The sequence below is a fragment of the Streptomyces sp. OR43 genome, assembly GCF_008042275.1.
GTDB lineage: Bacteria > Actinomycetota > Actinomycetes > Streptomycetales > Streptomycetaceae > Streptomyces.
Map to the genome: position 1 here is coordinate 4,434,666 of NZ_RDBK01000043.1, position 57,671 is coordinate 4,492,336.

The window sequence follows — 57,671 nt, forward strand, 5'->3', positions numbered from 1 at the left end:
GTCCGCCATCCCGGCCTCGCCCAGGGCCCGGTAGCGGCCGGCCCACCGCTGGGCGGTGGTCGGGGAGACCTGGAATCGTTCCGCGGCCCGGCGAAGCGGCCAGCCGTCCTCGACCACACAGCGGGCCAGCCGCAGCCGTCCGGTCTCGGTCAGGGGTGCATTACGGTGGGGCACGAGGGCCTTTCTGGTCGGTGTAGACGTCGCAATCCACACCGAACCCGGAAGGCCCTCACCCGTTCAAGATCCCTCAGTCGAGACCTGCATCACCCGTCCACAACCTCCCGGGACAGAACACCTAGGCATCGGCGTGCTTGCTGGCGGCTGGCCCGTGACGACAACCGTCTCCTTCCCGGCGTCGAGGCGATCGTCGTTGGGGCGGTGCACCGGTGTTACCGCGGCACCGGCCCGGAGGGCGGGCTCCGGGCAGGTTCAGGGCGACGCGAGCGTCGTCGCCAGCCGGAGGGCGCCGAGGAGTTCGGCGCGGGTGCCGAGGTCGGCGGGGAGGATGTCGAGGCCGGCAGCGATGGCGGGCTGGGCGTTCCGGCTCACCGCCGCCGAGATGCCTTGGACGAGCGCACCGGTCGAGGCCCCGAGTTCCCCGCCCACGATGAGTGCCTGCGGGTTGAGGAGGTTGCAGAAGGCGGCGAGGACTCCGCCGAGCGTCCGGCCCGCATCGTCCAGGATGCGGTCCGTGACGGGGTCGTTCACCTGGAGCGGGAAGCGCAGGCCCGTCTCCACTCCGGGGTGTGTGTGGGCGATCTGCGCCGCGATGGCGGACACGGACACCACCGTCTCCAGACAGCCGCGGTTGCCGCACCGGCACATCTCGGTGTGACCCGGCAGGGGGGTGTGGCCGATCTCGCCGGCGAAGCCCTGCGATCCCCGGTACGGTCTCCCCTCGACGACGAGCCCTGCCCCGATGCCGTGCGACACCTTGACGTAGAGGAAGTCCGCGTAGCGACGCCCCGCGCCGAGGTGCAGTTCGCCGTAGGCTCCGAGGAGGGCGTCGTTCTCGGCGTGCACGGGAACGCCGAGGCGCCTCGCGAGCTCCTTCCGGGGGTCGAGTCCCACCCAGCTCGACAGAATCGTCGGGGAGCGTACGAGCTCCGAGTCGGTGTCGAGCGGACCGGGGACGCCCGCGACGACCGCGGCGAGGTCGCCGATCCCGACTGCCACACGTAGTCCGTCGAGCAGCCCCGCGGCACAGTCGATCGCCTCGGTGGCTCGCAGATCGACATCGAGGTCGACCCGTTCCTCGGCGATGGAGCTGCCCCAGGAATCGCCGAGCGCGACGTGGACATGGTTGTGGCCGAAGTCGATCGCCGCCACGGGAGCGTCCCTGGGGACGACACGCAGAATCGCCGCGGGCCGTCCGCTCCCGGTCCCGGGACCTCCTCCCTCGGCCGGTGTCTCGGTGACGCGTTCTTCGGCGAGCAGACGGGACACGGCGTGGTTGACGGTGCTCCGGGACAGTCCGCTGAGTTCCACGATCCGAGCACGTGTCGCGCGGTCGGCGGAGCGGATGTGCCGGAAGACTTCCTCGCGTGTCCGATCCCGGGGCGAGCAGCCCGCTGGCTTCTGGGACATGGACAGATCCTAAAGGGTTGACGCCCGGCCGCGGCGATGTCCGTTCGCCGCCGGCCCGCTGAGGGCCCGGCCGTCCCCGGCCTGAACGGAGCAGTCCGAGGACGGTCGGACGGGTGACGGCGTCACCCGGCGGGCTCAGTGGCCCGAGTGCGGCTTCTCGTCGCGGTGGTCGTGACCGGAGCCGTGGTGGCCGCCGGACGCCTTCGACACCTTGCCCAGCGTCGCGGTGACCGCGGGCTCCAGGTTCTTGAACTGCGAGGTGTACGGGCCGACCTTGATGCCCTTGACCCCGTTCAGGCCTGCGAGTTCCTCGAACGACGAGCTCTGCGACGCGGTGGTGAGGACGCGGATCGCACTGCGCTGGAGGTCGCCCAGCCGGAGCGGGTAGCCCTGGGCCGGGTAGTCGCCCTTCAGCGCGACCGTGTAGGCGACCACCGGGCTGTTGACGTCGCCGGCCGTGGCGTGCTGGACGCCGGTGATGCTGATGGCGGCCTTCTGGGCGGCGCTCAGTGCCGTGCTGTCGGGAGCCAGCAGGGCGGCCACCGCGCGGTACGCGTCGTCGACCGAGGTGAACTTGGCGTTCGGCGTGAACACCTGGTTGTTGATCGCGTCCGTGACGGTCTCACCGGAACGCGGCACCCGGGACAGGTCCGTGTTCCGGTCGACGGTCGTGTTCACGACCGTGCCACCGGTGGCCGAGGGGGTGAGACCGCCGAACTGCCAGTTGTAGCTGACCCGTCCGTTGGAGCGGGTCGTCCTGTTGTAGACGGGCAGGCCCGAGACGTCGATGGCCGGCGCCACCTGCTTGATGGCGTTGATGATCTCGGCCGGGTTGCCGCCCGGCTCGATGAGGTCGTTGCCGGCGTACATCGAGGTGAGTGCGCCGTGGCTGCCTCCCCAGTCCGACATGACCGTGCCCTTGTAGCCCCATTCGCCGCGCAGCACGTCGGTGAGCAGGTCGTAGTTGCTGGCGGCCCAGGTACCGTTGATCTTGTTGTAGGAGCTCATCACCGACATCGGCTGCGCGGCCTTGACCGCGATCTCGAAGCCCTTGAGCTCGATCTCACGCAGCGCCCGCTCGCCGACGACCGAGTTGCTGGTGTTCCGGCTGGTCTCCTGCGCGTTGGCGGCGAAGTGCTTGATCGTCACACCGACGCCGGGGATGCTCTGGACACCCTCGGTGGTGGCCGCGGCGGTCAGCCCCGCGATCAGGGGGTCCTCGGAGTAGTACTCGAAGTTGCGGCCGTTGAGGGGGTCGCGGTGGATGTTCATCCCCGGGGCGAGCCAGAGCTGGACGCCGTACTCCGCCATCTCCTCGCCGACGGCTTCGCCGACCTGCGAGACCAGGCCGCGGTCCCAGCTCTGGGCGAGCAGGGTACCGATGGGCCAGGCGGTGCCCCACTGATACGTGGGCTCGGCCGCGTCGATCTTCTGCGTGAGGCGCAGTCCGGCAGGCCCGTCCGCCAGCGCCATGCCGGGGATGCCGAGCTTCTCGTAGTTCGGCGTGGTGTAGCCGGCGGCGCCCTTGGCGGTCAGCGTGCTGCCCGCGGCGCTGGAGCCTTCGACGATGTCGGCGAGCTGGGAGACGTTCAGGCCCGCGACGAACTGCTCGATGGACGCCTTGCCCTTGGCGACGTCGTACAGGGTGGTCGAGGTGCTGGTCGGCACGTTCTTGACCTTCTCGCCCGTCTTCGGGCGGTAGGCAGCGCCGGTGCCCTCCCAGTCCTTCTGCTTCGGGTCGAGGTAGACCGTGGTCGAAGAGATCGTGTCGCCGTCGAGCGCGTGGTACGGGGAGGACGAGTCGACCGCGGTGTCCTGCTGATACGGCGAGGCACGCTGTTCCGTGCGGAACCAACGGGGGTCGAGGCGGATCCGGTGGGCCCGCGCGGTCTCGGCCTGCTCGCCCCGGTAGGTGTAGAAGTCCTTCGCGGAGCTGGTCAGCTCCGTGTCGGGAGCCTGATCGTCGAGTTCGGTGTGGTCCTGCTCGGTGACGACGGTCTTCGAGAGGTTCAGCCGGGCCGCGACGTGGGTGTTCCGGGACGAGTTGCCGACCCGCACGACGTAGTCCCCCGCGTCCATCACGTAGGCCGCGCGGGACTCGTCGTAGGCGGCGAGCGAAGTCGTGTCGAAGCTGATAGTCACCGTCTGGGACTGGCCCGGGGCCAGACTGTCCGTCTTCGCGTAGCCGGTGAGCTGCTGGTACGCCTTGTCGAGCCCGTTCTGCGGGGCCGACACGTAGACCTGGACGACCTCCTTGCCGCTGTAGCCGCCGCCGGTGTTGGTCACCTTCGCCGTCACCTTCACGGTCCGGGCGTCGGCCTTGACCTGCTGCGCCTCGATGTCGAAGGAGGTGTACGACTGGCCGTAGCCGAAGGGGTAGTTGACCACTCCCGCCGGGTCGGCGGGGTCGATCTTCCTGTAGAACGAGTCGAAGTAGCGGTATCCCACGTAGATGCCCTCGGAGTACTGCTCCCGCAAGGAGTCGCCGTCGTTGCCTGCGAAGGTCGAGGAGGCCGGGTAGTGCGAGTAGGCGGATGCCCAGGTGTCGGTCAGCTTGCCCGAGGGGGTGACGGTGCCGTTCAGCACCTCGACGAGGGCGCTGCCGCTCTCCTGGCCGGCCTGGCTCATCAGCAGCAACGCGTCGAGTGCCCGGCCGCCCGGGGCTCCCTTGACCTCGTCGTTGATCTGCGGGAAGAACGACGTGTCCACGACGCCGCCCGTGTTCAGGACGACGACGACACGCTTGTACGTCTGGCCGAGCAGCTTCAGATTGGCGCGCTCCGTCGAGGTGAGCTCATAGTCGCCGGGACCGGAGGAGCGGTCGGCGCCTTCACCGGAGTTTCTCGCCACGACGAAGACGGCGGTGTCGGTGGGGGCCGCGGGCGCGACGCTGCCGGCCGTCAGCGGCTGCTCGACGGAGGCGTAGTCGACGCTCGGGCCGAACATGCTGCCGCTGGTGCTCGGATACTTGGTGTCGTAGGCCTGCGTCATCGCGGACCAGTAGGCATCGCTGGTCGTGACCTTGTATCCGGCGTCCGTGAGCCCCTGCCGGGCCGAGATCGTGTAGCGGTTGTTGACGTTGCCCGAACCCGTGCCGCCCTTGACGGTCTTGTACGCGCCGACGCCGAAGAGAGCGACGTTCCCCTTGCGGGAGATCGGCAGCGCGTGATCGTGGTTCTCGAGAAGGACCATGCCCTGGGTGGCCGCTTCGCGTGAGAGGGCCGCGTTCTTCAGCTCCAGCGCGGCCGGATTGGGGTCGGAGGTCGCCGCGGTCGCCGCGGGGACTCCGGTGAAGACGACTGTCGCAACGACCGCGGTGGCTGACGCGAGCGCGATGCCCCGGCCTCGGCGTGCGCCTCTGGGCGATCTTGTGAAGTTCATGTCATTGGTCCTCTCGCAACCGCACTGTCCAGCTCGGAAGTTCACGCCGAGCGGGCAGACCTCCGGCCCGGAAGTTCACTGAAGGGGTGTCCGCTCGGTGCGAATGAAGCTGACCCTAAGAGCGCGGTTTTCTGTGGTCAATGGTTAAAACATCCGGGATCTGGCGAGGTTTTAAGCCGATGATTGGCTAATTGATTGATCGGCCGTTTCCCGCACCCTGCCGGTGTGCAGACGCGTTCCGAGCTGCTACAAGTGCAGTTCAGAAGGTTCTTCGAGAGATGCGACGATCAGACCCGACCTCGGGCGGCCCTGACCTCAAGGGGTCGCCGACACATCAGAAAGCACCCATGAGTCCTGGCCTCGTTCACAGGTTGGTGTCGTCCAAGCTCGGCACAGCTGCCTCGCCTTGCCGCCGCGAGACGGGCCGGGGCAGCCGGCGCCGGCCACCAGCACCGTCCTGCCGGGGCCCACGCAACATGACAGGCCTCGTCCCCCTGCCCGCGCCCGGCCGCTGCCGGGCGGGCATCGAACGGCTCTTACCGCACGGCCCCCGCGTCGCCGGGACGCGGCGAGGCGTTCAGCCCGAGGAGGCGATCAACGTAGTTCTGGGCTGCGAGCACCGCGGCACCGGCCGGAACAGCGGCTTCCGCGAGCTGGCCGGCACGGATGTCGAGACCTTGAAACGTCATGGGGGAGGTACGTCGTTCGATCGTGTCACGCAGCCCCTCGACGACGGGCGCAGCGGCAGCCCCGAGGCCGCTGTCGACCACCAGCAGGTCGGGGTTGAGCATGGTGACGAATCCCGTGAGCGGCCGGCCCATGCTGCGGCCGAGATCGGTCAGCCAGCGGCACACGATGACGTCCCCCCGTGCGGCCAGCCCGATCAGCTCATCCAGCGAGACGTCCCGGCCCAGGGCGGTCGCGATGTCGTCGCCCAGGCTCGGCCCGTTGCATCGCACTGTCGCGTAGCAGCCTCGGTTGCCGCACACACACAGGTCGCCGTCCTCACGAACGCTGATGTGGGCCAGCTCCCCGGCAACGCCCCCCGCGCCGCGATACAGCCGTCCGTGGATGACGATGCCCGCGCCGAATCCGGGAACCACGCCGAGATAGACCGCCGTGTGGGCGCCCTTGGCGACCCCATGGCCCGATTCGCCGAGTGCGGCCAGATTGATGTCGTTCTCGATCGCGACGGGTACGCCCAGCGCTTCGGTCAGGGCGGCCGACGGATCGGTGATCAGCCAGCCCGGGCGTCGGGCGTGCACCCGCGCAAAGGGCGCTTCGCCTGCCGAGTACATGGGGACCTGCGGGGCTCCGGCGCCTCGACGGAACGGCATGGCAACCGAGACCACCATCGCGCTGATCTCGGCCGTGCCGGAGGAAACCGAGTCCGCCGCTGCCGCGAGGGCGGCGGCCACGGCCTCGAACGGCTGGGCCTGGTCGAGTTCGATGTCGGCGCGGTTCCGTACGCGGCCGTCGAAGCCGATGAGGGTCACCGACTGGCGCCTGCGGCCGAGTTCGACAGCGGCGACGGTCCTCGTGGCGAGCTCGATATGTACGGTCGGGGAGGGCCGGCCCACCCGGCGGGTGCCGGCCTGCCCGTCGGATTCGGTGAGCAGCCCGCGGGCGATGAGCGAGGAGACCGTGGCCGTGACGGTGGTGCGCGGCAGTCCCGTGAGCTCGGCCAGCTCGCGCCGGTTTGCGCCGCCGTGGTCACGCACCGCGGCAACGATGTGCCGTTCGCGGGGTTGCAGCACGTCAGGCGTGGGACTGGTCTCCATCGTACGAAGCCTAGCGGGCACCGCCGGACGCCTGTGGCCTGGTGCCGAACGGGCGGGGCCCTTCCAACAGACCAGGCGCGGCGTCCAGGCGGGCAATCGGACGGCATGAAGACTCCGGCATCGTCGGCACGTCGCTCACCCACCGCCGTCGGGGCAGCACTGGCCCCGCTCCCTGGTCCAGCCTGATCCACGCCAGAGACCCCAGGACGGGTACTCCGGTGCAAGGCATGCGCGATGCCCACGCTTCCCGTGCCTGATGTGCGTGAGCCGCGCCCGCCGTGCTCACACCGCGCGTGGGGGCAGTGGCCGGAGAGCAGGTCCGTGGACCACCTCGCCATCAACGGCGAACCGGGAACCGTGGCAGGGGCACTCCCACGTGGTCTCCGCCTCGTTGAACGCGACCAGGCAGCCCAGGTGCGTGCAGCGCGCCGACACGGCGTGGACCTTTCCGTCCTCGTCGCGGTAGACGGCACAGCGCCGTCCGTCGACGCGGACCACCGCGCCGGTACCGGGAGCGACATCGTCGACGGAGTCGACATGGGTGCTTCTCAGCCTGTCACCGATGAAGTGCCGGGCCACCTCGGCCTGCTGCTTCAGCAGCTCCGTCCCCTCACGGACGGTGGACCACAACCTGCGCGGATCGTAGAGACCCGCCCATTCGGGCTCAGCGCCCGTCAGAGCCGAGGACAGCAGCTGTCCGGCCATGGCGCCCCCGCTCATGCCCCAGCCCCCGAACCCGGTCGCCACATACACATGGCGCGCACCCGGGTGCAAGGGCCCGACCAGGGGAACGCCGTCGCTCACGTCATTGTCCTGGGCCGCCCACCGGTAGGCCGTGTCGCCGACCGCGAAGTGTTCGTGCATCCAGCCGTCCAACCGCAGAAACCGCTCCCGGGCGTCGCCCGTCCCCGGCGTGAAGTCCTCACCCGTGACGATCAGCAGCCGCCGCTCCCTGTCGAGCGGCGCGGAACGGACCGATCGTTTACCCATGTCCGAGGTGATGTACATGTGCTCGGGCGCCTCGGCCGCCGGCAGCGGAGCGGCGACGACGAGTTCGCGACGCGGCGACATGCGCGCGAAGAGAAGCGCCCGGTCGAAGACCGGGTAATGCGTGGCGACGACGATGTCCGCAGCCGTCACCGTCACTCCGTTCTCCGTACGCACCCGGCAGGGGGAGCCCTCGCTGAGCCCGGTCACCCGGGTCCGCTCATGGATGGAGCCACCGCGTGCGACGATCGCGCCCGCGAGGCCGAGCATGTACTTGCGGGGATGGAACTGTGCCTGGCCGGCGACCTGTACGGCAGCGGCAACGGAGAACGGCAGGTCGGTCTCCGTCACGAAGCGCGCGTCCAGACCTGCTACCGACGAAGCCTCGGCCTCGGCCTCAAACTGGGCACGCCGGTGCGGATCGGTGGTGTAGGTCAGCGCCGAGCAGCGTTCGAAGTCGCAGTCGACGCCCAGTTCGTCCGCCACCGCACCGACACGCTCCACCGCCTCCTGCTGTGAACGGGCGTACTGTCGCGCGCCCTCCCGCCCGCGCGTGCGACGCAGCCGCTCGTACACGAGGCCGTGGGCCGCTGTGAGCTTGGCCGTCGTGTATCCGCTCACCCCGGCGGCGATGCGGTCGGCCTCGAGTACGGTCACGTTCCTCCCGGCCGCGGTCAGCTCCCAGGCGGCACTCAGACCGGCCATGCCGCCGCCGATCACGACGACGTCCGCCGTGGCGTCGGAATCCAGGGCGGGTCGCGGAGCGACGGGCGCCGTGGCCATCCAGTAGGACTCGGCCACGCCCGGCAGTTCAGATCGGAAGGTCATGGAGCACGTGTTCCCCCCGGCGCGGGAAGGTCACTGGGGGAGCCCACTTCTTCGCCCGAGCGGCCCTGCGATGACTGGGGCGGTGCGCGGCACGTCGTCCCGCCCCTCGACGCCGGTGGTACCCACTTTCCATCTCATCAGCCCACAAAGAGATTTAGGGCCACCTTTCAGCTGCGATGAAGTCGCGGGCGGGCAGGGGGCCGGCCGCGACGGCGTCGGCTCCGGGGCGAGGGTCCTCGTCGGCCCCCTCCGACCCGATGAACGCGGCGGACTCGACGGGCCCGGGCTCCGGTGCGGGTCCGGACGGGACTTCATCGTCTTCCCCGGCCTCACCCAGGGACCCGCGGCCCGAACCGTATCCCGTGGTCATGCTGCAGACGAAGAACTCGGTGAACCTCGAGAACCCGGATGCGAAGGACAAGTGCCGCACGGGGGGACATCCGCTTCGGCTGCCGGTCGGCCGGTTGCGAACCGGAGAGCGACACGAGCGTGTTCCTCCAGCTGCACGGCAAGCCGGGCGGCGCTCTCGATGAGTCGCGGCACAAGGAGGGCGAGAGCGACGTCTACGCCTGGACGCGGTACGACGGCACCCGGACCCCGCTGCCAGGCGGCCCGTACCAGGCGAATGCAGGCACGGACATCGTCGTCCGGGTCGCCGGCACCACACGCTCCTTCCTCGACATGGCCACGGGCGAGGAACTGGTCACGTACGACCGCGGCGGGGTCTACGGAGCGGTCCAGTGCCAAGGGACCACACCCGTCGCCTCGAAGCGCGCGGAGGCTGCTCGACAAGGACGACCAGGGCCGGGGCGTGGACCGGACGGTGACCGGCCTGCCGGCAGCCTCGGTGTGGAAGGGCGAGACGAATTCCGACCCGGGCACGTTGCTGCTCCACGGCTTCAAGGTCACGAACGGGACGTGGGAACAGCGGTTGGCCGTCGTAGACCTCGCCTCGGCCTCGGTGACGGCGACGTACGTCATTCTGAACAAGGATGTCGCCGGTGGCGGTGCGACGTCCTCTGCCGGTGGGCAGGCCGTCCCAGTGGGTCTCTTCGACAACGCGGACCCCGCGGCCGATCGCCCGAGGATGGGTCGCCAGCAACGTCTCGCCGCTGCTGGCCGCGACGGTGGAATGCAGCATGATCTGCCCTTTTCATTCGTACGGAGCTGGGGACGTTCGTGTGTACGCCGACAGCAGTACGAACGCTGGTACATGGCGGAGTGCTGCCGGTGCGGCCTCCGCAGGCACAAGGCTGGCACCTGGCCGGATGGATACGTCTGCCGAACCTGTTCGGACCGCGCCGTCCGGACACGGGGCACCTGCCCGGGATGCGGCCAGGACCGTGCCCTCCCCGGACTCCGCCCCGGTGACCGAGCGCCGATCTGCACCACCTGCGCCTGCTTCTCGCAGACCTTCGACTGCTCGCGCTGCGGCTTCGAGGGCAAGCTCCTGGGCGGACGGCTGTGTGAACGCTGCACCCTCACCGACCGCCTCACCGCGCTCCTGGATGACGGAGACAGCCGCATCAGGCCCACGCTGGTCCCGCTGTTCGACCTGCTGGTGGCGATGGACAAGCCCAGAAGCGGCCTGGCCTGGCTGGAGATGCGCCGCGACCAGCCGGGCAGCGCATCGCAGCTACTGCGGCGGCTCGGTCTCGGCGATATCCCGCTGACCCACGACGCCTTCCACGAGCTCCAGCCCTGGCGGGCCGCCGCTCACCTGGAAGAACTTTTGATGACCTGCGGAGCCCTGCCCGCGGTCGACAAGTACCTCTGCTCCTTCCAACGCTGGCTTCCCGGCCACCTGACCGGCATCGCCGACCCCAAGCACGCCAAGACGATCCGGCTCTTCTCGACCTGGCACGTTCTCCCTCGGCTGCGGACCCGCGCCGAGAGGAGCCACATCACACCCAGCATCCGCCGATTCGCTGCCGAACAGGTCAAGTACGCGACCGCGTTCCTGCAATGGCTCGGCGAGCGGAACAGCACCCTCGCGGCATGCGGCCAGATCGACATCGACGCATGGTTCGCCGAGAACACCGAACACGCCCGCACCTGCCTGAGAGCCTTCCTCAACGGGGCCATGCAGAGCCGACGCTGCCGACGCTCCCTGGCCATGCCATCCCCACGATGAAGGTCTCCCGCCGGGCCGCACTGAGCGAAGACGAGCGCCTCGATGCCCTTGGCCGGCTGCTGACCGATACCGAGATACCGATGCGCCTCCGTGTCGCCGGAGTCATCGTGCTCCTCTACGCCCAGCCCGTGAGCCGCATCGTCCGGCTCAGCATCGACGACGTCATCCGCGACGGCGAAACCGTGCTGCTGCGGCTCGGTGAGCCGGCCTCGCCCGTTCCTGATCCGGTCGCCGCCCTGCTGCTGGAGCACATCGCGAACCGCGACAACATGAACACTGCCACCAACTCCGCGTCCCGCCGGCTCTTCCCGGGGCGCCGGGCGGGGCAGCCGGCCGGCCCCGACCACCTGTCCGCGCTCTTGAACGAAGTCGGGGTCCCGACTGCGGCCGCCCGCGGCGCCGCCATCCGGCAGCAACTCCTTGAACTTCCCGCACCCGTCGTCGCGGACGCTCTCGGCTACCACGACAAGACCACAAGCCGCCTCCGCAACGAGACCGGCGGGACATGGAGCCGATACACCCCAGGAGATCACGCAAAGTCACCAACAGGCCGGGTTCCACAGGGAACCAGCGAAGTTGGGAGCCCTCCAGTTCCGAGAGCCTGAGAGCGCGTGAGTGCCCCACTTCGGGGCCCTGGGACGGCTACCCCTGGCGGAAGAATTCCTGCAGGTCGGCAGCGACAGCCGTCAGCTCTTCGCCGACCTCAATCATGGTCGTCACAGTGCACTCCCAGCCGTTGGAGAAGACGTCGGCTCGCAGAGTCCAGCTCAGACACACGTGACCGCCTGAACCGAACGTCGCTGCCACGACCAGCTCGTTGTTGACCCAAGACCGCTCGCCCTCCCAACCGCGGAAGTCGCGCGCAAGGCCGTCGAGAAACTCGGTCAGGTATCCCGCACCGTCCCAGGCAGACACCGTCACGGCCTCGACCCGTGCGCGCAGGCCGTCATCGACGGCCTCCACGGCGAATACGACCTCGAACTCATCGGTCCGCGACCAGTCGAACAACCGGATAGAGGGCGCTTGTGACCCCGCTCCCCGAACGACGAGCTCGACCTGCCCAGGAACCACCTCGATCAGACTCACCCACTGAGGATAAGGACGCCAACACGACGGCGTCATCGCGGTTACGACGCGGTGCTACTTCCCGTCAACGTTGAGGGCTCCACCCCCAGATCCCCGCCAGGATCATCACGGTCAGTAGTGACTCCGGAGCCAGATTGATCAACTGGCGACAGTTGAATACGCGAGCCCACCAGTATCAACCCCCTTTCCTGCCTCCTTCGGCGGAGGTCGGCGGGGCGGACGCGGTGCAGGTGGATGACGGCGTCGTAGGAGCGGGCGAGGGCGGTCTCCGCCGGTGCGGTCGACCAGTAGAGGCCGTAGGAGCGGGTGTTGCGGGCCTGCGACAGCCACTGCTTGGCGGCGGCGGGGGCGGTGCGCAGATCGAGGCTGAAGCCGTGCGGGTGGACGCGGTCCAGGGTGTGCTCGTTGTATCCCTCGGGGGCCGGGGGCCGGGGGCACGGGCTAGGACGCGGGCTGCTGCGCGGTGCGGTCGGGCAGCGCGTTGATGCCGCCTTTGTTGAACGTCAGCCCGATGCTCACATAGTCCTTGCCGAGGTCCCGGCGGAGAACAGGTCCAGATCCAGGCGGCTGTTCATGTCCAGCTCGAACCGGCCGTACAGATTCACATGGGTCCAGAACAGCGGGGACAGCGCCCGGCGGTCCGCGGCGGTGAGCCGTGCCGCCCACTTCGGATCGGCCAGGACCCCCTGGACCAGCAGCGTGTTGACGTGCACCAAAGCGGACTGGAGCAGGTGCAGCGCCAGCATGGACACCTCCTGGGACTCCTTGTCCGCGCCCGCCAGGTCACCCGTCCTTGCCGTAGAACAGGTCCTTGTTCGAGGAGTTCCAGTTCTCCACCACCTGCAACCCCTCGTGGATCTCCTGGCGCATCTCGACGTCGGCAAGATAGTCGCAGACGAACGAGGTCCGCACCGCCCGGCCCAGCTCCTCGACCGCCCGGTACGTCGGATGCTTGGGCCCGCCCCGGGGTGAAGCGCCGCAGGACCTGCTCTGCATCGGCCGTCCCCAGGCGCAGGGCGGTGGCGTACTTCACGATCTGGTCGTACTGCTGGGCGATCAGGTCCCAGTCGATCGTCTTGGTGGACAGCACCGGAGCCAGGTTCGGCCACCTCTCGCCCTGACCGGCCGCAGCGGGAGGATCCTCCAAGCGTTCGGTCACCGAGACCACCCCAGCAGCACCCGAGGTACATCCCTTCGCCCGGTAGCTACGCGTCTGCCGAGCCGGAGGCAGCGAACGTTCGTTGCGTTCAACGGGCGTGATCACGTGAAAGGGACCCGGCTGGGCAACGCTGCCGGCTGCACGTCAGCCCGACGGTACTGCCGCATCCCCCCAAGCCCCTTCTCTGGCTGAGGAGGCGGCTGCGTGGTCAGAAGACCTGCCGCACGGTGCGTAGCCGATGTTCGTCTTCGTGCATGTCTTGTCGGTGCTGGGCATCAACTGTCAAATGTTCTCAACTGGCCGTCAGGTTGGAACACCGGCTTCGACGTGCAGTGAGGGTCGGGAGTATAGATGGGTGCTGTCCCGGGTCTGGGGTCTGACTTATGACTCGTCTGACCGAGTGTCCTGTTGTCGCATTGTCGGCCGTTGACCGGGGATGGTGCGTTGTCGGTGCCGGGCCGACGGGGTGTGTCCCGATAGGGGCCTGCCGAACGATATGGCGTCCTCACGTTCCTGACCGTCCGACGTGGCCCGGTACCGGCAACGCGACGCGTCATTCGATCGGAGGGGTGGCGGGCATGCTCAGTTCAACTGTGTCCGGCGCGGCACCTGCTCCGAAGTCCCTCCGCCGTCGGCCTGCGCGGGAGGTGGCTTGGGAGTAGACCGCATCGGGGACGCACGGCTGAACAGCGAGGCGTCCCTCGCCCGCTGCGCGTGGCCAGTCCGTCGAGCGTTCTTCGGGAGCCGGTGGACCCGTCGCCTCAACCGCCGGCGGCCGCCGTCAAGCAAAATGCTGCACTCCACCGCATTATGCACATGCGCAAGCGGGTCGCCCCACGCGCTGAGGGTCACCTGAGCGTCGGATCAAGGAGGGCAGGACCGACGCAGAAACGTCCTCTGCCTGAGACGCTAGGCTGCCCGGGAGGTCTTTCACCTGGTCGGACAGCTGGAACCAGACCCCCGATCATAGGGGCTGTCGTGACAGATGAGAGGGTCGGGCGGGTGAGCGAGACACCCCCGAACACCCTGCAATACCGCTTTGACGGGCCGGAAGACGCACCAGTCCTGGTGATCGGCCCCTCCCTCGGTACCACATGGCACATGTGGGACCGGCAGATACCCGAGCTCACCCAGCACTGGAGAGTCTTCCGCTACGACCTCCCGGGCCACGGCGGCGCCCCCGCGCACCCCGCCACCGCCGTCGGGGAGCTCGCGGACCGGCTGATGGCGACGCTCGACGGACTAGGGGTGCAGCGTTTCGGCTACGCGGGCTGCTCCATCGGCGGCGCGATCGGGGCCGACCTCGCGCTGCGCCACCCGCAGAGGGTCGCCTCGCTGGCTCTGGTGGCCTCCTCGGCCCGGTTCGGCAGCGCCGACGAATTCCGCCAGCGCGGGGTGATCGTCCGTACCAACGGGCTGGAGCCGATGGCGCGCACCGCGCCGGAGCGCTGGTTCACGCCGGGCTTCGCCGCTGCGCAGCCGGCCATCGTCGAATGGGCCGTCCAGATGGTCCGTACCACCGACCCCGGCTGCTACATCGCCGCTTGCGAGGCCCTGGCGGCCTTCGACATCCGCAGCGAGCTCGGCAGGATCGGTCTTCCCACGCTCGTCCTGGTCGGCGCCGAGGACCAGGTCACCGGTCCCGGTGACGCCCGGACGCTGGTCGCGGGCATACCCGACGCACGGCTCGCCCTCGTCCCCGGCGCCTCCCACCTGGCCCCGGTCGAGCAGCCGGGAGCCGTCACCGACCTCCTGCTCACGCACTTCTCCACGGCCTGGCAGGACACCCTGGCCGCGATTCCCGCGCCCTCGTTCGCCCCGCGGCTCTCCGCCCCCGTGCTGCCCGTCGCGGAGCTCACCGCGGCCACCGCGCAGCCCGAGGCGGAGACCGGTGGGCGCACCGATCCGTACGCGCGGGGTATGAAGATCCGCCGTGAGGTGCTCGGTGACGCCCATGTGGACGGGGCCATGGCGGCCGCCGACGACTTCACCGGTGATTTCCAGGAGCTCGTCACCCGCTACGCGTGGGGCGAGGTCTGGGGCCGGGAGGGCCTTGACCGGCGCGCCCGCAGCACCGTCACACTGACCGCCCTGGTCGCCTCCGGACACCTGGAGGGCCTCGCCGCCCACGTCAGCGCCGCCCTGCGCAACGGGCTCACTCCGGCCGAGATCAGGGAGGTGCTGCTGCAGACCGCCGTGTACTGCGGGATCCCGGCCGCCGGCGCCGCTTTCAGGATCGCCCAGTCCGTGATTCAGGCGGAAACGACGCCTCCCGCGTAGCAGGATGGACCGTATGAACGCCCAGAACTCCGAGCCGCTCGCGCTCACGCTGACCAAGCAGTCCCACTCCTGCGTCCGACTGGAGAAGGACGGGCGCACGCTCGTCATCGACCCGGGCGGGTTCTCGGAGCGGGACGCCGCGATCGGCGCCGAGGCGATCCTGGTGACGCACGAGCACCCCGACCACTTCAACGAGGAGCGGCTGCGGGCCGGGCTGGAGGCCGACCCGGCCGCCGAGATCTGGACGCTGCGCAGTGTGGCCGAGAAGCTCGCGGCCGCGTTCCCGGGGCGGGTCCACACCGTCGGGCACGGCGACACCTTCTCGGCCGCCGGGTTCGACATCCAGGTGCACGGCGAGCTCCATGCCGTGATCCACCCGGACCTTCCGCGGATCACGAACGTCGGCTATCTGGTGGACGGCTCCGTCTTCCACCCGGGCGACGCCCTCACCGTGCCCGAGCAGCCGGTCGACACGCTGCTGCTTCCGGTGATGGCGCCCTGGAGCAAGATCTCCGAGGTGGTCGACTACCTCCGCGAGGTCAAGCCGCGCCGAGCCATCGACATCCACGACGCGCTGCTCACGGATCTGGCCCGCCCGATCTACGACAACACCCTCGGCACACTGGCCGGCGCAGACCACGCCCGGCTGGCCCCGGGGGAGTCGACCGGCGTATGACGGGCGCCGCCCCGGCCACTGTCAGTGGGAGCCGCTAGGTTTACGTACATGCGCATCGCCACCTGGAACGTCAATTCGATCACCGCCCGCCTGCCGAGGCTGCTGGCCTGGCTGGAGAGCACCGGCACGGACGTGCTGTGCATCCAGGAGACCAAGTGCACGGCCGAGCAGTTCCCGGCCGACGCGCTCCGTGAGGCCGGCTACGAGTCCGCGGTCAACGCCACGGGCCGGTGGAACGGGGTGGCGCTGGTCTCCCGCGTGGGCCTCGCCGACGTCGTGACGGGGCTGCCCGGCGGCCCCGACTACGACGGCGTGCAGGAGCCCCGGGCGATCAGCGCGACCTGCGGGCCGGTCCGCCTCTGGTCGGTCTACGTGCCCAACGGCCGCGAGGTCGAGCACGACCACTACGCGTACAAGCTGCGCTGGTTCGAGGCGCTGCAGAAGGCCGTGGCGGCGGACGCCGCCGGGGCGCAGCCGTTCGCCGTCCTCGGCGACTTCAACGTGGCCCCGACCGACGAGGACGTGTGGGACCCGGCCCTCTTCGAGGGCGCCACCCATGTCACCCCCGCCGAGCGGGCCGCCCTCGCGACCCTGCGCGAGGAGGGCCTCGCCGACGTGATGCCCCGCCCGCTGAAGTACGACCGCCCGTACACCTTCTGGGACTACCGCGAGCTGCGCTTCCCGAAGAACAAGGGCATGCGGATCGACCTCGTCTACGGCAACGCCCCGTTCACGGCCGCCGTCAAGGACAGTTACGTGGACCGCGAGGAGCGCAAGGGCAAGGGCGCCTCCGACCACGCCCCGGTGGTCGTCGACCTCGAACTCTGAGCAGGGGACGGGCTCGGGCGCCCGTCTGCGGCCTCTGAGCCCGCACGGCCTCGTGCACCCCGCGCATCGACGGACCCACCATGGCCCTTCCGCCCCCGGTGACCGTCGGCGGCGGTCGCGTTCCCCCGCCACGGAGCGGACGAACGCGGCGGTCGCGGGGGCGTGCCGGATGCTGACCTCGGTACGGCGCGGCTCGGCGATCGGCGCCGTAGCCGTGGCTTCATCCGGTACGGGCAGCCGGGGCGCCGTTGGACGACCGCCTCGGCAGGGTGCTCAGCCGTTCGAACTCCGCTGTTCGTACGCGCGCACGGCGGAGTCCGGCGCCGGGTCCTCGGCCCGGACCGGACGACGACGGCCCAGGGCGGCGGCCGCGGTGGCCAGCGCCATGACCATGAGCAGCGCGCTCACCCACAGCGGCGACCGGTAACCGAACCCCGCGCCGATGGCCAGCCCCCCGAGCCAGGGCCCGAGCGCGGCGCCCACGTTGAACGCCGCGGTGGAGAACGAGCCGGCCAGCGTCGGCGCGCCACCGGCCAGCCGGAACACGTGGGTGATCAGCGCGGTCCCGGTGCCGAACGCGAGCATGCCCTGGACGAGGACGAGCAGCACCGCCGCCACGGGGCTGCCGGCGGCCGACGCGAACAGAGCCCACCCGACGGTGAGGGCCACCAGCCCGGCCGCGGTCAGGGCGCGCGGCCGGGAGTCGATGACCCGGCCGCAGACGGCGACGCCGATGAACGAGCCCACACCGAACAGCGCGAGCAGGGCGGGCACCCACGCGGCGCCGAGTCCCGTGACCTCCCGGGCGACGGGTTCGAGGTAGGAGAACGCGCAGAACGTCGCTCCCTGGACGAGCGCGCTCGTCAGCAGGGCCAGGAGGAGCCGGGGCCCGGCAAGGGTCCGCAGTTCGGCGTACGCGCTCGGCAGCGTGGCAGCGGGCCGCCCCGCCGGAATCGTCACCGCGATCACGGCGATCGCCGGCAGCGCGACGAGGGCCACGGCCCAGAACGCCGCCCGCCATCCCCACTGACCGCCCAGCCACGCTCCTGCGGGCACCCCCGCCACACAGGCGACCGTGACACCGCCGACCACCACGGATGTGGCCCGCGCCCGGGCCTCGGGTCCGGCCAGGGCGACCGCGGTGACCAGGGCGACGGCCCAGAAACCGGCATTGGCGACCGCTGCGACGGCCCGCGTGGCCAGCAGCACCCCGTAACTGGAGGTGACCGCACCGACGACGTGCGCGGAGGCGAAGACGCAGAGGAAGAACAACAGCGCACGGCGCCGGGGCCAGTTGCGGCCCAGGAGCGCCATCGCGGGCGCCCCGAGAACCATGCCCACGGCGAAGGCCGAGGTCAGCAGGCCCGCGGCGGGAATGGAGACGTGCAGGTCCTCGGAGATGCCCGACAGCAGGCCGGACAGCATGAACTCGGACGTGCCCTGGGCGAAGACGGCGAGCCCGAGAGCGTAGACGGAAAACGGCATGAAGAACCCCATGGACGGCTGATGGACGAAACCGGTCGGGGACGCGGGCCGCACCCGCCCGTCGTGACGAGCGGCAGAACGGCAGAACGGCAGAACGCCAGGACGGCAGCTCCGCAACGCGGCAGAACGGCGGAGCCGCGGAACCGTGGAACGGCAGAGGCGGCAGCAGAGCCGTGTGGTGCCGGGAAGGACGACGCCTCGGGTCGGCCGCCGGGAAGGACGACGCCCCGGGGCCGGCCGCCGGGAAGAAGCTCTACCCGTACGCAATGCCGAGCGTGACCCGCATCGCATGGGTCCGGAGGGCGGCAGCGCGACAGCCGTGCCGACGCGAAGGCGGTCGGGCGCGGACGCGGGGAGCCACCGGGGGACCGGTGGCTAGCGTCTGTCGGACTCGGGGCTGCTCATGAAGGGGGAACCTACCAGCCGGAGCCGCGCTCCTCCACCGCCTTCTCGCCGGTTCGCTCCGCTCCGCGACCTTCCGCGACCTTCCGCTCGCTTCCGCTCCCGTGCCGTTCCGATCCGGGAGCGTGTCCGGGTGAACGTGGGGCGTACGCGCGGTGTTCAGCACTCGAACGACAGGCCGCGCGCCCTGTGGTGCGGATCCGGGCCGGGATGGGAACCTGAGTGGTATGAACATCCCTTTCTTGGACAACTGGCGTAAGCGTCACGACGGAACGCGGGAGGCGGGGCTCGCGGCCGCCGTCGAGGCCGATCCGGAAGGCGTGGCCGCGCTGCTCGCCGAATGTGAGCTGCTCCGCGTCCGGGTGGGGGAGAGAGGGCTCGAACTCGACGACAGCCCGGCCTCGTTGACGGCGCTGGACCAGTTGCCGCCGCGCTGGCGCGACGATCCGGAGGAGCTTCCCTGGCTGGGCAATGACGCGGGGCTGTATCTGGGTACGGTTCTGGTGCGCAACGTCGACGGCGCGCACTGGCAGATCTGGCCCAGCGGCCAGCCCGTGGTGCGCCTCGCTTCCGGCCGCGAGATCGATGTGGTCGAGGCCGGTCTGGACTGGGCGATGACGGGCAGCCCCGAGCTCTCGCAGGTGTACTCGGAGTCGGCCGAGGGGTGACGGCCGGCCGCGCGTGCCGTGCGGCGAGATAAAACGCCTTATGACCCATTTACGCGTGTCGGGTGTGAAGTCCCTTTCCGGGGTGGATAGTTTGCGCTGACCTCGACAAAGCGATAATTGGGTAGGGCAGCGTATGGCCGTCGATCCGTTGATCGAGCTGCGTGACGTCAATAAGTTCTACGGAAAGTTGCACGTACTGCAGGACATCAATCTCACCGTCGGCCGCGGGGAGGTGGTGGTGGTCATCGGCCCCTCCGGCTCCGGTAAGTCGACGCTCTGCCGGACCATCAACCGCCTTGAGACGATCGAGTCGGGCCGCATCTCCATCGACGGCAGACCCCTCCCCGAGGAGGGCAAGGGACTGGCGCAGCTGAGGGCCGAAGTAGGCATGGTCTTCCAGTCGTTCAACCTGTTCGCGCACAAGACCGTGCTGGCCAACGTCTCGCTGGCGCAGCTCAAGGTCCGCAAGCGGAAGAAGGACGAGGCGGACCGGCGGTCCCGGGAGCTCCTGGAGCGCGTGGGGCTCGTCGGTCAGGCCGACAAGTTCCCCGCCCAGCTCTCCGGCGGCCAGCAGCAGCGCGTGGCCATCGCCCGGGCCCTCGCCATGGACCCCAAGGCCCTCCTCTTCGACGAGCCGACCTCGGCCCTCGACCCGGAGATGATCAACGAGGTGCTGGAGGTCATGCAGCAGCTCGCCCGTGAGGGCATGACCATGGTCGTCGTCACCCACGAAATGGGCTTCGCCCGCTCCGCGGCCAACCGCGTCGTGTTCATGGCCGACGGTCGGATCGTCGAGGACCGCACCCCGGAGGACTTCTTCACCTCCCCGGAGAGCGACCGCGCCAAGGACTTCCTGTCCAAGATCCTCAAGCACTGACGGGAGGCCCTGTGTTGCGTACGAGAAAAGTACTGGCCGCCTGTGCCGGCCTGCTGCTGGCCGTCCTTGCCGCGGGCTGCGGCAAGGAGGGCAGCCCGCCGGTGAAGGGGCCGAAGGCCGAGGCGCTGCCGGTCTACCAGGTCGACACCTCCTTCAGCCTGCCGGACTCCAGGACCTGGCGGCAGGCGAAGAAGCGCGGATACCTGCGGGTGGGAGCCAAGGAGGACCAGCCCTACCTCGGCGAGAAGGACCCGGCGACGGGGGTCTACTCCGGTTTCGACATCGAGATCGCCCGGATGATGGCGGCCTCGCTGGGCTTCGATCCGAAGACGATCCGGTTCAAGACCATCGCCTCCGCCAACCGCGAGACCGCCCTGCAGAACGGGCAGATCGACTACTACGTCGGCACCTACACCATCAACGACATGCGGAAGAAGCTCGTCGGGTTCGCCGGCCCCTACTACATGGCGGGCCAGGGGCTGCTGGTCCGTACGGACGAGGACGACATCCACGGACCGCAGGACCTGGCCGGCAAGACGGTCTGTTCGGCGGCCGGATCGACCCCGTACCAGCGGATCGCCGCCGACTACCCGAAGGCGAAGCTCGTCGCCTACGACACGTATTCGATCTGTGTCGACAACCTGCTGACGTACCAGGTCGACGTCGTCACCACCGACGACGCGATCCTGCTGGGCTTCGCCGCGAAGGCGCCCGAGGAGATGAAGGTCGTCGGCAAGCCGTTCTCCGAGGAGCCGTACGGCATCGGGGTCCCGCGCAGCGACAACGCGCTGCGGTTCGCGCTCGACGACGCGCTGGAGGCCAACGAGAAGAACGGCAACTGGAAGAAGGCGTTCGAGGCGACGCTCGGCCTCTCCGGAGCGCCCGCTCCGAAGCCGCCGCCCATCGACCGCTACCCGGCGAACTGAGAGGACGGCCACGACACATGGACGTACTCACCGACAACTTCTCGCTCTACGCCAAGGGTTTCCTCGGAACCGTCGAACTGACCTTCTACGCCTCGATCCTGGCGTTGGTCGTCGGCTTCGTCATGGCCTCCTTCCGTGTGGCGCCCGTCGGCTCGCTCCGGGTGCTCGGCACGGTCTGGGTGACCGTGCTGCGCAACACCCCGCTCACGCTGCTGTTCTTCGCCGTACTGCTCGGTCTGCCGCGCTTCGGCCTGGTCCTGCCGTTCAACGTCTTCGCGATCCTCGCCCTCGGCTGCTACACCTCCGCGTTCATCTGCGAGGTGCTGCGTTCCGGCATCAACACCGTGCCCACCGGGCAGGGCGAGGCGGCGCGGAGCCTCGGCATGACGTTCGGCCAGACGCTCGGCACCGTGGTGCTGCCGCAGGCGTTCCGCTCGGTGATCCCGCCGATCGGGTCGACGCTCATCGCACTGGCCAAGAACTCGGCGATCGCCGGGGCGTTCAGCGTCACCGAACTGCTCGGCACGTACAAAACGCTCAACGAGCTGGGCTACAGCATCATCTGGACCTTCGTCTGGATCGCCGTCGGGTACCTGATCATCACTCTGACCATCAGCGCGATCTTCAACGTGCTGGAAAAGCGCTGGGGAGTCGCCCGATGACCGCCCACTCCACCCCCAGTGCGACCGTCCTCTACGACATCCCGGGGCCGCAGACCCGCAAGCGGCACCTCGTCTACGGGATCGTCTCGACGGTCCTGATCCTCGCCCTGGTCGGCTGGGTGATCTATCTGCTCTTCGACACCGACCAGTTCACCAGCGACAAATGGACACCCTTCGAGTACAAGGGCATTCAGGAACTGCTGCTGCGCGGGCTCGGCAACACCCTCAAGGCGTTCGCGTACGCCGCGGTGCTCTCGCTGGCGCTCGGGGCGGTCCTCGCGGTGGGCAGGCTCTCCGACCACCGGCCGGTGCGCTGGGTGGCGACGGTCCTCGTCGAGTTCTTCCGCGCCATGCCCGTCCTGGTGATGATCTTCTTCATCTTCGTCGCGCTGAAGGTGCAGCCGTTGCCGGCCCTGGTCGCCGGACTGACGCTGTACAACGGATCGGTGCTCGCCGAGGTGTTCCGCACCGGCATCAACTCGGTGGAGCGCGGCCAGGGCGAGGCGGCGTCCGCGCTGGGCATGCGCAAGACGCAGGTCACGACCTTCGTGCTGGCACCGCAGGCGCTGCGCGCGATGCTGCCCACCATCATCAGCCAGCTGGTGGTGGCACTGAAGGACACCTCGTTGGGATACCTGATCACCTACGAGGAATTCCTCCACGCGGGGAAACTCATCGCGTCCAACCTCGACTACGATCTGCCCTTCATCCCCGTGGTGATGGTGATCTCGCCGATCTACATCGGGATGTGCATGCTGCTCTCGTGGTTCGCCACCTGGGTGGCGAAGCGGCAGCGGCGCAATCCGAAGACGGAAGCGACGGGCGTCGGCCCGGCGCAACCGGGCACGCTGATGCCGGAAGTGCGGTAGGCGGGATCTGCCGCGAGGTGCGGTCCGGGCCGTGATGCCCGTCCGGCAGCAGCCGGTGATCACTTCTCGCGCCTGGCACGGACGCCTGCGAAGGCCCGTGCCGGGCGGGGGAGAAGGTCAGCTGCGAACCGGCCGTGCCGGTCGTACGGGTGATGCGGGCCGTAACGGCCGTGGTGCCCGTCAGTCCAGAGCGCTCCTGGTCCGCCAGTCGGACCAGGAGACGTTCCACGCCCCGTACCCGTTGCCCTCCGCGACCGTGCCCTTGGCGTCCGCGCCGGTGATCTCGAACGGGTCGCCGACCCGGGCCTGACGGTAGAGGGAAGCGGCGTCGGCGTCGCTCATCCCGACACAGCCCGAGCTGTGGTTGGCCACCCCGAAGTACGCCGCGTTCCACGGCGCGGCATGGGCGTACATGCCCGACCAGGTCAGCCGCATCGAGAAGTCGACCATCTTGTCGTACGCGTCACCGAGGCCCACCGTCTCGGAGTTCATGTTGATCGTGCCCTCCTTCGCCATCAGGACGGCCGTGCCCCGCCACGAGGCCCGGTCGCCACCCGGTGTCCCGGCGGACATGGGCACGTCCATGACCGTCCTGCCGTCCCGCTTCAGGGCCAGCCGGTGGCGGTCCAGGTCCACCTCGACCACCTGACTGCTGCCGACGGTGAACGTCGTCGCGTAGTCCCGTACGAACAGGCCACCCGAGGAACCCGAGTCGACGCCGTTGAGTTCGGCGTCCAGGGTGATGCGTGTGCCGGACTTCCAGTACTCCTTGGGCCGCCAGTCCACGCGGTCGCGGCCGGAGTAGTCCCGCAGCCAGCCCCAGGACCCCTCGGTGTCGTTCGACGTGGAGACCTTGAGCGCCTTCTCGACCGCGCCCCTGTTCTTCACCGGGTTGTCGAACACGATGGACAGCGGCTGGGCGATGCCGACCGTCGTGTTCTTGCCGGGAGCGAGGGTCAGCTTGTTCACCTTGCCGGCCGCGGCCGTGGTGAACCCGGCCGTGGCACCGCSGCCGCCGCTGTCCTTCGCCTCGACGCGGTACGTGGTGCCGGGCGCCGCCGGCCGGTCGGACGTCCAGGTCCTGCCGTCGGGTGAGAGCCGGCCGGTGAGGGCGTCGCCGCCGTCGGCCGAGACCGTGACGGTGCGCAGTCTTCCGGCGGCCAGAGTCACCGTCACCGGCCGGCCCGCGGCGGCCGCGGTGCCGCGCAGGTTCACCGAGATCCGGGTCTCCGCGGCCTTCGAGGAGTCCGTGCCCCGCGTCTTGCCGTCATGACCCGAGGCCGCGGCACCCCCGGAGCAGGCCGTCAGCGTGATGCCGAGCACCGCGGTACCGGCGGTCAGGGCGAGCCGGGCGGGGCGCGGGGGCGACACGGAACGGACGGTGCGCCGGGCGGCGGATGTGAAAGGGGCGGGTATCAACGGGAAAACCTCCTGGGCCTTGCTCTGTCGTCGAGTGGGAGGAATGCGCCGGAGTCTTGAGCCGGCCGGGAATAGGGGAGAGAGCCCTCCAATTGCCGGTCAGCCTAGGTTCCGTGAATCCGCGGAAATACGGGAATGCGGTGTGTGACAGGAAGCGCAGCGCAACGGTCACCGTCCGGTCACATCCGGCGCGCAGCCCGGTCATGGTCCGCTGTGAGCATCCTGTGCAGCCCCGCCGAACCGCCGCGGGGCCCACGAGGGAGGGCCACGGACATGTCAGCGCTGCTCGCGACCGGAGACCGCAGCCGTCATCAGGACCTACGGATACGCGGTCTGACGGCCGCCGAGCACCGCGCGCACCTGGCCACGCGAGCGGACGCGAGCTTTCTCCAGTACCCGTCCTGGGCCGGTGTGAAGGACCAGTGGTCGTCGGAAAGGGTCGGCTGGCTCGACGAATGCGGTGAGGTGGCCGGCAGCGCGCTGATTCTCTACCGGCAATTCCCCGGCACCCGCAAATACTTCGCCTATATACCGGAAGGGCCGGTGGCGGACTGGGCAGATCCCGGAATCGATCACTGGCTGCGGCCCCTCATGGCGCATCTGCGCGGCGCGGGGGCATTCGCCGTACGCATCGGTCCGTCCCCGGCCTACCGCAGCTGGGACACCGCCCGCCTCAAGGCCGCCACCGGCCCCGGCCGCACCGTCGGTGACGTACTGGCGCGCGAGGTCGACCCGCTCGGCGCGGCCGTGGCCGACCGGCTGCGGGCCCGCGGCTGGCGGCGCTGCGGCGGGGACGGCGACGACGCCGACGCCCAGCCCCGCTACGTCTTCCGGGTGCCGCTGACCGGACGGACCCCGGACGACCTGTGGGCCGGGCTCAACCAGGAGTGGCGCCGCAACGTCCGCAAGGCCGGCCGGGCGGGCGTGCGCATCGTCACCGGGAGCGCGGCCGAACTCCCCGACTTCCACCGCCTGCTGCGGATCACCGAGGAACGCGACGGATTCCGGCTCGGCCGCTCCCTGGCCTACTACCAGCGCCAGTACGCCGTGCTCAACGCCGAACAGCCGGGCCGGATGAAGCTCTGCCTCGCCGTGCACGAGGGCGAGATCCTAGCCGCCCACACGATGATCAGCACCGGGCGCCGGGTCTGGTACCAGACGGGCGCGTCCGCCGACCACCGCCGCGAGGTCCGCCCCAGCAACGCCCTGCAGTGGCAGATGCTGCTCGACGCCCAGGCCCAGGGCGCGGAGGTGTACGACATGCGCGGGGTATCCTCCACCCTCGATCCCGACGACCGTCCCTTCGGGCTGCTGCGCTGGAAGCTCGGCACCGGCGGGCAGGTCGTGGAGACGCTCGGAGAGTGGGAGACACCAGTGGGCGGAACCGCCAACAAGACGCTGTACCGGGCCTTCCAGGCCTACCTGGCGCACCGGTGACGGCCGCGGACGCGACCACCGGCACGGTCGCCCCCGAACAGCGCGAACGCCAGGGCTCCGGCTCCGTGCTGCGCAGCGGCGCCGTCATGGCCGCCGGTTCCGTCGTCTCGCGGGCGACCGGGTTCATACGCTCGGCGGTCGTCGTCGCCGCGCTCGGCACCGGACTGCGGGCCGACGGCTACACGGTCGCCAACACCGTCCCCAACATCCTCTACATGCTGCTGATCGGCGGCGCCCTCAACGCCGTCTTCGTCCCCGAACTCGTCCGGGCGGCTCGGGAGCACTCCGACGGCGGGGCTGCCTACACCGACCGCCTGCTCACCCTCTGCACCGTCGGGCTGCTCGCCCTCACCGCGCTCGCCGTCGTCGGTGCCCCGCTGATCATCTCCGTGTACGCCCCCACGTACGACGGGGACCAGGCCGAACTCACCATCGCCCTCGCGCGCTACTGCCTGCCTCAGATCCTCTTCTACGGGCTCTTCACCCTGCTCGGGCAAGTACTCAACGCCCGCAACCGGTTCGGCGCCATGATGTGGACCCCCGTCCTCAACAACCTCGTGATCATCGCGGTCTTCGGGCTCTACCTCTGGACCGCGGCGAGCTCCGGCGGTGAACTGACCTCCGCGCAGGCCCAGTGGCTCGGCTGGGGGACCACGGCCGGGATCGCCGTGCAGACCCTCGCACTGGTGCCGGCCCTGCGCGCCGCGAAATTCCGCTGGCGGCCCCGGTTCGACTGGCGCGGCAGCGGACTGACCCGGCCGCTGCGGGCGGCCGGCTGGCTCGTGATGATGGTGCTCACCAACCAGGCCGCCTACTGGGTGGTGACCCGGCTTTCCACCGCCACCGGCCAGCACGCGGCGGACCAGAACGTCGCGGGTGGCGCCGGCTACACCGCGTACAGCTACGCCTTCCAGCTGTGGGTGGTGCCGCAGGGCATCGTGACCGTCAGCCTCGTGACCGCGCTGATGCCGCGGATGAGCCGGGCCGCCGCCGACGGCGACCTGGCCGGGGTGCGGCGCGACGTCTCGTACGCGCTGCGGACCTCCGCCGCCGTCGTGATCCCGGCCGCCGCCGCCCTGCTCGCCCTCGCCCCGTGGGTGATGGGGTCCGTCTTCGGATACGGGAACACCGGCCCGGCCGACATCACCGTGATGGCCGGCATGATGGCCGCCTTCGCTCCCGGACTCATCGCGTACTCCGGTCAGTACGTGCTCTCCCGCGGCTTCTACGCGATGAGCGACACCCGCACCCCCTTCCTCCTCAACCTGGTCATCGCCGTGCTCAACGCGGGGCTCTCGGTCACCGCCTATCTGCTGCTGCCCGCACGCTGGGCGGTGACGGGGATGGCGGGGGCGTACTCCGTGGCCCTGTTCGCCGGGTTCACCGTCACCGCGTACGTACTGCACCGCAGGGTCGCCGCTTCCGGTGCGCCGGGGCCCTCGCTGCTGCGCTCGCCGGGGGTGTGGGCGCACGCCCGCCTGGTGACCGCGTGCGTGCCCGCGGGGCTGCTCGCGTACGGGGCGGCCCGCGTCGTCGACACGGACGGGGCGGGACTCGGGGACTTCGCCGCGGCCGGGGCCGGGGTGCTGGTCCTGTTCCTGGTCGTGGCCCTGCTGGCCCGCCCGCTGCGGCTGACCGAGGTCAGCACGGCACTGGGCGCCGTACGCGGCCGGCTGCGACGCGGCTGAGGGACCACCGGTCCGCTCACACTTCTGAATCCACTCCTTGACCGCTGGGACAATGACGCCATGCCTCGCGTGCTGCTGATCGAAGACGACCCCTCCGTACGGGAAGGGGTCGAGCTGGGCCTGCGCAGGCGCGGGCACGACATGCGGACCGTCGGCACCGGCGAGGCGGGCCTCGCCGCACTCGACGACTTCCGGCCCGAACTCGTCCTGCTCGACCTCATGCTGCCCGGAATGAACGGCGTCCAGGTCTGCCGCCGCATCCGCGAGACCAGCCAGCTGCCGATCATCATGCTCACCGCACGCGGCGACGACTTCGACGTCGTCGTGGGACTGGAGGCGGGCGCGGACGACTACATCGTCAAGCCCGCCCGCACCGAGGTCATCGAGGCCAGGATCCGCGCGGTGCTGCGGCGGCTCGCCGAACCCGCAGGGCGCAGCGGCGTCGAGACCCACGGCGCACTGACGGTCGACCGGGTCGGCCTCACCGTCGCCAAGGCGGGGGAGCGGCTGCTGCTCGCCCCGTCCGAACTGAAACTGCTGCTGCATCTGTCGGCCGCGCCGGAACAGGTCTTCAGCCGCCAGCAGCTTCTCGAATACGTATGGGAGCACAGCTACCACGGTGACGCCCGGCTGGTCGACGCCTGTGTGCGCAGGCTGCGGCAGAAGATCGAGGACGTGGCGGGAAGCCCGTGCTACATCCAGACCGTCCGCGGCTTCGGCTACCGCTTCGGGCCGCTCGGATGAAGCTGATCTCCGCCCGGTTCGGCCTGCGCACCCGCCTGATAGCCGCGTTCCTGTTCGTAGCCGCGGTCAGCGCGGCCACCACCGCGACCCTGACCTACCGCGAGGCGCGCTCGGCGATCCTGCAGCAGGCGCAGGACACCGCCGTCGCCCAGTTCCGCGACCGCGTCAGCGCACGGGGCACCGACCTGCCACCGGACCGCCTCGGGCTGCGGGACATGTGTCTGGGACTGGCTCGTGACGGCAAGGCCCGAGCCTGGACCGTCTTCGCCGAGTACGGGAGCCTGCGGGTCTCCTCCTCGGACCGGCCGACCTCCACCGTCATCACGGCCGGCCTGCGAGCGGCTACCCAACAGAACAGCCACGGCTCGTTCCAGCGGGTCGTCAAGGACGGCAAGCCCTGGCTGACCGTCGGCATGCCGGCGCTCTTCAACCGCGGCGACGGCCGCCAGCCCACCGGAATCGTCCTCTACGCCGTGATGCCCCTGGCGACGGAGGAGGCGAACGTCGCCGCCATGGTCAGCGCGGCCCGCGACGGCGCCCTGCCCGCCCTGCTCATCGCGCTGGTTCCCGCGCTGCTCGCCGCGCGCAGCGTCCTGCGTCCGGTACGCGATCTGCGCCGCGCCGCCGCCGGCATCGGCAGGGGCGAGCTCCACACCCGGATCGCGGTCCGCGGATCCGATGAACTCGCCGGACTGGCACGGACGTTCAACGAGTCATCGACCAAACTGGAGGAGTCCGTGGAGGAACTCCGCCGGGCCGAGGAACGGGCGCGGCGCTTCGCCTCGGACGTCTCGCACGAACTGCGCACCCCACTCGCCGGAATGCTCGCTGTCACGGAGGTCCTCGACGAGGACGCCGCCGGGCTGCGCCCCGACACCGCCGCGGCCGTCCGGCTGATCAGTGCCGAGACCGGAAAGCTCGCCACGCTCGTCGAGGACCTGATGGAGATCTCGCGGTTCGACGCCGGGGCCGTCGATCTCCACAGCGACGAGGTCGACGTGGCCGAGACCATCCGCAAGACCCTCCAGGCCCGACACTGGGAGGACCGTATCCGTACCGAACTCCCGCAGGACGTACGGGCGGTGATCGACCCGCGCCGCTTCGACGTGGTCATCGCGAACCTGGTCGGCAACGCCCTCCGGCACGGAGCCGAGCCCGTCACGGTACGGGTGCGGACCGGGCGGCGGGACGGGGTGGCCCGGCTGGTGACCGAGGTCGAGGACAGCGGCCCCGGCATCGACGCCGCCGTGCTCCCGCACATCTTCGACCGCTTCTACAAGGCCGACGCGGCCCGCACCCGGTCGACGGGCAGCGGACTGGGCCTGGCGATCACCCGGGAGAACGTCCGGCTGCACGGCGGCACGGTCCATGCCGCGAACCGGCCTGCGGGGGGCGCGGTGTTCACCGTCGAGCTGCCGCTGGAGGGCGTATGAGGAGCGCGCGCGTGCTCGGTGCGCTGCTGCCGCTGGCGTTGCTCGCCGCGGGCTGCGGCATCCGGGCCACGGAGGTCGTCGAGGCGGGCGAACCCGCGGTCGTGCAGGTCGCCCCGGCGGGGCAAATGGGCACGGTCCTGTACTTCGTGTCCTCGTCGACGGCGTCCCGGCTGATGCCGGTCGTGCGCTACGCCGAAAGGCCGGAGGACGGATCCGGGGCGGGCTACGGCGAGAAGCCGCCCGCGGGGGCGACGAAGGCTCTCGGCCTGCTCTTCTCGGGCCCCACCGGAGCCGAGCGTGACGCGGGCCTGCGCTCCGAACTTCCCGTAGCCCGGGTCAAGATCGGCGTCGAGCTGAGCGCGCAGGGCGTGCGCGTCGCCCTGAACACCCCGGTCACCACGCTGTCGGAATCCGCACGCCAGCAGCTCTTCTGCACCGCGGCCCAGGCCCGGACGGCCGACCGGGGCGAGGCGGTGACGGTGACCGGCCCCGACGGCGTCATCGGGCCGGCCCGCTGCTCCGTCTGACGGCGCCCCGGCCCTCACCCGTACGCCCGAGCGGTGCCGGTGTCGCCGTCCGGTACCGGCGCGCTCCCCCGTACGGCACGGCGGAGTGGCCCCGGAACGCGGGGTTGCGTCGAATGGGGGCTGGACGTCGGGGCGGGATCGGGAGGCGCAATGTCGTGGACGAGCCGGGTGCGGGGCCTCCGGAGCAGGGCGGAGAGCCGGTTCCCCGTGCTCTCGGAGCTGACGAGCCGGCTGGTGAGCGGCAACCTGCTTGACGCGGGCACCCGGCTCGCCGCCCAGGCGTTCCTGGCCTCGGTACCGCTACTGTTCGCCCTCGCGGCCTTCGCCCCGCAGAGCGTCCGGGACCAGCTCGGTGAGTCCCTGCGGGCCATGTTCGGTCTGACCGGCCCGTCCGACCGGGAACTGCGGCAGGTCCTGGGCCGGACCGCCACCGAAGGGCTGCGGGAGACCACCGGGATCGTCGGCGTGCTCGTGGCGCTGGTCTCGGCCACGAGCTTCAGCCGCGCGATGGCCCGGGTGTGCGAACGGGCCTGGCTGCTCCCGAGGGCCGGGACCAGGATCGCGGCCTGGCGCTGGGCGGTGTGGCTGCTGGTGCTCCTGCTCGTGGTGCTGCTGCAGGCACCGTTCCGTAACGGCTTCGGGGCCGGCCTGTGGCTGGGTGCCCCGGTCTTCTTCCTCGTCAGTACGGGGGTGTGGCTGTGGACCCAGCACCTCCTGCTGGCCAACCGGGTCCGGTGGCTGCCGCTGCTGCCGGGCGCCCTCCTGGCCGCCGCGGCCACGAGCGCACTCGCGCTCACGGCCCGGCTCTACATGCCGGGCGCACTCAACAGGGCCCTGGGGGAGTACGGCTCGCTGGGACTCGTCCTCACGCTGCTGTCCTGGCTGATCGTGGTGTGCGGCGCGCTCACCTTCGCGTTCACCATCGGTGCCGTACTCGCCCGGGAGCCGCCGCTGAACCGGTACTTCGGCCCGGACAGCACCGGTAGCTGAGGAGGCGTCAACAGCGCTTCGCGCTGGCGTCCTTACGCCATGTCGACAACCCGCCACCCCGAGCCCCTGCCCTCGGTCCGGCTTCGTCCCATAGACCTTCCGGGACGCAACCGACCGAAAGAGGGACCGTGCGACCACACACCGCCTCCCGAGGGCGAAGGCTCACCGCCTTCGCCCTCACGGCCGCCCTGGCCGGCTCACTGCTGAGCCTCTCCGGCCCGCTCGCCCACGCCGCGCCACCCGCACCGACCGCGAAGATCCCGCACCCGCTCGGGGCGCGGAAGGCCGACGTACCCAAGGACGTCCGGGCCGACAAGCTGGGCTCCCACGACCGCACGCTGCTGCAGAAGGCACGCTCCGGCAAGGCGAAGACGGTCACCGTCCTGCTTGCCGCGCCCGAGGGCCGCACCGCACAGCTCCGTGCCGACCTCGCCGCGCTGGGCGCACATGTCGCCACGTCGGACGACCGGCTCGGTTACGTACGCGCGACCGTGCCGACGGAGAAGGCCGAGAAACTGGCGGCGCTCGGCAGCGTCGACGCGATCGACCTCGGCGAGACCTTCGACCTGCCGGACCCGTCCCCCGTCTCGGCGGCCGACCGGAAGGCCTCCGCGGCCGGCAAGCCCGCGGCCGCGCCCGGAAAGGGCACGCCCGCCGCCAACCCCTACCTGCCGACGGCCGACACCGGCGCCGTCGACTTCGTCGAGGACCACCCGGACTGGGACGGCCGCGGCGTGACCGTCGGCGTCCTCGACACCGGCGTGGACGCGAGCCATCCCGCGCTGCGGACCACCACGACCGGCGCCCCGAAGATCGCCGACTGGGTCACCGCCACCGACCCCGTGACGGACCAGGATCCGACCTGGCTGGAGATGCGGACCAAGGTCACCGGCCCGTCCTTCTCCAGCGGCGGCGTCAGCTGGACCGCTCCCGAAGGCGCCTTCCAGTTCCAGGTGTTCAAGGAGAGCGGCACCTGGGGCAGCGAGCTGGGCGGCGACGTCAACCGCGACGGCGACTACACGGACAGCTTCGGCGTCCTGTACCGCAAGGCCGACCACACCATCTGGGTCGACACCGACCTCGACCACTCCTTCGAGGCGGACGAGACCGTACGTCCGTACGCCGAGAGCGGCACTACGGCCCGCTTCGGCACCGACGACCCCGCCACCCCCGTCGCCGAGTCACTGCCCTTCACCGTCGAGTACCGCGACGACGTCGACCTTTCCCCGCGTGGCGGCACCAGCACCGGCAAGACCGCCGACTTCGTCAACATCGGCATCGTCTCCGGCGCCCACGGCACGCACGTCGCCGGCATCGCCGCCGGGCACGGCCTGTTCGGCGGGAAGATGAACGGCGCCGCGCCCGGCGCCCGCATCGTGTCCGAACGCGTCTGCATGTTCAGCTCCGGCTGCACCTCCTACGCACTGGTCGAGGGCATGATCGACGCCGTCGTGAACAAGCACGTCGACGTCGTCAACCTGTCCGTCGGCGGACTGCCCGCGCTCAACGACGGCCAGAACGTCCGCGCGGTGCTCTACGACCGGCTCATCGACGAGTACGGCGTGCAGATCTTCGTCTCCGCCGGCAACGACGGTCCCGGCATGAACACCGTCGGGGACCCGTCCGTGGCCGGCCGCGTCGTCAGCGTCGGCGCCTCGGTGAGCCGGGAGACCTGGTGGGCCGACTACGGTTCGCGGGTCTCCGCACGGCAGGCGCTTTTCCCGTTCTCCGCGCGCGGACCGCGTGAGGACGGCGGGATGAAGCCGACCCTGCTCGCGCCCGGCGCCGCCGTGTCCTCGATACCTACCTGGCTGCCGGGCTCGCCCGTTCCGCAGGCCGGCTATGAACTCCCGCCGGGCTACGGCATGTTCAACGGCACCTCGATGGCCTCCCCGCTGGCGGCGGGTGATGCCGCACTCCTGCTCTCCGCTGCCGCCGGCACCGGTCGCGAGAGCGTCACCCCGGCCGCCCTGCGGGCCGCGCTGACGGGCTCCGCACGCTTCCTCGACGACGAACCCGCGTACGCGCAGGGCGCCGGCCTCATCTCGGTGCCCGCGGCCTGGAAGACCCTGGCCGGGAAGCCCCACGGCAAGCGGCCCGAGCCCACCGCCTACGACGTCGAGGCCCCGGTCTGCGGCGCCCTGTCCGGGATGCTCGCCACCCCGCACAGCGGCGAGGGCGTCTACAACCGCTGCTCGCCCCAGGACGGCGGCCAGGTCACGGGCAAGGCCCGCACCTATGACGTCGAGATCACCCGCACCGGGTCGGGCAGCACCGTCACCGAGCTGTCCTGGCTCGGCAACGACGGCACCTTCGACGCTCCCGCGCGGGTCCGCCTGAACCAGGGCGACAGCACCGTCGTGCCCGTGCGCGCCCGCGCCCGGACCACCGGAGCGCACTCCGCCGTCCTGCGCGTCGACGACCCGGCCACCCCCGGCGTCGACCGGATGATCCTGGTCACCGTGGTCGTCGCGGACCTACCCGCGAAGCCCGCGTACCGCGTCACGGCGTCGGGCGAGGCCGTCCGCAACCGCACCCGGTCGCTGTTCGTCTCCGTACCGAAGGGTGCCACCGCCGTACGGGTCGACCTGTCCCGTATCGCCGAGGGCTCCCAGACCCGCTTCCTGGCCGTCGACCCCCAGGGCATGCCGGCCGACGACACCGCGGCCGCCCGCTGCTACACCCACTACTCCGACGCGAAGGAGTGCGACCCCACCACCCGGGTGTACGCGCATCCGATGCCCGGCGTCTGGGAGTTCGAGGTGGAGAGCCGGCGTACCTCACCGCTGCTGGACAACCCCTACCGGCTGACCGCGACCGTCCAGGGCGCCACGCTCGACCCGCCGTCCGCCATCGTCGCCGAGGCGGCGCTGCACGCCCCGCTGGAGCGGAACGTCACCGCCGTCAACGCCTTCGCGCCCGTTCGCGCGCACGCGGCCGGCGGCGCCCTGGGCGCTCTGGCAGAAGCGCATCCCACCGTCGGCGACCAGCAGATGACCGGCAAGCAGGTCACCGTTCCGCGCGACGCCTCACGCTTCGAGGTGTCGATGGGCAACGTGTCCGACCCGAAGGCCGACCTCGACCTGTTCCTGGTCGCCCAGAGCGGCGCGCTGATCGCGTCGTCCACCAACGGAGGTTCCGAGGAGACGATCACGGTCGACAAGCCGACGCCCGGTTACTACTTCCTCCAGATCGCCGGGGTGAGCGTGCCCTCCGGCAGCACGGAGTTCGACATCCAGGACACGATGTTCTCCGACTCCCTCGGCGCCGCGACCGTGGAGGACGACACCCCCGTCGACCTCGCCTCCGGCGCGTCGCTGGGCATCCGCGGCCGCCTGGTCGCCGACACCAGGCCCCCGGCGGGCCGCAGCCTGGTGGGGCGCTTCTCCCTGGTCACCGAGGAGAACACCGTCATCGGCAGCTCCGACGTCCTCATCGGCGCGGTCACCCAGCCGAAGGCCGAGGTCATCGGCGCGTTCGGCCCCGCCATCGCCTTCGACCTCGACGACCGCGGCCGCGTCGTCGGATCCCGGCAGCAGGCCGGCCGCTCCCAGCCGATCCGCTGGGACGCGGCGACCGGCGTCACCCCGCTCGACAACGCGGGCGCCCGCGAGGGCCACGCCCTGGGCGCGAGCCACTCCGCGGGCTACGCCGTGGGCCAGTTGACGCTGACCGAGGGCACCCGCGGTGGCGTGTGGTCACCGGACGGCACGCTCACCACCCTGCCGCTGCCCGGCTGGGAGGCGTACACCTACGACCGGGCGTTCGCGGTCAACGACTCCGGCACGGTCGTCGGCAACGCTTCCGGCCTGGTCACCGACCCCGCCACCGGTCGCAAGCTCACGGTCAACGAGGGCTTCACCTGGACGAAGGACGGCGGCTTCACGAAGCTGGCCCACCTGACGCCGTCCGAGCGCGGCCTCACCGAACCGCTCGCCCTGAACAACGCCGGAGTGACCGTCGGGCACTCCCGGAAGGACGGCCTGCGCCGGGCCGTCCGATGGGCGCCGGACGGGACGGTCACCGACCTCGGGACGCTGCCGGGGATGAGCGACAGCTCCGCCCGGGACATCAACGAGGCCGGCACGGTCGTCGGCACCAGCGGGCACGACGCGTTCGTCCTGAAGCCGGGCGGCACCATGACCCGGCTGCCCGACTTCGGGTTCGACGCGGACGCTCTCCAGATCAACGAGGCCGGCTGGATCGTCGGCACCGCCGAACTGGGCCCCGATGTCACGACCGCTGTGATGTGGGACCCCCAGGGCCGGATGTACGACCTCGGAGCGATGGTGGACACCCATCACTGGGTGCCCACCGAGGGCATCGGGGTGAACAACCGGGGCGAGGTCGCCTTCTACGCCATGGACACGACGGACGGCGGCTCGACGAAGGTCGTCACGGCCGGACTTCCCGACTGAGACCGGGAACGGGTCCGGCGGAACCCGGCTCATGGGCTCCGCCGGACCCGTTCCGAGTCGTTCGGTGCGCTCGGTGCTCCGGTCGCTCCGGGTGTCCGGTCGTGACGATGACCCACTCGCCGGGGCGGGTCCGCGAGGCCGCGCCCCGAGGGCGGAGTCAGCCGTGCAGGGCCAGGTAAGGCGCCACCATCAACAGGCCCGCGACCAAGGCGTACTTGAGGCGCCGGGCCGGAACCCGGTGGGCGATGCGCCAGCCGATCAGGACCCCGGCCAGTTCCGGCACGCCCACCAGAGCGGCCAGCGGCCAGTCCACATCGCCGTGCAGCACATAGGCCACCGTGCCCACACCCGCGATCACGATCGACTGCGCCTGTGCCGCGGCCAGCGCCGCCAGCACCGGCAGTCCGCAGACGACGAGCAGGGGCACGGCGAGCATCGGGCCGCCGAGCCCGAACAGGCCCGCCGCCAGCGACACGACGAAACCGACCACCGCCGAGCGGACGTGGGGAACACCGGGGCCCGTGAGGTCGTCGGGCACGTGCGCGGCGCGCCGGTCGCGTACCCACACCAGCACTCCGGCGACGGTGACCGCGCAGGCGAGCAGCAGTCCGAAGCCGCGCCCTGCGACCAGGGTGTTGCACAGCACGCCCAGCGGGGTGCCGGCCAGCGCCGCCAGGGCCAGCACGGCGGCGCAGCGGCGGGTGGCCGCCGCCTTCAACTGACCCGAGTGCGTATAGGCCGCTGTGCCCAGGAGGCCGGTGGCGACGTGCGTGACGATCGCGGTGCCGGCGACACCGGACGGCGACAGGCCGGTGAGGAGGAACAGACCGATCGTCGGCAGCACGCCGCCGGGTCCGATGGCCGTGATCCCGATACCGCCGAGGAGGCCGGCGAGAGCCAGCAGGACGAGGTGGGCGGCGTCCGGAGGGGCCGTCATCCGTTCAGCTCCTCGGCAGTACGGCGCGCAGCGCGAACCGGTCGGCGCGTACCCGCAGGGACTCCACGTCGACCGGCCGCCCGTCGGACAGCCGGGTGAGCCGGTCGATGGCGAACAGCGCGGCCCCGGCCGTGACATCGAGCACCCGGGCGATGTCCGGCTCGGCGGTGACCGCGTGCACGGTGACCTCGGCACTGCCGAGGGCGGCCCCGGTCACCTCCTCGATCAGCGCGAACAAGTCCTGTTCCACCAGGTCGCGTTCGAGCAACGGCCGCCCGATGTCGGGCGCCAGCCATGTGGAGTCCAGGGACAGCGGGCTGCCGTCGAGCCGGCGCAGCCGCTCGATGTAGACGGCCGGTGACCCAGCGGGCAGGGCGAGACGCTCGGCGATGGCCGGGGGCGGCCGCGGGACGACGTGTGCTTCACATACGTCGTTGGAGACCGTGCCATAAGGGGTGAGCTCTTCCGCGAGCCCCGCCAGACGGTCGAGTCCGTGGCGGTAGGTGTGCGCGGTGACGAGGGTGCCGATGCCGCGCCGCCGGACGACGAGGTTCTCGTCCCGCAGCAGGTTCAGCGCCTCCCGGGTGACGTTGCGCGAGGCGCCGAGCGATCGGCTCAGCACGTGTTCGTCGGGGAGCCTGCCGTCCTCGAACTCACCGGCGACGATGCGCTGCCGCAACGCGTCGGCGGCCCGCCGGGCCTGTGCCGCCCGGCCCGTGGTCATGGTCATGTTCTGCCCCCTCAGCCTGTTCAGGGCTGCAGACCGTACCCGCCTCCATGTTTCGCCGGTGTTACGCCACCCCTTGCGACCTGGGGAAACGCCTGACCTGTGGTTCTGTCGCTGGCCGGGGGACCAACGCCGGTCCGGACGACTCGGCGCTCGTACTCCTCCCGTCCGAGCGGGTGCCGTGGCCGAGACCGCCGGCCATCGCGCCCGGAGCTTCCGCGCGGCGGACGCCGCCGCGCGGAAGCGTCAGTGAGGCAGCCCGACCGTCCGCTCGCCGCTGCGCCGCTGCTGGATGACGACGGCGATGACGAGAAGCGCGCCCTGGGCGACGTTCTGCCAGAAGGTGTTGATGCCCTGGACGGTGAGGCCGTTCTCCAGACAGCCGAGCAGCGCCACCGCCAGCAGGGTGCCCCCGATCCCGCCCTTGCCTCCCTTGAGCGCGGCACCGCCCAGGGCAGCCGCGGTGATCGCCTTGAGTTCGAGACCTTCGCTGCCGGACACCGGCTGTCCCGATCCGGTACGGGCCGTGAGCAGGATGCCGGCGATGGCGGCGACGACCCCGATGAGCGCGTAGACGCAGATCAGGTACTTGTTGATGCTGATGCCGGCGAGCCTGGCGGCGGTGTCGTTGCCGCCGATGGCGTACAGATTGCGCCCGATGTCGGTGTACTTGAGCAGCAGGTGGACGGTGACGGCCACGACGATCAGGATCCAGACCATGACCGGCAGACCGGCTATCTTGCCGCGCCCGAGGAAGATGAAGACGTCGTTGTTGAGGACATAGCCCTGGGCGCGCCCGTCGGAGAGGAGTTGGGCGAGCCCCTTGTACGCGGCGAGGCCGGCGAGCGTGGCGATCGTGGGGTTGACCCGGCCGTAGACGATCACGATGCCGTTCAGGGCGCCGATCAGCATCCCGACGCCGACGGCGGCGGCCATCCCGAGGAAGGCTCCCGACCCGGTGGCGGTGAAGGTCATGGCGCTGACCACGGAGGCGACGCCGACCTGCGATCCGACGGAGATGTCGAGGCCACCGCAGATGATGACCACGGTCTGGACGATCGCGAGCAGCCCGGTGATGGTCGCCGCCTCCGCGATGACCTGCATGTTCGACAGGCTCAGATAGTTCTCGTTGAGGACTCCGAAGAGGGCCAGGACGACGGCGAGCGCGCCGATCAGGCTGATGTTCTGTCCGCCCGTGCCGGCGAAGAGCTTCGGACGTCGCGCAGCGACGCCGTCGTCGGGGGACCCCTTCACAGCGGGGGAAGGGGTACGGGTGAGGGTCATGATGAGGCTCCGGGGGCGGGGCCGACGATGTCATCGGCCATGGCGAGTTGGAGGATGGACTCTTCGGTGGCATCACCGCGGTCGAGTTCGCCCGTGATCCGGCCGCCCTGCATGACGACGACGCGGTCGGCCAGGCCGAGGAGTTCGGGGAGCTCGGAGGAGATGACCAGCAACGCGACTCCCTCGGCGGCGAGATCGGCGATGATCCGGTAGATCTCGGCCTTCGCGCCCACGTCGATGCCGCGGGTCGGCTCGTCGAGGACCAGGACCTTCGGCTTGCGGGCGAGCCACCGGGCCAGGACCACCTTCTGCTGGTTGCCGCCCGAGAGTTTGCCCACCTCGTGGTCGATGGACGGGGCGCGCACCCGCAGCCGGTCGGTGTACTCCTGCGCGAGGCGGCGCTCCGCCGCGCGGCGGACGAAGCGGAAGCGCCGCAGCCGGTCCAGCACCACGAGCGAGGTGTTGTCCTTGATGGACTGCCGCAGGAACAACGCCTGGGCCTTGCGCTCCTCGGGCGCCAGCCCCAGCCCCGCCCTGATCACCTCGCCGGGCCGGCCGCTGCGCAGCGGCGTGCCGTCGAGGGCGACGCTGCCGCTGCGGATGGGGGCGTCCCCCGCGAGCGCGAGGGCGAGTTCCGAGCGGCCGGCCCCGATCAGGCCGGCGAGACCGACGACCTCGCCCGCCCGCACCTGGAGCGAGATGCCCGTGACATCGTCGGTCGTGAGGTCCTGGACGTCGAGGACCAGCCGGTCGACCGCCACGCGTTGGCGGACGAACGCGGCAGACAGATCGCGGCCCACCATCCGGCGCACCAGCTCGCTCTCGTCGGTGGCCGCGGCGTCCTGGACACCGACCAGGCTGCCGTCGCGCAGCACCGCGACGCGGTCGGCCAGCTGGAAGATCTCCTGCATGCGATGGGAGACGTAGACGAGGGCGATGCCCTCGTCGCGGAGCCGCCGGATCAGCGTGAACAGTGCGTCGACCTCGTGCTCCGACAGCGACGACGTCGGTTCGTCGAACGCGATCAGCCGCGCGGTCGTGCCGCCGGTCAGCGCACGCATGATCTCCACCAGCTGCCGCTGGGCGGGGGTGAGCTGCGAGCCGAGCAGGGCGGGGTCCAGGACATGGGCGAAGCCCAGCCGGTCCAGGTCGGCCCTGATGCGCCGGTTCAGCTCGGCCCGGTCCAGCAGCCGTCCGCGGGTGCGGGGGAGAGCGCCGGCGTAGACGTTCTCCGCCACGGAGACGTGGGGGATGATCTCGGGCTCCTGGGGGATGATCCGTATCCCGGCGGCCCGTGCGCGTGCGGGGGAGTCGAGCGCGACCGGCTCCCCGTTCACGACGACGCTCCCCTCCGTGGGCTGATGGTCACCGGTGAGGATCCTCAGGAGCGTGGACTTGCCGGCGCCGTTCTCACCCATCAGCGCGGTGATCCGGCCGGCGGGGAACTCGAGCGTGACGCCGCCGAGTGCCTGCACCGTGCCGAAGCGCTTGGTGACGCCCGAGACCGCCACGGGAATCGGGTGGGGCGCCGCCGGCAGCGGATGGCCGTGGGGCTCCGGCGCGTGGGCCGGGTCTTGCGCGGGGTTCATGGTCGGTTCACCTCGAAGGCACGGTGCAGGCAGGGGGCGTGGTGCGGTTCGCGGGCGGGTGCGGGAGATCGCCCGCGGGGGGCTGCTCAGCCGCAGGTGACTCCGGCGTCCTTCCATGACGTGTGGTCGACCATGGTGGTGGGGGCGAAGGCCTCGGCCGGGAACTCCTTGCCGTTCTTGAGCTTGTCGTACATGGTCTGGACGGCCAGGGCGCCGACGTCCTTGCCGTTGATGAAGAGCGCGGCCTTCATGCCGGTCGGCTTGTCGGACTGCCATTCCTTGCAGGCGAGGTAGGCGCCGAGCCCGACACCGATGACGTGGTCGGGGCCGATGCCCGCGTTGGCGAGCGCGGTGACGCCGCCCATGACGTTCTCGTCGTTGCAGCCCCAGACCACCCAGTTCCTGACGCCGGAGTTGGCGGTGATCGTCGCGGCGATCTTGTCCTGGGCGCCGGTGGGTGTGTTGTCGGTGGGGACGTCGATGTTCTTCACACCGGGAACGGCCGCCCGGAACGCCTTCTCGGCACCGGCGACCCGGTCGCCGCAGACGGTGACGTCCTGCTTCCACGCCGAGATGACCCGCGTCTCGGAGGCCTTCCATCCGGCCTTCACGTACTCCTCGGCGGCGCGCTTCCCGACCTCCTCGCCCATCTGGGAGCCGCTGAACCCGATCCGCGGCACGAGGTCACCCTTGCCGCAGGCGGCAGGGTCGGGGCCCGTGGCGCAGATCTGGTCGTCGGACGTCAGGAGGGCGACCCCGCCGTCCTTCGCGGTCTGTACGACCTGCGGGCCGACGGCCGGGTCGGGAACGACGATGACGACGCCGCTCGTCTTCTGCGCGATCGCCGACTGCACTTCACTGACGGTCTTGTTGGCGTCGTTGCCGAGGTTGACCACCTTGAGGCCGATGCCCAGCTCCTTCGCCTTCTCCTTCGCGCCGGCGGCCTCGCCGATGAAGTACTCCTGGTCGCCCTGCTTCTGCAGGTACGTGATCGAGAGGGCGCCGCCGGCCTTGGCCGCCGGACCGTCGGACGTGGCCTCCTTGCCCGAGGAACACGCGGTGCTCAGGCCGAGGGTCAGCAGCAGACCGGTGGCGGCGGCCGCGCGGCTGGGGGTGGAACGGAACATCGGGGGCTCCTAGGTGCTGACAGCGGCCTGCCGCCCGGCAGGCGCGCGGAGATCGGTACGGGAGGAGAGAAGGAAGACGCTGCGAGGGCTGGGAGAGCGCCTCGTCGGAGGAACCTGGATCCTGAGAATCAAACAGGTTCAAACGTTTAGCTACATAACACAACGCATGGATCGGGACGTCAAGAGGTGTGACGCGACGAGATGAGTCCGTTACCGCGACCGTCAATATCCAGCAATGGGCAATAAAAAGCCCCCAGTTCGCCTGGCCTGCCAACGACTTCGCGGGCGTGCCAGGTGAACCGGGGGTGCGACAATTTCGAACAGGGATGGGTGCGGTGAGCTAGTCGTTGACGCTGAACCCCTGGTCCTTGCCGTACTTGACGCTCGCGTCCTGCCAGGCCTTCAGGCCGTCGGTGAGGTTGGTGGAGGAGACGTATGCCTTGCCCACCGTGTCGTTGAAGACCGAGTTCGCGTACACCTGGAAGGGCAGGTAGGACCAGTCGGTGCTGACATTGCGGGCCGACTCGGCGAACACCTGGTTGGCCTTCTGCCCGCCGAAGTACGGGAACGGGGTGTCGAGGAACTTCTCGGACTCCAGATCGGCCCGGGTGGCTGGGAAGGCGCCCTCCGCGACGCGGGTGGTGGCACCGACGCCGGTGGTCGCGAACTCCGTGAAGGCATAGGCCAGTTCCTTGTTCTTGGCGGCCTTCGGTACGGCCAGCGAGCTGCCGCCGTTCTCCGCACTCGCCTTGTCGCCCTTCGTCCACTGCGGCAGCGGGGCGACGCGCCAGTCGCCCGATGCGGCCGCGACTCCGGAGGTGAGGTTGGCCGGCATCCAGGCACCGATGGACAGGGTGGCCAGGGATCCGTCGGCCAGGCCCTTGTACCAGGCGTCGCTCCAGGAGCTGATGGGTGCGACCAGCTTCTCGTCGAGGAGCTTCTGCCAGGTGGCGGTGTACTTCTTGGTGCCCGCGTCGCCGAAGTCGACGGTGACGTCGGTGCCGTCGGTCTTGTACGGGCGGCCGCCGGCCTGCCAGATGAGGCTCGTCGTGGCTCCGGCGTCACCGGTGTCGTTGGTGATGAAGATCTTGGGGTCGGCCTTGTGCAGGGTGCGGGCCGCCTCCACGTACGCGTCCCATGTCGTCGGCACTTCGATGTGGTGCTTGTCGAAGACCTTCTTGTTGTAGAAGAAGGCCATGGGGCCGGAGTCCATGGGCAGGGCGTAGACCGCCTTGTCCTGGGTGACCGCGTTCCATGGTCCGGGTGTGAACGTCTCGCCGAACTTCTGGGCGCCGTAGGGCGACAGGTCCTCGACGGACTTGGCGATGGCGAACTGCCCGAGGGCGTAGTACTCCACCTGCGCGACATCGGGGGCGCCGGATCCGGCCGCTATAGCGTTCTGCAGGGCGGTGTACTGCTTGTCGCCGGTGCCCGCGTTGACGAGCTCGACGTCGACGTTCGGGTACTTCTTCTCGAAGTCCTCCGCCACCTTCTTGAGCGTGGGTTCCCAGGCCCACACCGTGACCTTGCCGCCCTTCTCCAAGGCGGACTTGACGTCCTTCGGGGTTTTGCCCCCGTCGCCGTCCTCGGCGTCGGAGCCGCAGGCCGTGGCGGTCAGCGCGAGTGCGGAGGCCACGGCGAGCGCGCCGAGCAGTCTGCGGGTGGTGTGCGTTCTCATGGCTGTGCTCCTGGTCGGTGATGCGGGAGGAGTGGGAGGAGTGGGAGGAGAGGGCGGAGAAGGCGGAGAGGGGGGCGGTCTATTCCTTGACGCTGCCCGCGGCGAGGCCGGACTGCCAGAACCGCTGGAGCAGCAGGAAGATCACCACGATCGGCACGATCGTCAGCAGGGAGCCGGTGATGATGAGGTCGAAGACGGCCTCGCCACCGGCGGTCTGGGCCTGCGCGTTCCAGGCGCTGAGACCGAGGGTCAGCGGGTACCAGTCGGGATCCTTGATCATGATCAGCGGCAGGAAGTAGTTGTTCCAGGTCGCGACCATCGAGAACAGCAGAACGGTGACGGTGCCCGGCATCAGCAGCGGCAGCGCGATCGTGAAGAAGGTGCGCAGTTCCCCGGAGCCGTCCACGCGGGCCGCTTCCAGGAGTTCGGTGGGAATGGCCTCGGCGGCGAACACCCACATCAGGTAGAGGCCGAACGGCGAGATCAGGGACGGGATGATGACGGCCCACGGGGTGTTGGTGAGGCCCATCTTGCTGAACATCAGGAAGGTGGGGACGGCCAGCGCGGTGCCGGGGACCGCCACGGCCCCAAGGACGACGGCGAAGACCGCCTTGCGGCCGGGGAAGTTGAACTTGGCGAGCGCGTATCCGCCGAGAACGGCCAGGACGGTGGCTCCGCCGGCGCCCGCGGCGACGTAGAGGAGCGTATTGAGCAACCAGCGTACGAAGACCCCGTCGTCGTACGTGAGGGTGCGGGTGAGGTTGTCCCAGAGGTTGAAGTCGTCGGCGAACCAGAGGCCGAAGGAGTCGAGCAGTCCCTTCTGGTTCTTCGTGGAGTTGATGACGAGCCAGGCGAGCGGGAGCAGGGTGTAGACCAGGGCCAGACCGGTGACGAGCGTCAGCGGGAGGCTGGGCCGGGGGTTGAGCGGGGTGTGCGGGAGCCGCTTCCTGCGTCTCGGCGTGGTGGGCGCGGACGTGGTCGACGGAGCGCCGCCGGCGGGCTCGGCGGCTTCGGCCGCCGCCTCTGTGGTGAGGGGGGTGGTCATCGGCTCAGCCCTTCCGCATGCCGCGCAGCTGGACCGCGTAGGCGATGATCGCGGTGATCACGCCCATCACGATGGCCACGGTCGCCGCGTAGTTGTGCTGCTGGCCCGCGAAGGACAGCGAGTACGTGTAGAGGTTGGGGGTGAAATCGCTGGTGATGGCGTTGGGGGCGAGCTTCTGGAGGATGCTCGGCTCGTTGAACAGCTGGAAGCTGCCGATGATCGAGAAGATCGTGGCGATGACGAGGGCGCTGCGGATCGCCGGCAGTTTCACCGACGCCACGATGCGCCACTCGCCCGCCCCGTCGATCGCGGCGGCCTCGTAGAGCGAGCGCGGCACGACCTTGAGCGCGGAGTAGAAGATCAGCATGTTGTAGCCGACGAACTCCCAGGTCACGATGTTGCCGATGGCGGCCAGGACCAGGGAGGGGGAGAGCGGGTCGGGCAGGGTCACGCCGAGGGTCTCGTTGATGTTGCCGACGAGGCCGAACCGGGTGCCGTAGATGAAGCCCCAGATCAGGCTGGCCACGACGGCGGGCACCGCGTACGGGAGGAAGACCGAGACGCGGAAGAAGGCCGTGCCGTACAGCCGGCCGCTGTCGATCGCCAGGGCGATGAGCAACGCGATGCCGAGCATGATCGGCACCTGGACCAGGAGGAAGAGGCCCACCCGGGCCAGGCCCTCCCAGAACCGCGGGTCCGAGAGCGCCTCGCTGTAGTTGTCGAGGCCGACGAAGGACGTGCCCCCGATCAGCCGGTCCCGGAAGACGCTGAGGTACAGGGCGTATCCGATCGGGGCAAGGAACACGAGCCCGAAGACCGCGACGAACGGACCGACGAATCCCCAGCCGACGAAGGCCTCCTTCCGGCGACGGATAAGGGTTCGTCGGCGCGGCGGCGGGACCGCCTGCGCAGAGGTCGACAGGAGCGTCATGGTGCTTCCTTGCGTCGGTGACCGACTGGTCGGGAACGGGTCGGAGGGAGTGGGGGCCTTGAACGCAAGGCCGGGAAGGGGTCGCTCCGATGCTTGATGTTTACGTAATCATCGGTGTGCCCCGATGGTTGCATCACCGCCAGATGGGCGTCAAGCACGAGGAAGCAGCGATCAAACGCGATTTGGGGAAGAAGGCCGCGAGTTGCGCGCCCCGAGCACCGGCCGGGCAAGGCGGACCAGGTGGGCCCGTGAGGTGCCGCGGGGCACTACGGGACGGCCCGCGGGCGTGGAGGTCCCGGCCGCCGCGGGTGTCATGGCTGGTGGGAGGGGAGCGGCGCGGGGTGCGCCGGTCGGCCGGCCGCGTTCTCGGCGAGGAGCCGGTGGGTGCCGAAGCGAACGGCTCCCGGCCGGGCGGTACGCCGAATCGGGCCCGTCTCCCGGCCTGTGGTGGTGTGCCGAAGCGGCCGGCCTCCCCGCCTGTGGTGCTGCGCCGGGAGGCGGGCCGGAACGTGTCAGGCGGGCGGCGGTGGTGGTGCGGTGCTGGCCCGGACCACGAGGGTGGGTTCGACGGCGAGGCGCCGCGGACCGTTGTCGCGCCGTTCTATCTGCTCCAGCAGCAGGGTCACGCAGTGCCGGCCCACCACGTCGAAGTCCTGGTGGACCGTGGTCAGCGGCGGCTCGAAGAACGGTGCCTCGGGCACGTCGTCGAAGCCTGCCACGCTGATCTCGTCCGGCACGGACCGCCCCGCCTCGTGCATCGCCCGCAGGACCCCCAGCGCCATCTGGTCGTTCGCCGCGAAGACGGCCGTGGCTTCCGGCATCTGGGCCAGTGTCCGGCCGGCCAGGTAGCCCGATTCGGGGGTCCAGTCCCCGTACAGGGTCGGACGTACGGGCGCACCCGCCGCGACGAGTGTCCGTTCCCACGTCTCCGCACGCCGCCGGGCGGCGAAGGAGTCGCGCGGACCGCTGACGTGGTGCACGGTCCGATGGCCGAGCTCCAGCAGGTGGTTGACCATGCTCCGGGTGCCGCTGGCCTGGTCGAAGTCCACGTTCGGGTACTGGTGCCCCGTGTCGCCGTCGGCGACCACCACCGGCATGGTGGGTGGCAGGTGCAGCGACGGCGTGTCGAGCATCTGCGACTCCACCAGCACGATGCCGTCGACGGACTGCAGCATGAGATGACGGAAGGCCTGGCGCACGGCAGCCTCGGTCTGCGCCCGGATGCCCATGAAGTTGACGGAGAAACCCGCCTCGCGGGCCGCGTCCGCGATGGCGCCGAGCGTACGGGCGTTGCCATGTGCGCCCACGTCGAAGCTGACGACGCCGATCGCCCCGAACTTGCCCGTGACCAGCGCGCGTGCCGCCGCGTTGGGGCGGTAGCCGAGCTCCTGCATCGCGGCCAGAACCCTTGCGCGCGTCGTCTCGTCGACGTTGTCGTGGTTGTTGGCCACGCGGGAGACCGTCTGTGACGAGACGCCTGCGCGTGCCGCGACCTCCGCCATCGAGGGCCACTTCCGCGGCGGGCGGGAGCGGGGCGTCCTTGTTGCCTTGTCCGCCACCTTCGACCGCTCCTTCGCAGAGGACTCTGAGGGCGCGCGCAGGCTGCGGCCCGTGCATGCATGTTGACGCAAACAGGCCCCCGGGTCAAAAGGTGCTCGCTTTGGTCCGACTCCTTGACAGGCCTCCGCGGCGCTTCCACACTTCCGGTTAACACCGTGTTTACGAAAACATTGCGTAGGTAGCGGTGCTCTGCACGGCCTGAAGGGCCGTCCCCCCACCCCGTCGCTCCGTGCTTCCGCGGCGGCCGTCTGCCGCGCCGACCGCGCGGACAAGTCCGACAAGAGACCATGAGGTGTCGCGCCATGCGACTGACGATCTCCAGGACGGCGGCATTGATCTGCGCCCTCCTCTTCTCCCTGCTCACCACCGGCGGCACGGCCCACGCGGCCCCGGTGACCCTCGCCAACGGCACACAGTTCACTGATCCCGCCGGCAACCCCGTACACGCGCACGGCGGCGGTGTGATCAAGGTCGGGCAGTACTACTACTGGTTCGGAGAGGACCGCAACACCGACAACACCTTCCGGTACGTCTCCGCATACCGTTCCACGGACCTGAAGTCCTGGGAGTTCCGCAACCACGTCCTGACCGAGGCCACCGATCCGGAGCTCGACTGGGCCAACATCGAGCGGCCCAAGGTCATGTACAACGAATCCACCAAGCAGTTCGTGATGTGGATGCACAAGGAGAACGGCTCCGACTACGGCGAGGCGCGGGCCGCCGTGGCGGTTTCCTCCACGGTGGACGGCAACTACGCCTGGCGCGGCAGCTTCCGGCCGCTCGGTCACATGTCCCGCGACATCACGACCTTCGTCGACACCGACGGCACCGGCTACATGGTCTCCGCGGCCAACGAGAACGCCGACCTGCACGTCTACCGTCTGACCGCGGACTACACCGCGGTGGAGTCGCAGGTCCAGAAGCTGTGGCCGGGTCAGTGGCGTGAGGCGCCCGCCATGTTCAAGCGGGACGGCGTGTACTTCCTCCTGACCTCCGGCGCCACGGGCTGGGCCCCGAACCAGCAGAAGTACGCCACCGCCGACAGCATCACCGGTTCCTGGACAGATCTGAAGGATGTCGGGGACCCGACGACCTACCGGAGCCAGACCGCCTTCGTCCTCCCCGTCCAGGGCACCCAGGGCACCTCGTTCCTCTACATGGGAGACCGTTGGGGCAACTCCATGGGCGGCATGGTCAATGACTCCCAGTACGTCTGGCTTCCGCTCACCTTCCCCACCCGCACCACCATGAAGATGGACTACTCCCCGCAGATCACCGTCGACACCGCTGCGGGAACCGTGAGCGGAATGAACGTGCCGTGGGAGACCCTGACCGCCCGCAACAGCGGCAAGTGCGCCGACGTGGCGAACTTCGACTCCGCGGACGGCACGCAGGTGATCCAGTGGGGCTGCGGCGGCGGCGTGAACCAGAACTTCTGGATCAAGAAGCTGAGCAGCGGCTACGTCCAGATCATGGCCCGGCACAGCGGGAAGTGCCTCGGTGTCGCCGGCGCCTCGGCCGCGAACGGCGCGCTCGCCGTCCAGAACACCTGTGACGGCTCCGCCTCCCAGCAGTGGAAGGTCCGGACGACCGACGCCGCCGACCACGTCGAGTTCGTCGCCCGGCACAGCGGCAAGTGCCTCGACGTCGTCAACCAGTCGACGGCCGACGGAACGGCCCTGGAGCAGTGGACCTGTAACGCGGGCGACAACCAGAAGTGGCGGCGGTCCGCGGCCTGAAGCCGTCCTCCGCGTCCGGCAACCGCCCCCGCACCACACGTTATTGCGCCTCCTGGCCCCGGCCGGGAGGCGCAATGACGGAACAACCCGATCGACCCCACCCCACGTGAAGGAGTACGCGTGTTCTGCATCCGCAGCCGACCGGCGTCGCGTCGGAGCCGTACACCCAGGAGCCTGGCCGCCCTCGGGGCCGCCGCGGCCCTCGTCGCGACAGCCGTCACAGCCGCCGGCTCCGGTTCGGCGCCGGCGAGCGCCGCGGAAGGCCCCGCCGCGGCGCTGACCGTACGCCTCGACCCCAGCTACCAGCACCCTGCCTTCGAAGGCTGGGGAACCGCCCTCGCCTGGTTCGCCAACGTCACCGGAGGCTGGCCGGACGCACAGCGCAACGCGCTCGCCGACGCGCTCTATGGTGCCGACGGCCTGGGCTTCACGATCGCCCGCTACAACATCGGCGGTGGCGACAGCCCGGAGACCACCCCGTACATGAGGCCCGGCGCGGCCGTTCCCGGCTACTGGAACCGCCCCGGCCCGGAGGCGCCCGACTGGTGGGATCCGAACCGCGCCGACCACTGGAATCCCGGCGCCGACGCCAGCCAGTGCTGGTGGCTCACCGCAGCCAAGGCCCGCGGGGCCAAGACGTTCGAGGCGTTCTCCAACTCCGCTCCGTACTTCATGACCAACAGCGGGCTGGTCTCCGGCGCCGCCAACGGCCGGCAGGACAACCTCAGGGCCGACCAGTACGACCGCTTCGCCGCCTATCTCACCGGCGCCCTCCAACGTGCCCAGTCCGCCTCCGGAGTCACCTTCGACTCCGTCTCACCCGTCAACGAGCCCGACACGGACTACTGGCACGCGGGCGGCCGCCAGGAGGGCTCGCACTGGGACCCGGCCTCCCAGGCCCGCATGATCACGACCCTGCGCGCCGCCCTCGACGCCAAGGGCGTGAAGACCCCGATCGCCGCCATGGACGAGACGAACCCGGAGAAGTTCCGCTCCGACTGGGAGTCGTACGCCCCCGAGGTCCGCGCGGCCGTCGGCCGGCTCAACACGCACACCTACGGGACGAACGGCCGCACCGGAGCCCGGGACACGGCCAAGGGCGAGGCCGCGCCGCTGTGGATGTCCGAGGTGGACACCGGCGGCAGCGCCCCGCAGAGCTTCACCGACATGAGCCCCGCTCTCGACCTCGCCCGGCACATCAACGACGACATCCGGGAGCTGGAGCCGAGCGCCTGGGTCCTGTGGCAGGCCGTCGAGGACTACGAGAACATGACGCCCGGCCACGAGAACTCGAACTGGGGCCTCATACAGACCGACTTCACCCCCGAGAACGCGGCCACGGAGCCTCTCCGCAAGAACAAGAAGTACTGGGCGATGGCGAACTACAGCCGATTCGTACGCCCCGGCGCGCGCATCGTGGACACGGACGACCCGCAGACCCTGGCCGCGGTACGGCCGGGCGGGGACGGCGTGGTGGTCGTGCCCGTGGCCACCGTCAACGGCACGAGCGCGCCCGTCCAGCGGACGTCCGCACCCGCGGACACCGCGCAGCAGTGGACCTTCACCAAACTGTCGGCCACCGACTGGAGCAGCACCGCCGCCTACCGCGTCACCAACGCGAAGACCGGCAAGGCCCTCGCCGTCTCGGGCGGCACGCTCACCTTCGCCGCACCCGGCGCGTCCACCGCACAGCAGTGGATCCGCTCGACCACGGGCGACGGCCACCACACCCTGGTCAACGCGGCAAGCGGCACGCTCCTGGACGTCACCGGCGCCTCCACCGATGACGGAGCGCCGGTCGGCGTCTACCGGCCGACCGCCGGGGCCAACCAGTCCTGGACCTTCCCGGTCGCGGCGGCGGACACCTGGAAGACCCTGGCCTTCCGGCACAGCTCCCGGTGCCTCGACGTCAGCGGCGCGGGCTCCGGCGACGGGGCGGCCGTCGTCCAGTACGGCTGCAACGCCGGCACGAACCAGCAGTGGTCCCTCCGCTCCACCGGCAACGGATACGTCAACGTGGTCGCGCGCCACAGCGGCAAGTGCCTGGACGTGAGCGACGTCTCCACGGCCGACGGCGCGGTCGTCCTCCAGTACGCGTGCAACGGCGGTCGCAACCAGGAGTGGGCGGTACGGGGCACGGGCGACGGGTACCTCACGCTCACGGCCCGGCACAGCGCCAAGTGCCTGGGGGTGGACGGCGCCGCCACCACGGACGGTGCGGCCGTCGTGCAGCGCGCCTGTGACGGCACCGGGGCGCAGCAACTGCGCCTGGGCTGACGCGGAAAGAGGGTGGGCCCGGTCCACGTACCGGGCCCACCCGCACGTCCGCGTACCGTCGGTGACTACTCCTCCGTGGGTCCCAGGTCGGGTGTCGGACGGAGCTCGGCCGTCCGGGCCCGGTGCGCCGCGTGGAGCTCCAGCACGACGACCTCGTTGGCTCCGGCGCGCAGCACCGGAGCGGGGACGTACAAGGACCGCTGCGGGCCGCGGGACCAGTAGCGGCCGAGCGCGAAGCCGTTGACCCAGGCGTTGCCCTTGGTCCAGCCGTCGAGGTGGAGGAAGGTGTCGGCCGGGGCGGTCACCTCGAATACGCCCCGGTGGAAGGCCGGTCCGACGGGGGCGGCGGCCGCGGGGGAGAAGGGGAGGTCCGCCAGGTCCGCGAGAGGGAGGGGACGGCTGGTCCATCCCGCGAGCTCGGCACCGTCGAGGAGAACCTTGCCGAGCAGGCCCTTGCGGTCGTGGATGCCCGGCCCGTAGTTCACCCGTCCCTGGTTCTCGACGAGGACGGTGAGGGTGCTGCCGGCCCGGGGAACCGTGAAGGCCATGACGTGTTCGTGGTTCTCGCGCTCCAGGACACCCACGGGCTGCCCGTCGACGAAGAACTGGGCACGGTCGCGGACCTGTTCGACCTCCAGAAGGGCCGGGCCCCTGAGCGACAGGGTCGTCTCGTACAGGACGAAACCGAAGTCCTGTTCCAGCTCCTCCATGGTGAGGGGGCGTTGCGCCTCGACGGCCGCCCCGAGCACGGCGGCGTGCGGCAGCAGTGCGGCGGTCTCGGTGAGGGACACGGTCCGCGGGGCGAGTCTGGGGCCGGGCGCGGGGGCGGGACTGTCCGGCACGGGAGCGTACTTGGCGATCACCTCGCGAAAGGCGGTGAACTTCTCCGTGGGGTCGCCGGCTTCGTCGAGCGGGGCGTCGTAGTCGTACGACGTGACGGTGGGACGGTAGGTGTGCTTGTCGTTGGCGCCGTTGGTGAAGCCGAAGTTGGTGCCGCCGTGGAACATGTAGAAATTCACCGAAGCCCCGGTGGCCAGGAGTTCGTCCAGCTCCCGCGCCGCGTGGCCGGCGTCGCGCACGACGTGGTGGGCTCCCCAGCGGTCGAACCAGCCGATCCAGAATTCGGTGCACATCAGCGGTCCCTCGGGCTGGTGGGCCCTCAGTGCGGCCAGGCCGTCACCGGAGCGGCTGCCGAAGTTGGCCGTGGCGAGGACGCCGGGCAGCGCGCCGCGTTGAAGGTCCGCCGGCTGGTCGCAGGTGAAGAGCGGGACGTCGACACCGCAGCGGCGCAGCGTGGCGGCGAGGTGCTCCAGATAGGCGGTGTCGTCGCCGTAGGCCCCGTACTCGTTCTCCACCTGCACGGCCAGGACGGGGCCGCCCCGGGACGCCAGGTACGGCCGGAGCGGCGTGAGCAGCCGGTCGAAGTAGTCGTCGACCGCGGCGAGGAACCGGGGATCGCGGGAGCGGAGCCGTATGTCAGGTTCGGCGAGCAGCCAGGACGGGAGGCCGCCGCCCTCCCACTCGGCGCAGATGTACGGGCCGGGCCGGAGCAGCACGTGCAGTCCCTCCGCGGCCGCGAGGTCGAGGAACCGGGGCAGGTCGAGGCCGCCGTCGAGGCTGAAGCTGTCGGGTCGCGGCTGGTGCAGGTTCCAGGGCACGTAGGTCTCGACGGTGTTGAGGCCCATGAGCCTGGCCTTGCGCAGCCGGTCCGCCCACTGCTCGGGGTGCGTACGGAAGTAGTGCATCCCGCCGGACAGGAGCCGGAACGGTTCGCCGTCGAGAGTGAAGCCGCCGCCGTCGATCTGGAGAAGAGGCATGTACGGGTGCTCCTGTGCTGGGGTGAGTGCGTTGTAGCGGTGTCGAGAGCCTGCCATGGTCATGTTTGCGTAAACATCACCGCTGTGGCAAGTGCTCGACCAGATCCGATCCGTCCTGGCGGGGAATTTGGGAGCGCGACCACGGTGTGCCGCACGATTGCTGAGGAGTTTGTTCGTCCGAGAGGGATGTTTACGTGATCGCGGTGCTGTGTGTCTGTGTGCTTCCAGGCCACACCCCCCGCGAGGCGCCTGGGGTGCATCGAAGGGTGCACGTCCCTTAAGTTCCCCAGGAATTAACAAGACTGCACAAATATTGAGGCGTTGTCGTGGTGCGTGCTGCACCGGCCCGGCAATACAACGGAGTCGATTCGCGCCCCGCATATTTACGTTCTCAGCAGGCAGGGCTGGCCGACCAGAGCCGCAACGTGACCCCGCCCGCCGCTCAGCAGCCTCGGCGCTTCCCCGCTGCATCGCCGACGTCTTCCCCGCCGCCGGCCTGGCCCCGGCCGCGCTCACCGGTGCCGGCACGACGATCACGAACGACCTCTGCCACGGTGAGGCCTGGACGGTCGATCTGAAGAACCTCGACAAGTCCGCGCGCGCCGACCTGATCCTGGAGGTCTCCGCGTGGAGCGACGCGATGGACGGCGTCACACGGCCCTCGGGCACGATGCCCGGTCTGCCGGCGTGGACCTGGGCCCCGCAGTGCGAAGCCGTCTGGCGCTGACCGCCATGGAGGAGCGGGGCCGGCCCGCCACGGAAGGTGTGTGCATGCGCCATCGCCGGTGTGCCGGAGGGAAGCAGCCGGGATTCCGTGCGGAGCGGGCTCTTTGCCCGGCTTCCGTGGTAGACCGGAAATCTCACGCGACGCGAACAGGGAGGGCACCGCCCATGGGCCGGCCGACGATGCCAGCACCTCTGCCGAAAGACACGAAGGTCCTGTCCATCGGGGTGCATCCGCGTGCGCTCGACTACAGCCGGATGCCCGGGGGCATCGACGAGGCGGCGCTCACCGCCCGGGTCGAAGCCGGGAACGCGGCGCTGCGCGAGTCAGGGTTCGATGTCGTCGCGTGCCTGATCGATACCTCCCCCGACCAGGCCGAGGCGACCGTGCGGGAGCACCTGGGCCGGCATGCGTTCGGCTTGGCGATGATCGGCGGTGGCGTACGCATGCTGCCGGAGAACACCCTGCTGTTCGAGCGACTGCTGAACGTCCTCACCGAGGCCTCGCCCGGGATCCGGCTGTGCTTCAACACGGCGCCGGAGAACACGGTCGAGGCGCTGAGGCGGTGGGTCCGGCCGTGATCGGTCGGACCGCCGGCTCGTGAGCCCCGCTGAGCTCGCGAACGAGCGCTGAGGCGAAGCGAGGGTACGGGACGGACGCGCACCGCACCGTGAGGGAGCCGCCCGACCGGCTTCTCCCGGACCCGTGGCGTGTACGGCTGCCGTCTCCACAGGTCTCGCGCACCGCGTCGCCGACCCGGGCGCGTGCCCGGTACACACACAAGGCAGGATCAACCCCGGAAGCCGCTGCCGTCCGGGCCCGGTCCCGTCCCCGCTCATGTCCAGGAGGACCGCATGACACTCGACGTCCCCGCGCTCCGCGCACAGATTCCGGCCCTGTCGGCAGGGTCGGCCCGCTTCGACGCACCGGGTGGCACCCAGACCCCGCAGCCGGTGATCGACGCGATCGTGGAGGCCCTGTCCCGTCCGCTCGCCGTACGGGGTACGCAGAACGAGGGCGAACGGAACGCGGAGGCGATCGTGGCCGGGGCGCGGGCGGCGCTCGCGGACCTGGTGGGGGCGGAGCCGCGTGGCATCGTGTTCGGACGCAGTTCCACCCAGCTCACGTACGACCTGGCGCGGACCCTGGCCAAGGGCTGGGGACCGGGGGACGAGGTGGTCGTCAGCCGGCTCGACCACGACGCCAACATCCGTCCCTGGGTGCAGGCGGCGCAGGCCGTCGGCGCGACGGTCCGGTGGGTCGACTTCGAGCCGGACAGCGGGGAACTGCCGCCCGCCCGGTTCGACGGGGTACTGTCCGCGCGGACCCGCCTGGTGGCGGTCACCGGAGCGTCCAACCTCATCGGGACCCGTCCCGACCTGCCCGCGATCGCGGAGCTCGTCCACCGGGCGGGCGCCCTGCTGCACGTGGACGCCGTGCACCTGGCGGCCCACGGCTCCGTCCGCCTGGACACGCTCGGCGCCGACTTCCTCGTCTGCTCCCCGTACAAGTTCCTCGGCCCGCACATGGGCGTGCTGGCGAGCCGCCCCGAACTGCTGGAGACCCTGCGGCCCGACAAGCTGCTGCCGTCGACCGACGCGGTCCCGGAGCGGCTGGAACTGGGCACCCTGCCGTACGAGTTCCTGGCCGCGGCCCGGGCCGCGGTGGACTTCCTCGCCTCGCTGGCACCGGGCGTCGACGGCACCCGCCGGGAGCGGCTGGCCGCGGCGTTCGAGGAGATCGAGGCCCATGAGGACGCCCTGCGGGTCCGGATCGAGAAGGGTCTGTCCGCTCTCGACGGCATCGTCGTGCACTCGCGTGCGGCCCGGCGCACCCCGACGCTGCTGGTGACCTTCCGGGGCAGGTCGGCGGCGGACGCGTCACGGTTCCTGGCGGCGCGCGGGGTCGACGCGCCGGCGGGCTCGTTCTACGCCCTGGAGGCCTCCCGCCACCTGGGGCTGGGCGACGCGGGAGGGCTGCGGATCGGCTTGGCCCCGTACAACAGCGAGGAGGACGCCGACCGGCTGCTGGAGGGTGTGGCCGCCTTCCTCGCACAGACCCCGCGCGACTGACCGGGAGCGGCCCGCCGGGGCTCCGTCCGACCGTCTCCGGCTCCTTCAGCCCGAGGCGCGGTGGGAGGTCCGCGGCGCGGGCGCCGGTGCGGGGGCCTGCGCGGCGCGGGTCACGTCCGATACCAGCTCGACCACATCGGGCCCGTACGCCTGCGAGTTGACCACCTTCAGCAGCAGGCAGAAGGTGTTGTTGCCGTGTTTACGGGCGAGGCGCTCGTAGTTGCGGGCCAGATAGCGGGAGGCCGCCTGGTTGGTGATGGCCTGCTGCCCGCAGAACAGGAAGACCGGGCGCGCTTCCTGACCTGCCGTCAGCCGGGCCAGGATCACGTACTCGGCGACGCCCTTCTCCACCCGGTAGCGTTCCGAGCCGATCTGGAAGGCATTGCGGTCCGGGCCCGGCTCGGCGTCCGTGTTGATCTTCACTCCGGGCAGCAGCGAGTGCAGGTGCGCGGCCATCCGGCGGTTGGAGACGGGGCCGCCGACGCAGAACTCGGTCCGCTCGCCGAACCCTTGCTGGGCGATGTCGTGCGCCAGGATCTGGGCATGCGCCGAACAGTCCTTGATCAGCGCGGAGAGCTCCAGCAGGGCGAAGACGTCGTGCCGGTGGACGGCGCCGTCACCGCCCGCGTCGCGGTTGACGACGAGCAGGCACTCCGAGTTGCCGGGCAGCCCGAAGAACGCCTGCTTGCGGCGGAGCTTGCGGCGCCAGATATAGGTGCGCGCGAGCCAGCCGAGGGTGGCGCTGAGGCCGACGGCTATCACGCCCAGCACGATGTTGCGTACGTCGTCAGTCATGGGCGGGCATGTTAGCGGGCATTCGGCCTCAAGTTCGAGGCGGTCCTGACGGGGCTGCCGGAGCGGCGTTACCCTGCGCGGACAATCCTTCACTGGAGGTGCGCATGAGGCGTTCCGTTGCGCGGAATGTGTCGTTATCAGGTGTTCTCGCCGTTGTGGTGACGGTCGGGGCAGCAGCCCCGTCCTCCTCCGCGCCACCGGTCCCACCGCCCGCGAAGTCACCCGTGGCGGCCGGATACGGGGGAGCGGTCTCCAGCGTCGACGCCGATGCGACGGCCGCGGGCATCGAGGTGCTCCGCAAGGGCGGCAACGCGGTGGACGCGGCCGTCGCGACCGCGGCGGCGCTCGGGGTGACCGAACCGTACTCGGCAGGGCTGGGCGGGGGCGGGTACTTCGTGCACTACGACGCCCGCACCCGCACCGTGGAGACGATCGACGGCCGCGAGACCGCGCCGCGCAGCGCGGACTCCTCGCTCTTCCTGGAGAACGGGAAGCCCATCGCCTTCGAGTCCGCCGTCACCAGCGGCCTCGGGGTCGGCACCCCGGGCACGCCCGCCACCTGGGACGCCGCTCTCGACGCGTGGGGCAGCAAGTCGCTCCGGCAGGTTCTGAAACCGGCCGAGAAGCTGGCCCGTGACGGATTCGTCGTCGATGGCACGTTCCGCTCGCAGACCGCGGGCAACCAGGCCAGGTTCGCCGACTTCCCCGCCACCCGGAAGCTCTTCCTGCCCGGCGGCACCCTCCCCGAGGTCGGCTCCGTCTTCAAGAACCCCGACCTGGCGCGTACGTACGAGGAGGTCGGCCGCAAGGGGGTCGACGCGCTGTACCGGGGCAAGCTGGCCGACGACATCGTGCGGACCGTACGCAACCCGCCCGTCGACCCCGCGTCGGCCCGGGTGGTACGTCCGGGCGACCTGACCGCGAAGGACCTGCGTTCCTACCGGGCGCTGCGGCAGGCACCCACGAAGGCCGGCTATCGGGGGCTCGACGTCTACGGGATGGCGCCGTCGTCGTCCGGTGGTACGACGGTGGGCGAGGCTCTCAACATCCTTGAGTCCACCGACCTTTCGAAGGCGAGCCAGGCGCAGTACCTGCACCGCTACATCGAAGCGAGCCGCATCGCCTTCGCGGACCGCGGGCGCTGGGTCGGCGATCCGGCGTTCGAGGACGTGCCGACGAAGGAACTCCTCAGTCAGCGGTTCGCCGACTCGCGGGAGTGTCTGATCAGGGACGACGCGGTGCTCACCAGCCCCCTCGCCCCGGGCGACCCGCGTCACCCCGGCGACTGCGCCGGTACGGGGACAGCCGCGCCGACGACGTACGAGGGCGAGAACACCACGCACCTCACGACCGCTGACAAGTGGGGCAACGTCGTCGCGTACACCTTGACGATCGAGCAGACCGGCGGCAGCGGCATCACGGTGCCGGGGCGCGGATTCCTGCTCAACAACGAGCTGACGGACTTCTCGTTCGCGCCGGCCGATCCGGCCGTCCACGACCCGAACCTGCCGGGTCCGGGCAAGCGGCCCCGATCGTCGATCTCCCCGACCATCGTGCTGAAGCACGGCGAGCCGGTGCTGGCCCTGGGGTCGCCCGGCGGCGCCACGATCATCACCACCGTGCTCCAGTCGCTGATCGGCACGGTCGACCGGGGCCTGCCGCTGGTGGACGCCATCGCGGCGCCCCGCGCCAGCCAGCGCAACGCGGCGGCCACGGAGCTCGAACCGGGCCTGTGGAACAGCCCGGTCCGGGCCCGACTGGAAGCTCTGGGGCACGTCTTCAAGCCCAACCCGGAGATCGGCGCGGCGACGGGCGTGCAGCGGCTGCCGGACGGGCGTTGGCTGGCCGCGGCCGAGACGGAGCGGCGCGGCGGCGGTTCGGCCATGGTGGTGAGGCCGTCGCGTCAGGGAGGTGGCGACGAGTCGGTAGTGACGACGAGTCGGTAGCGACGAAGCGTCACCAATGACGTTGCGTCAGTAGCGGTACAGGCGGGGTCGGTCGGGCGCGGGTGATGTGCGCCGGACCGGCCCCGCAGCCTCGACGGGGGCATGCAGGGGGGCGTCTTGGCTGATCTCAGCAAGGGAAAGACTCCTCACA

Annotated in this window: 43 protein-coding genes and 2 pseudogenes; 22 read left to right on the forward strand and 23 right to left on the reverse strand. The window is 70.4% G+C overall.

Annotated features, from left to right (window positions below; genetic code table 11):
- From EAO72_RS39060 to EAO72_RS39080, 5 genes are all read right to left on the reverse strand, one after another.
- A partial coding sequence (locus tag EAO72_RS39060) for a helix-turn-helix domain-containing protein (RefSeq protein WP_148022287.1) occupies positions 1-174 on the reverse strand: 174 nt, incomplete at its 3' end.
- A 255-nt stretch (positions 175-429) separates the two neighbouring features.
- Positions 430-1,587, reverse strand: a complete 1,158-nt coding sequence (locus tag EAO72_RS39065) for an ROK family transcriptional regulator (protein ID WP_148021724.1) — start codon at positions 1,585-1,587, stop codon at positions 430-432.
- A 135-nt stretch (positions 1,588-1,722) separates the two neighbouring features.
- The gene (locus EAO72_RS39070) at positions 1,723-4,968 is read right to left on the reverse strand and encodes a glycoside hydrolase family 3 protein (protein ID WP_148021725.1); all 3,246 of its coding nucleotides are present in this window, start codon (positions 4,966-4,968) and stop codon (positions 1,723-1,725) included.
- Between the two features lie 536 nt (positions 4,969-5,504).
- A complete protein-coding gene (locus tag EAO72_RS39075; RefSeq protein ID WP_148021726.1) occupies positions 5,505-6,749 on the reverse strand; it encodes an ROK family transcriptional regulator in 1,245 nt (414 codons plus the stop codon).
- A gap of 282 nt (positions 6,750-7,031) precedes the next feature.
- Positions 7,032-8,564 carry an FAD-dependent oxidoreductase gene (locus tag EAO72_RS39080; protein ID WP_148021727.1) on the reverse strand — a complete coding sequence of 511 codons (1,533 nt, stop codon included), beginning with the start codon at positions 8,562-8,564 and terminating at the stop codon, positions 7,032-7,034.
- Between the two features lie 1,213 nt (positions 8,565-9,777).
- On the opposite strand from EAO72_RS39080, the gene EAO72_RS43620 reads away from it, so the two are divergent.
- Both EAO72_RS43620 and EAO72_RS43625 read left to right on the forward strand, forming a co-directional pair.
- Entirely contained in the window at positions 9,778-10,698 is a 921-nt protein-coding gene (locus EAO72_RS43620) for a hypothetical protein (RefSeq protein ID WP_261991772.1), read from the forward strand.
- Positions 10,695-11,303, forward strand: a complete 609-nt coding sequence (locus EAO72_RS43625; protein WP_261991773.1) for a hypothetical protein — start codon at positions 10,695-10,697, stop codon at positions 11,301-11,303. The genes EAO72_RS43620 and EAO72_RS43625 overlap by 4 nt, the downstream gene beginning before the upstream one ends.
- Positions 11,304-11,340: 37 nt before the next feature.
- On the opposite strand, the gene EAO72_RS39095 is transcribed toward EAO72_RS43625, so the two are convergent.
- The 5 genes and pseudogenes from EAO72_RS39095 to EAO72_RS43910 form a co-directional block, all read right to left on the reverse strand.
- Positions 11,341-11,784, reverse strand: a complete 444-nt coding sequence (locus EAO72_RS39095; RefSeq protein ID WP_148021728.1) for a DUF6228 family protein — start codon at positions 11,782-11,784, stop codon at positions 11,341-11,343.
- 41 nt (positions 11,785-11,825) lie between these two features.
- A pseudogene (locus EAO72_RS44235) lies at positions 11,826-12,200 on the reverse strand (erythromycin esterase family protein); the annotation flags it as partial.
- Positions 12,201-12,299: 99 nt separating this feature from the next.
- Positions 12,300-12,530, reverse strand: coding sequence for a Tn3 family transposase (locus EAO72_RS43630; RefSeq protein WP_410090536.1), 231 nt, complete (start codon positions 12,528-12,530; stop codon positions 12,300-12,302).
- Between the two features lie 37 nt (positions 12,531-12,567).
- On the reverse strand, positions 12,568-12,780 hold the full coding sequence (locus EAO72_RS42600; RefSeq protein ID WP_222724143.1) for a Tn3 family transposase: 213 nt from the start codon (positions 12,778-12,780) through the stop codon (positions 12,568-12,570).
- A 25-nt stretch (positions 12,781-12,805) separates the two neighbouring features.
- Positions 12,806-13,048: pseudogene (locus EAO72_RS43910) on the reverse strand (hypothetical protein); the annotation flags it as partial.
- 897 nt (positions 13,049-13,945) lie between these two features.
- On the opposite strand from EAO72_RS43910, the gene pcaDC reads away from it, so the two are divergent.
- Genes pcaDC through EAO72_RS39120 form a run of 3 tightly spaced genes read left to right on the forward strand, consistent with a single transcriptional unit; the run spans position 13,946 to position 16,727 of the window.
- Positions 13,946-15,223 carry a bifunctional 3-oxoadipate enol-lactonase/4-carboxymuconolactone decarboxylase PcaDC gene (gene pcaDC / locus EAO72_RS39110; RefSeq protein WP_148021729.1) on the forward strand — a complete coding sequence of 426 codons (1,278 nt, stop codon included), beginning with the start codon at positions 13,946-13,948 and terminating at the stop codon, positions 15,221-15,223.
- 13 nt (positions 15,224-15,236) lie between these two features.
- On the forward strand, positions 15,237-15,899 hold the full coding sequence (locus tag EAO72_RS39115; RefSeq protein WP_148021730.1) for an MBL fold metallo-hydrolase: 663 nt from the start codon (positions 15,237-15,239) through the stop codon (positions 15,897-15,899).
- Between the two features lie 48 nt (positions 15,900-15,947).
- Positions 15,948-16,727, forward strand: coding sequence for an exodeoxyribonuclease III (locus tag EAO72_RS39120; protein WP_148021731.1), 780 nt, complete (start codon positions 15,948-15,950; stop codon positions 16,725-16,727).
- A gap of 273 nt (positions 16,728-17,000) precedes the next feature.
- On the opposite strand, the gene EAO72_RS39125 is transcribed toward EAO72_RS39120, so the two are convergent.
- Entirely contained in the window at positions 17,001-18,212 is a 1,212-nt protein-coding gene (locus EAO72_RS39125) for a Cmx/CmrA family chloramphenicol efflux MFS transporter (protein WP_148021732.1), read from the reverse strand.
- Positions 18,213-18,841: 629 nt separating this feature from the next.
- On the opposite strand from EAO72_RS39125, the gene EAO72_RS39130 reads away from it, so the two are divergent.
- From EAO72_RS39130 to EAO72_RS39150, 5 genes are all read left to right on the forward strand, one after another.
- Entirely contained in the window at positions 18,842-19,282 is a 441-nt protein-coding gene (locus EAO72_RS39130; protein WP_148021733.1) for a DUF6278 family protein, read from the forward strand.
- Between the two features lie 133 nt (positions 19,283-19,415).
- A complete protein-coding gene (locus EAO72_RS39135; RefSeq protein ID WP_148021734.1) occupies positions 19,416-20,159 on the forward strand; it encodes an amino acid ABC transporter ATP-binding protein in 744 nt (247 codons plus the stop codon).
- Between the two features lie 14 nt (positions 20,160-20,173).
- Complete coding sequence (locus tag EAO72_RS39140; RefSeq protein WP_148021735.1) at positions 20,174-21,085, forward strand: glutamate ABC transporter substrate-binding protein; 912 nt, start codon at positions 20,174-20,176, stop codon at positions 21,083-21,085.
- 17 nt (positions 21,086-21,102) lie between these two features.
- Entirely contained in the window at positions 21,103-21,747 is a 645-nt protein-coding gene (locus EAO72_RS39145; protein WP_148021736.1) for an amino acid ABC transporter permease, read from the forward strand.
- On the forward strand, positions 21,744-22,616 hold the full coding sequence (locus EAO72_RS39150) for an amino acid ABC transporter permease (RefSeq protein WP_148021737.1): 873 nt from the start codon (positions 21,744-21,746) through the stop codon (positions 22,614-22,616). The genes EAO72_RS39145 and EAO72_RS39150 overlap by 4 nt, the downstream gene beginning before the upstream one ends.
- 180 nt (positions 22,617-22,796) lie before the next feature.
- Here the strand turns inward: EAO72_RS39150 and EAO72_RS39155 are convergent, their stop codons facing one another.
- On the reverse strand, positions 22,797-23,987 hold the full coding sequence (locus EAO72_RS39155; protein ID WP_148021738.1) for a L,D-transpeptidase: 1,191 nt from the start codon (positions 23,985-23,987) through the stop codon (positions 22,797-22,799).
- Positions 23,988-24,308: 321 nt separating this feature from the next.
- Between EAO72_RS39155 and EAO72_RS39160 the strand changes: the two genes are divergently transcribed.
- The 7 genes from EAO72_RS39160 (at position 24,309) to EAO72_RS39190 (ending at position 35,272) form a co-directional block, all read left to right on the forward strand.
- Positions 24,309-25,472, forward strand: a complete 1,164-nt coding sequence (locus EAO72_RS39160) for a lipid II:glycine glycyltransferase FemX (protein WP_148021739.1) — start codon at positions 24,309-24,311, stop codon at positions 25,470-25,472.
- Positions 25,469-27,160 carry a murein biosynthesis integral membrane protein MurJ gene (murJ, locus tag EAO72_RS39165; RefSeq protein WP_148021740.1) on the forward strand — a complete coding sequence of 564 codons (1,692 nt, stop codon included), beginning with the start codon at positions 25,469-25,471 and terminating at the stop codon, positions 27,158-27,160. The genes EAO72_RS39160 and murJ overlap by 4 nt, the downstream gene beginning before the upstream one ends.
- A gap of 60 nt (positions 27,161-27,220) precedes the next feature.
- Positions 27,221-27,904 carry a response regulator transcription factor gene (locus tag EAO72_RS39170; RefSeq protein WP_148021741.1) on the forward strand — a complete coding sequence of 228 codons (684 nt, stop codon included), beginning with the start codon at positions 27,221-27,223 and terminating at the stop codon, positions 27,902-27,904.
- Entirely contained in the window at positions 27,901-29,337 is a 1,437-nt protein-coding gene (locus EAO72_RS39175) for a sensor histidine kinase (protein WP_148021742.1), read from the forward strand. Before EAO72_RS39170 ends, EAO72_RS39175 begins: the two co-directional genes overlap by 4 nt.
- Positions 29,334-29,864 carry a hypothetical protein gene (locus tag EAO72_RS39180; RefSeq protein WP_148021743.1) on the forward strand — a complete coding sequence of 177 codons (531 nt, stop codon included), beginning with the start codon at positions 29,334-29,336 and terminating at the stop codon, positions 29,862-29,864. Before EAO72_RS39175 ends, EAO72_RS39180 begins: the two co-directional genes overlap by 4 nt.
- A 150-nt stretch (positions 29,865-30,014) precedes the next feature.
- Complete coding sequence (locus EAO72_RS39185; RefSeq protein ID WP_148021744.1) at positions 30,015-30,854, forward strand: YhjD/YihY/BrkB family envelope integrity protein; 840 nt, start codon at positions 30,015-30,017, stop codon at positions 30,852-30,854.
- A gap of 128 nt (positions 30,855-30,982) precedes the next feature.
- Positions 30,983-35,272, forward strand: a complete 4,290-nt coding sequence (locus EAO72_RS39190) for a S8 family serine peptidase (protein ID WP_222724144.1) — start codon at positions 30,983-30,985, stop codon at positions 35,270-35,272.
- Between the two features lie 157 nt (positions 35,273-35,429).
- Here EAO72_RS39190 and EAO72_RS39195 read toward each other — a convergent pair whose 3' ends face one another.
- The 9 genes from EAO72_RS39195 to EAO72_RS39235 form a co-directional block, all read right to left on the reverse strand.
- The gene (locus EAO72_RS39195; RefSeq protein WP_148021745.1) at positions 35,430-36,209 is read right to left on the reverse strand and encodes a sulfite exporter TauE/SafE family protein; all 780 of its coding nucleotides are present in this window, start codon (positions 36,207-36,209) and stop codon (positions 35,430-35,432) included.
- A gap of 4 nt (positions 36,210-36,213) precedes the next feature.
- Positions 36,214-36,939: a GntR family transcriptional regulator gene (locus EAO72_RS39200; protein ID WP_148021746.1), complete on the reverse strand. Its 726-nt coding sequence runs from the start codon at positions 36,937-36,939 to the stop codon at positions 36,214-36,216.
- 243 nt (positions 36,940-37,182) lie between these two features.
- Positions 37,183-38,220, reverse strand: coding sequence for an ABC transporter permease (locus tag EAO72_RS39205; RefSeq protein WP_148021747.1), 1,038 nt, complete (start codon positions 38,218-38,220; stop codon positions 37,183-37,185).
- On the reverse strand, positions 38,217-39,809 hold the full coding sequence (locus EAO72_RS39210) for a sugar ABC transporter ATP-binding protein (RefSeq protein ID WP_148021748.1): 1,593 nt from the start codon (positions 39,807-39,809) through the stop codon (positions 38,217-38,219). The genes EAO72_RS39205 and EAO72_RS39210 overlap by 4 nt, the downstream gene beginning before the upstream one ends.
- 86 nt (positions 39,810-39,895) lie before the next feature.
- Positions 39,896-40,936, reverse strand: coding sequence for a substrate-binding domain-containing protein (locus tag EAO72_RS39215; RefSeq protein ID WP_148021749.1), 1,041 nt, complete (start codon positions 40,934-40,936; stop codon positions 39,896-39,898).
- A gap of 340 nt (positions 40,937-41,276) precedes the next feature.
- A complete protein-coding gene (locus EAO72_RS39220; RefSeq protein WP_148021750.1) occupies positions 41,277-42,614 on the reverse strand; it encodes an ABC transporter substrate-binding protein in 1,338 nt (445 codons plus the stop codon).
- A gap of 79 nt (positions 42,615-42,693) precedes the next feature.
- Entirely contained in the window at positions 42,694-43,659 is a 966-nt protein-coding gene (locus EAO72_RS39225) for a carbohydrate ABC transporter permease (protein ID WP_148021751.1), read from the reverse strand.
- Positions 43,660-43,663: 4 nt separating this feature from the next.
- On the reverse strand, positions 43,664-44,590 hold the full coding sequence (locus EAO72_RS39230; RefSeq protein WP_148021752.1) for a carbohydrate ABC transporter permease: 927 nt from the start codon (positions 44,588-44,590) through the stop codon (positions 43,664-43,666).
- 512 nt (positions 44,591-45,102) lie between these two features.
- Positions 45,103-46,092: a LacI family DNA-binding transcriptional regulator gene (locus EAO72_RS39235; RefSeq protein ID WP_148022288.1), complete on the reverse strand. Its 990-nt coding sequence runs from the start codon at positions 46,090-46,092 to the stop codon at positions 45,103-45,105.
- Between the two features lie 360 nt (positions 46,093-46,452).
- On the opposite strand from EAO72_RS39235, the gene EAO72_RS39240 reads away from it, so the two are divergent.
- Together EAO72_RS39240 and EAO72_RS39245 are read left to right on the forward strand one after the other, a co-directional pair.
- Complete coding sequence (locus EAO72_RS39240; RefSeq protein ID WP_148021753.1) at positions 46,453-47,889, forward strand: RICIN domain-containing protein; 1,437 nt, start codon at positions 46,453-46,455, stop codon at positions 47,887-47,889.
- 120 nt (positions 47,890-48,009) lie between these two features.
- Complete coding sequence (locus EAO72_RS39245; RefSeq protein WP_148021754.1) at positions 48,010-50,166, forward strand: RICIN domain-containing protein; 2,157 nt, start codon at positions 48,010-48,012, stop codon at positions 50,164-50,166.
- A gap of 65 nt (positions 50,167-50,231) precedes the next feature.
- On the opposite strand, the gene EAO72_RS39250 is transcribed toward EAO72_RS39245, so the two are convergent.
- Positions 50,232-51,983, reverse strand: a complete 1,752-nt coding sequence (locus tag EAO72_RS39250; RefSeq protein ID WP_148021755.1) for a glycoside hydrolase family 35 protein — start codon at positions 51,981-51,983, stop codon at positions 50,232-50,234.
- 906 nt (positions 51,984-52,889) lie between these two features.
- Between EAO72_RS39250 and EAO72_RS39255 the strand changes: the two genes are divergently transcribed.
- Together EAO72_RS39255 and EAO72_RS39260 are read left to right on the forward strand one after the other, a co-directional pair.
- A complete protein-coding gene (locus tag EAO72_RS39255; RefSeq protein WP_187285351.1) occupies positions 52,890-53,288 on the forward strand; it encodes a hypothetical protein in 399 nt (132 codons plus the stop codon).
- Positions 53,289-53,561: 273 nt separating this feature from the next.
- Entirely contained in the window at positions 53,562-54,779 is a 1,218-nt protein-coding gene (locus EAO72_RS39260) for a cysteine desulfurase-like protein (RefSeq protein WP_148021757.1), read from the forward strand.
- Between the two features lie 45 nt (positions 54,780-54,824).
- On the opposite strand, the gene EAO72_RS39265 is transcribed toward EAO72_RS39260, so the two are convergent.
- Positions 54,825-55,574: a hypothetical protein gene (locus EAO72_RS39265; RefSeq protein ID WP_148021758.1), complete on the reverse strand. Its 750-nt coding sequence runs from the start codon at positions 55,572-55,574 to the stop codon at positions 54,825-54,827.
- Positions 55,575-55,678: 104 nt separating this feature from the next.
- Between EAO72_RS39265 and ggt the strand changes: the two genes are divergently transcribed.
- Complete coding sequence (gene ggt, locus EAO72_RS39270) at positions 55,679-57,520, forward strand: gamma-glutamyltransferase (RefSeq protein WP_148021759.1); 1,842 nt, start codon at positions 55,679-55,681, stop codon at positions 57,518-57,520.
- Positions 57,521-57,671 lie beyond the last annotated feature (151 nt).

Coding starts and splice junctions, on each gene's coding strand:
- EAO72_RS39230 (WP_148021752.1), bottom strand. CDS start 44,590: ATGACGCTCCTGTCGACCTCTGCGCAGGCGGTCCCGCCGCCGCGCCGA.
- EAO72_RS39175 (WP_148021742.1), top strand. CDS start 27,901: ATGAAGCTGATCTCCGCCCGGTTCGGCCTGCGCACCCGCCTGATAGCC.
- ggt (WP_148021759.1), top strand. CDS start 55,679: ATGAGGCGTTCCGTTGCGCGGAATGTGTCGTTATCAGGTGTTCTCGCC.
- EAO72_RS43625 (WP_261991773.1), top strand. CDS start 10,695: ATGAAGGTCTCCCGCCGGGCCGCACTGAGCGAAGACGAGCGCCTCGAT.
- EAO72_RS43630 (WP_410090536.1), bottom strand. CDS start 12,530: ATGCTGGCGCTGCACCTGCTCCAGTCCGCTTTGGTGCACGTCAACACG.
- EAO72_RS39205 (WP_148021747.1), bottom strand. CDS start 38,220: ATGACCCTCACCCGTACCCCTTCCCCCGCTGTGAAGGGGTCCCCCGAC.
- EAO72_RS39065 (WP_148021724.1), bottom strand. CDS start 1,587: ATGTCCCAGAAGCCAGCGGGCTGCTCGCCCCGGGATCGGACACGCGAG.
- EAO72_RS39235 (WP_148022288.1), bottom strand. CDS start 46,092: ATGGCGGAGGTCGCGGCACGCGCAGGCGTCTCGTCACAGACGGTCTCC.
- EAO72_RS39260 (WP_148021757.1), top strand. CDS start 53,562: ATGACACTCGACGTCCCCGCGCTCCGCGCACAGATTCCGGCCCTGTCG.
- EAO72_RS39200 (WP_148021746.1), bottom strand. CDS start 36,939: ATGACCATGACCACGGGCCGGGCGGCACAGGCCCGGCGGGCCGCCGAC.
- EAO72_RS39145 (WP_148021736.1), top strand. CDS start 21,103: ATGGACGTACTCACCGACAACTTCTCGCTCTACGCCAAGGGTTTCCTC.
- EAO72_RS39160 (WP_148021739.1), top strand. CDS start 24,309: ATGTCAGCGCTGCTCGCGACCGGAGACCGCAGCCGTCATCAGGACCTA.
- EAO72_RS39185 (WP_148021744.1), top strand. CDS start 30,015: ATGTCGTGGACGAGCCGGGTGCGGGGCCTCCGGAGCAGGGCGGAGAGC.
- EAO72_RS39070 (WP_148021725.1), bottom strand. CDS start 4,968: ATGAACTTCACAAGATCGCCCAGAGGCGCACGCCGAGGCCGGGGCATC.
- EAO72_RS39225 (WP_148021751.1), bottom strand. CDS start 43,659: ATGACCACCCCCCTCACCACAGAGGCGGCGGCCGAAGCCGCCGAGCCC.
- EAO72_RS43620 (WP_261991772.1), top strand. CDS start 9,778: ATGGCGGAGTGCTGCCGGTGCGGCCTCCGCAGGCACAAGGCTGGCACC.
- EAO72_RS39120 (WP_148021731.1), top strand. CDS start 15,948: ATGCGCATCGCCACCTGGAACGTCAATTCGATCACCGCCCGCCTGCCG.
- EAO72_RS39080 (WP_148021727.1), bottom strand. CDS start 8,564: ATGACCTTCCGATCTGAACTGCCGGGCGTGGCCGAGTCCTACTGGATG.
- EAO72_RS39125 (WP_148021732.1), bottom strand. CDS start 18,212: ATGCCGTTTTCCGTCTACGCTCTCGGGCTCGCCGTCTTCGCCCAGGGC.
- EAO72_RS39250 (WP_148021755.1), bottom strand. CDS start 51,983: ATGCCTCTTCTCCAGATCGACGGCGGCGGCTTCACTCTCGACGGCGAA.
- EAO72_RS39255 (WP_187285351.1), top strand. CDS start 52,890: ATGCCAGCACCTCTGCCGAAAGACACGAAGGTCCTGTCCATCGGGGTG.
- EAO72_RS39150 (WP_148021737.1), top strand. CDS start 21,744: ATGACCGCCCACTCCACCCCCAGTGCGACCGTCCTCTACGACATCCCG.
- EAO72_RS39135 (WP_148021734.1), top strand. CDS start 19,416: ATGGCCGTCGATCCGTTGATCGAGCTGCGTGACGTCAATAAGTTCTAC.
- EAO72_RS39180 (WP_148021743.1), top strand. CDS start 29,334: ATGAGGAGCGCGCGCGTGCTCGGTGCGCTGCTGCCGCTGGCGTTGCTC.
- EAO72_RS39210 (WP_148021748.1), bottom strand. CDS start 39,809: ATGAACCCCGCGCAAGACCCGGCCCACGCGCCGGAGCCCCACGGCCAT.
- EAO72_RS42600 (WP_222724143.1), bottom strand. CDS start 12,780: ATGCAGAGCAGGTCCTGCGGCGCTTCACCCCGGGGCGGGCCCAAGCAT.
- EAO72_RS39075 (WP_148021726.1), bottom strand. CDS start 6,749: ATGGAGACCAGTCCCACGCCTGACGTGCTGCAACCCCGCGAACGGCAC.
- EAO72_RS39215 (WP_148021749.1), bottom strand. CDS start 40,936: ATGTTCCGTTCCACCCCCAGCCGCGCGGCCGCCGCCACCGGTCTGCTG.
- EAO72_RS39220 (WP_148021750.1), bottom strand. CDS start 42,614: ATGAGAACGCACACCACCCGCAGACTGCTCGGCGCGCTCGCCGTGGCC.
- EAO72_RS39170 (WP_148021741.1), top strand. CDS start 27,221: ATGCCTCGCGTGCTGCTGATCGAAGACGACCCCTCCGTACGGGAAGGG.
- EAO72_RS39130 (WP_148021733.1), top strand. CDS start 18,842: ATGAACATCCCTTTCTTGGACAACTGGCGTAAGCGTCACGACGGAACG.
- EAO72_RS39115 (WP_148021730.1), top strand. CDS start 15,237: ATGAACGCCCAGAACTCCGAGCCGCTCGCGCTCACGCTGACCAAGCAG.
- EAO72_RS39240 (WP_148021753.1), top strand. CDS start 46,453: ATGCGACTGACGATCTCCAGGACGGCGGCATTGATCTGCGCCCTCCTC.
- EAO72_RS39195 (WP_148021745.1), bottom strand. CDS start 36,209: ATGACGGCCCCTCCGGACGCCGCCCACCTCGTCCTGCTGGCTCTCGCC.
- EAO72_RS39265 (WP_148021758.1), bottom strand. CDS start 55,574: ATGACTGACGACGTACGCAACATCGTGCTGGGCGTGATAGCCGTCGGC.